The following is a 54,515-nucleotide window of genomic DNA, read 5'->3' as shown; positions in this document are numbered from 1 at the left end:
GCAGCCGCATCGACCTGCTCTTCGTCGATGTGCTGCTGCCGCAGACCAACGGCGCCGACATCCGCCGCTGGCGCGAGACCGGCAACCCACAGGGGCTCGTCGTCCTCGTCACCGACATGCTCGCGCCCCGCTGGTCCTCGACCGCCCGCCGCGTCGGCGCCTACGACGTGATCCTCAAGCCGCTGGGCGATCTGCACATCGCCCGCCTGCTCGCGGCCGGCCGGATCCTGTCGCGCTCCCTCGACTGTCTCGTGGTCGATCCCGGCCAGGCGACGCGCACGCTGGTGCGCAAGCTCCTCGGCCAAAGCCATTTCTCGTTCCGGGTCCTGGAGGCGGCAGGCGGACGGGACGCCGTTCGACTCGCCGAGCGCGAGCCGGTCGATCTCGCCATCATCGAGATGAGCCTGCCCGACTATCCCGCCCTCGAAGTCGCCTGCCGCATCAACGACCGCCATCCCGCCGCCCGCATCCTGATGACCGGGCCGCGGATCGAGGAGGGCATCCAGCGCCAACTCGCGACCTTCGGCGCCTCGGGCTTCCTGGCCAAGCCGTTCCAGTTCTTCGACATCGACAAGGCGGTGCACGAGAGCTTCGGACTCTGGCACCCCTACCTCATCAATGCGCTCCGGCGCGAAAGCCTGCTCGACGCGGGGCCGGCCGTGGGGCAGGCTGTCTGAGGCATCGTCTCGAATGTGGGCCTCCGGCTCTCGGGACAAGACGGTGCGAGAACGAGAGACGAGCGCCTTCCGCGCCGGCACCGGCCGGCTCCGGAGCGCCGAGCCGCAGCCATGGACAGCGTTTCCGGCCGAGACCGATGCAGGACCAGACGCCGGGCGGCCGCCCCGGCACGCAGCACCCCTACGCGCGAGCGCGCCTCAACGACCTCGTCCGGCGCATCGAGGATGCCCTGCGCAGCGGTGACGCGGCGCTCCAATCCAAGCTCGTGCTGCAATCGGCGCAACTGCTGACCAAGCGCTGGTCGCGCCTTCCGTCGCCGGACAAGCCGGCCTTCGACGGGCTGCTCGTGACCCTGTGCGGCCAGATCGATGCGGCGGCGCGCCGGGCCTTCGCCGAACAGCTCGCCCCGTTGCGCCTCGGGCCGCCGCGCACCTCGCAGGTGCTCGCCCGGGATGCCTCGATCGCGGTCGCGGCACCGCTCCTCGCGGGCTGCTCCAGCCTTGGCGGCGACATCCTGGCCGAGATCGCGGCCTTGGGGAGCGACGAGCACCGTTATGCCGTCGCCGCGCGGCCGACCGTGCCTCCGGATCTGACGGACCTGCTCTTGCGTCACGGCGACGGTCGCGTCGCCGCGCGACTGCTCGACAATCCGGGTGCCGGCTTCTCCGATGCCGGTTTTGCCGGCCTGATGACGCATTCCGCGCGAGCCGAGTCGGTGACGCTGCGTCTCGCCCGCCGACCGGACCTGCCGCCCGGGCTCGCCCCGGCGCTTCTCGCGCAAACGCGCCGACGGGCCGCCGAGGCGCTCGAGAACGATCTCGCCGACGATTGCGCCGGGGTGGATCGCCTACTGGACGGGGCGGCGGACACCCTGGCCCAGCCGGTGGCGGAAGACCGCGTGGCGCGTTTCCGCGCCTCGCTCGACGTCATCGGCCGCCGGTTCGCCGGCGCGGGCCGGGGCCCGAACGCGTCCGAACTCGAACGCTGGCTGGCCCTGAACCGCATCGAGGACGGACTCGCCGCCATCGCCCACGCGGCCGGCCTCCCGCTGCCCGCAACCATCGCCGCCTTCGATGCACCTGCGCCGGCGGCGCTCGCCGCGATCCTGCGCGGGCTCGATCATCCCTGGGCGGTGCAGAAGGCGCTACTCGCCCGACGCTTCGGCGAGACGCTTCCTCCCGAAGCGGCGGACGAGAGCTGGTGGCTTCACCGGCGCCTTCGGCCGGCCACGGCACGCCGCCTGATCCGCTTCGCGGCGGTGCCTCTGGGTTGCGCGGCCTTCCTCGACGAGGCCGAGGCGGACGGCCGCGGCTCAACCGCAGGCGGGCCGTAGGGCGGGGCCGCACGAGCCGGAAAAGCTGAGCGAGTATGCGTCGGGTAGCCTATGGAACGGCGGGCCGGCATCACGCCGCAGGGGACCGAGGATGAGGAACGGCGCGGGGCATGACCGTTGCCCCCTTCTAAAGGAGGCTTCAAGCGCGTGAGCGGCCCCGATTCTACGCGGGAGAAGCCCGGCTGGGTGGCGCAGCTCGCGCCATTCTTCTGCCTCTACGTCACCTTCGGCACGACGCTCGGCTTCCTGATCAGCGGCGCGCCGCTGATCCTGCGGGCCCGCGGCATCGATCTCGCCGAAGTCGGCTTTCTCCAGCTCATCAACCTGCCGGTCGGGCTCACCTTCCTCTGGGCCGTGCTCGTGGACCGCATCCGCCTGCCGCGCCTGCCGCACCGGCTTGGTTGGATCGTTCTGATGCAGGGGGCAGCCATCGCCCTGCTTCTGATCCTGAGCCGGGGCGAGGCGTGGCCGCTGCCGCTGCTGTTCGGGCTCGCGCTGGCGACCTGCTTCTGCGTGGCCACCATGGACATCGCGCTGGAAGCCCTGGTGGTCGAGACGGTCGGCCCGGAACGACGGCCATACGTCGCCTCGGCGAAGCTCTGCGGCGCCTCCCTCGGCGGCCTCTTCGGCGCAGGCGTGCTGATCGCCGAATACGACCGGCTCGGCTGGCACGGCGCCGTGCTCGCGGTGGCGGGGCTGAACGTGCTCTGCCTGCTGCCGATGCTGCGCTATCCCGAGCGAGCCCTGCGCCGCCCCTCCGTGGAGGCGCAGCGCGGGGCCCTGGCGCTGGGCCGCCTGCGCCTGCTCGGCGGGCGCGTGCTGGTGCTCGGCCTCTACTTCGCGGCGATGTTCGCACTCACCGGCTCGAACAACCTCGCCCTGCTCGATCTCGGCGTGCCGCTCAGCGAAGTCGGGCTTGTCACCGGCGGCCTCTCGTCCGGCATCAACCTCGTCATGGCGCTGGTCTCCGGCGTCCTCGTACGGCGGGTCGGCACGCTGCCGCTCATCACCGTCTCCGCCCTTGGCGTTGCGGCCTCCGGCCTGCTGATGCTCTGGGCGAGCGCCACCGCCGCACCGAACCTCGGCCTCGCTGCGTCCGTCCTCGGCATTCTCTGCGGCGGCGGGCTCGGCGTGCCGGTCTTCAACATGATCTACCGCTGGGCCCAGGGACCGCAGCCCGCCACCGATTACGCCCTGCTGTTCGGCGCCGCCTTCTTCGCCGCCATGCCGCTGCGGGTCGGGGCGCCGGCGCTCGCCGGGGCGGTCGGCTGGCCGGTTTACTTCGCCCTCGCGGTGCCGCTCTACGGCCTCGCCGTGCTGCTCCTGCGCGCCGCCATCGCCCGGACGCTGATCGCTGACCGAGCGGCCGACCGCGCGGTGTCGTGAGGGGCGTCCCGCGCGGCTCCGTCTGGCGCATCGAGGCCGGCTCGCCTATGCGCTGGGGCATCGAATCCGCCCTCTTCCGGACAGAGACATCCGTCACAGCCGCGCCATGCTGAAGGCCTTCCTCGCCTATTACCGGCCGCACCGGACCCTGTTCCTGGTGGATTTCGGCTGCGCCGTGCTCTCGGGTCTGCTCGAACTCGGCTTTCCCCTCGCGGTCAAAGCTTTCGTCGACCGTCTGCTGCCGCAGCAGGATTGGAGCCTGATCGGGCTCGCCGCCGCGGGGCTGACGCTGCTCTACGTCACCAATGCCGGCCTGATGGTGGTGGTCACCTATTGGGGCCACGTGCTCGGCATCAACATCGAGACGGAGATGCGCGCCCGCGCCTTCGATCACCTGCAGAAGCTCTCGTTCCGTTTCTTCGACGGGCAGAAGACCGGCCATCTGGTCGCCCGCGTCACCAAGGATCTGGAGGAGATCGGCGAGGTCGCCCATCACGGGCCCGAGGACGTGTTCATCGCCGTGATGACGCTGGTCGGCGCCTTCGTGCTGATGTTCCTCGTCCACCCGCCCCTGGCGCTGATGACGCTCGCCATCCTGCCGCTGATCGCCTTCGTCACCATCCGCTACGGCGGGCGCATGACCCGCAACTGGCAGGCGCAGTACGGGCGCGTCGGCGCCTTCAACGCCCGTATCGAGGAGAATGTCGGCGGCATCCGCGTGGTGAAGGCGTTTGCCAACGAGGCGCACGAGCGGGCGCTGTTCGCCTCCGACAACCTGAAGTACCGCACCACCAAGCTCGAAGCCTACCGGCTGATGGCCGGCGCCCTCTCGATCAACTATTTGGGCCTGCGCCTCGTGCAGATCGTGGTGCTCCTCGGCGGCGCCGCCTTCGTGGTGCGCGGCGACCTGACGGCCGGCGGCTTCGTCGGCTTCCTGCTGCTGGTGGGCGTGTTCTACCGGCCGCTCGAAAAGATCGGCGCGGTGATCGAGACCTACCCGAAGGGCATCGCGGGCTTTCGCCGCTACCAGCAATTGCTCGCCACCGAGCCCGACATCGCCGACCGGCCGGGCGCCGTCCCCGCTCCACCGCTCAAGGGCGAGATCCGCTTCGAGGGCGTGCGCTTCGGCTACAGTCCGGACCGGCCGGTGCTCGACGGCGTCGATCTCACGATCCGCGCGGGCGAGACGGTGGCCTTCGTCGGCCCCTCGGGGGCCGGCAAGACGACGCTCCTCTCGCTGATCCCGCGCTTCTACGAGGCGGAAGGCGGGCGCATCACCATCGACGGCCACGACATCCGCGACCTGACGCTGGCCTCGCTGCGCGGCCAGATCGGCATCGTGCAGCAGGACGTGTTCCTGTTCGCCGGCACGATCCGCGAGAACATCGCCTATGGCCGGCTCGATGCGAGCGAGGCCGAGATCCTGGATGCCGCCGCCCGTGCCCGACTCGACGGCCTGATTGCCTCGCTGCCCGAGGGGCTCGACACGGTGATCGGCGAGCGCGGGGTGAAGCTCTCGGGCGGGCAGAAGCAGCGGCTGGCCATCGCCCGCGCCTTCCTGAAGAACCCGCCGATCCTGATCCTCGACGAGGCGACCTCGGCGCTCGACACGCAGACCGAGCGGGAGATCCAGGCCTCGCTGTTCGAGCTGGCGGAGGGGCGCACGACCCTCGTCATTGCCCATCGCCTGGCGACGATCCGGCACGCCGACCGCATCGTGGTGGTGGCCGAGAGCGGCATCGCCGAGCAGGGCCGCCACGACGCGCTTCTGGCCGCCGACGGCTACTATCGGCGCCTCCACGCGGCGCAGATGGAGGAGTCGTTTCCGAGTGCACCGCGCACGGCAGCGGAGTAAAGCGCCTTCCCTCTCCCCGCCGGGCGGGGAGAGGGGATCGCCTCAGGCGTCCCGTTCGGCTTCGGCCAGAAGCCCGTCCACGAAACCCGGCAGGCCGGTGCGGCGCGTGCGCTTGAGGCGTTCGGCGGCGAGAATCGCCTGAAGCGCGCGAAAAGACTCGTCGAGGTCGTCGTTGACGATGACGTAGTCGTACTCGCTCCAGCGCTGCATCTCGTTGCGGGCATTGGCCAGCCGCCGCTCGATGGTCTCGGGCGAATCCTCCGCCCGGCGCTCCAGGCGGTTGCGCAACTCCGAAAAACTCGGCGGCAGGATGAACACCGTCACCACGTCGTCCTGCAGCCGCTGCCTGACTTGGCGGGTGCCCTGGTAGTCGATGTCGAAGATCATGTCCCGGCCCTGGGCCAGCGTCTTCTCGACCGGGCGGCGGGGCGTGCCGTAGAAATTGCCGTGGACCTCGGCCCATTCGAGCAGGTCGTCGCGGGTGCGCAGATCCTCGAACGCCTCGCGGTCGATGAAGCGGTAGTGGCGCCCGTCGATCTCCGAGGGGCGGCGCGCCCGCGTCGTCACCGAGATCGACAGGTCGAGGCCCCAGCCGCCGTCCTGGGCGATGGCGCGCGTCAGCGTCGTCTTGCCCGCGCCCGAGGGCGAGGACAGGATCAGGATCAGCCCGCGCCGGGCGATGTCCGGCCTGCCTTGCGTGGCGTCCTGCGTCATCGGCCGTTCACTCCGCTGCCCCGCTTCATCCTCACCGGCGTCCTCACTCGACGTTCTGCACCTGCTCGCGGAATTGCTCCACCACGGCCTTCAAGTCGAGTCCGATCCGCGACAAGGTGATGTCGCCGGCCTTGGCGCAGAGGGTGTTGGCCTCGCGGCCGAGTTCCTGCGCCAGGAAATCGAGCCGCCGGCCGATGGTGCCGCCTTGGGCCAGCAGCTCGCCCGCGGCGGAGAGGTGGGCGCGCAGGCGGTCGAGTTCCTCGCGCACATCCGCCTTGGCGGCGAGCAGCACCGCCTCCTGATGCAGGCGGTCCGGGTCGAGCCCGCCGGCGCCGACGAGGGCCGCCACCGACGCGGCGAGGCGCGCACGCACGGCCTCGGGCCGGCGGGCGGGGCAGTCCTCGGCGGCCTGGGTGAGCCGGGTGATGGCCTCGATCTGGCCGCCGACGATCGCGTGCAGCTTCGCGCCCTCCGCCTGACGGGCGGCGACGAGGTCGGCGACGAGGCGGTCGATCCCGGCGGCGAGATCGCGGTTCAGCGTCTCCGGGTCGGCGCCCGCATCGGTCTCCGTCTCCACGACGCCGCGCACGGCGAGCAGCCCGTCGAGAGTCGCCGGGCCGACCCCCGCGGGGCGCGGCACCCGGGCGACCGCCGCGGCGAGGCTCGCCAGCAGGCTCTCGTCGATGCGCACCCGCGCCGCCGCCTCGGGCCGGGTCAGCGTCAGGTTGAGCTGGCACTGGCCGCGGGAGAGCGCCTTGGACAGGGCGGCCCGCGCCGCCTCCCCCACCGCCTCGAAGCCGTTCGGCACGCGCACACGGATATCGAGCCCGCGCCCGTTCACGCTGCGGATCTCCCACAGCCACTGCACCGCGCCGGTGGTGCCGGCGGCGCGGGCAAAGCCCGTCATGCTCGCGATGGTTCCGGCCACGGCACGTCGCTCCCGCTCAGCTTCCCCCCGAGCCCCGCCCTGCAGGCGAGCGCCATGCAGGGCGGGGAACGAGTTCAAGAAAGGTCGGTTGGTCGGATACGCGCATTCCGCGAACGAGCGCAATGCGGCTGCGGCGCGGCTGCAGGATGATGCTCCGCGAAAGGCCGTAGCCGTGCCGGAGCCGTGCCGGAGCCGTGCCGGAGCCGTGCCGGAGCCGTGCCGGAGCTTCGGTCACCGCGTGCAGCGCAGCAAGTACCGCTGCGCCCTTATCTGCCCAATAAATGGGCAAGTCACATAATGATGCAATAGCTTAGCGTACAAGCAGGCGCGAATACTGTGCATCAGCTTGACGCTTACTGATGATCTTCCTAGCTTCTGAATCGATCAGAGGGCACCGAACAATCGAGCGGGGACCCATCCATGACGAATCCCTTCGACATCAAGAACCGCTTCCGCGCCCGCTTGCGCGCCGCCGACGCGCAGAAGCATCGCATCCGCGCCAAGCTCCTGCAGGACGGGACGCGGGCGCTTTCCCCGATCCTCGAGGCCCTGAACCTGATGGCCGAGGTGCTGGAGGAAGACGGGATCGAGCACGGCCGGATCGTCTGCCCCACGCCGGAGGTGGACCGCGACGATTTCGTCGGCTTCACCGCCACGCTGCAGAACGGCGTCGATCAGGAGCACCGGATCACCGTGAAGTACGGCCCCGTGCTCGGCGGTCGCAACTTCATCGCGGTGACCGGACTCGGGGCGGAGTACAACGAGCGGCTCCTGGCTCTGGCCACCAACGCCGCGCCGAGCCTCGGCCGTTCGGTCGGCAACGACGTGCATGTCGAGGCGGATCGCGGCGGCGATCTCGCGGAGATCATGCGGGAGATGGTCGAGGACTTCTTCGCCGGCCACAGCGAGCCGCCGATCCGCACCGGGCCGACCGAGACGCGCGGCCGTCTGGCGCTGGTGCAGTAGGCCGGAGGCGGGGGTGAGGCGCCCTACGCCTTCGGGCGCCGCGCACGAGCGGCACGGGCCATGGCAATCAGCTCATTGGCGGTGAGGCTGTGCGGCGACAGGCGTGACGGCGCCTCGATCGGGCTCGGCTCGGCCGGCTCGCGATCCGGCGAAGGCGGGATGTTCGGATTCCAGCTCGGCCAGAGACTGCGAATGCGAGACCCCTTCCTGATCGCCGTTACCGCCATGCCGCCTCCGAAGCCGATCGCTTAAGAGGATGATAACCAAGCCGGCGCGCGAGAAACATTCTTGACGCGCGCCGATGTGGTGCTTCGCCGAATCTTTTGTCGGCTCGCGACTCGCGGCGGACGGCCCGCAGACGCACAAAAAAGGGGGGGGGCGATCCCGCCGGATCACCCCGCCCCTTATCCTGCCACCCGCCGGACCGGCAATGGCTCCGACCGGACCTATTCTGCCGCGTCGAGGCGCGGGCGCTCGATCTCGGCGCGCTCGCGCTTGACCAGCTCCGCGGTGAGGAAGGCCACTTCCAGCGCCTGCTCCGCATTGAGGCGCGGGTCGCAATAGGTGTGGTAGCGGTCCTGCAGGTCGTCGGCCGTCAGCGCCCGGGCGCCGCCGGTGCATTCGGTGACGTCCTTGCCGGTCATCTCGAGATGGATGCCGCCGGCGATCGTGCCCTCCGCGCGATGCACGCCGAAGAAGCCCTCGATCTCCTGCATCACCCGCTCGAACGGCCGGGTCTTGTAGCGGCCCGCGGCGATGGTGTTGCCGTGCATCGGGTCGCAGACCCACACCACGTTGCGGCCCTCGCGCTGCACCGTGCGGATCAGGTTCGGCAGGTGATCGCCGACCTTGTCCGCGCCGAAGCGGCAGATCAGGCTGAGGCGGCCGGCCTCGTTCTCCGGATTGAGCAGATCGATCAGCCGGATCAGCCCCTCGGCCGTGGTCGAGGGCCCGCATTTGAGGCCGATCGGGTTCTTGATGCCGCGGGCGTACTCGACGTGGGCGTGGTCCGGCTGGCGGGTGCGGTCGCCGATCCAGAGCATGTGGCCGGACGTGGCGTACCAGTCGCCGCTCGTCGAATCGACGCGGGTGAGCGACTCCTCGTAGCCGAGCAGCAGCGCCTCATGGCTGGTGTAGAAGTCCGTGGTGCGGACCTCCTGGTGCGTCTCCGGATTGATGCCGATGGCGCGCATGAAGTCGAGCGCGTCCGACATCCGCTCCGCCACGTCGCGGTAGCGCGAGGATTGCGGGCTGTCCTTGACGAAGCCGAGCATCCAGCGATGCGCGTTCTCGAGGTTGGCGTAGCCGCCGGTGGCGAAGGCGCGCAGCAGGTTCAGCGTCGCCGCCGACTGCCGGTAGGCCTCGAGCTGGCGCTTCGGATCGGGGATCCGGGCCTCTTCGGTGAAGGTCAGGCCGTTGATGATGTCGCCGCGGTAGCTCGGCAGCGCCACTCCGTCGAGCGTCTCGGTCGGCGAGGAGCGCGGCTTGGCGAACTGCCCGGCGATGCGGCCGACCTTCACCACGGGCGAGCCGCCCGCGAAGGTGAGCACCATCGCCATCTGCAGGAAGACGCGGAAGAAATCGCGGATGTTGTCGGCCGAATGCTCGTCGAAGCTCTCGGCGCAGTCGCCGCCCTGGAGCAGGAAGGCTTCGCCCGCCCCGACGCGCGCCAGCGCCGCCTTCAGCTTGCGGGCCTCACCGGCAAACACCAGCGGCGGAAAGCTCGCGAGCTGCGCCTCGACGGCCTGGAGCGCGGACGCGTCCGGATAGGACGGGACCTGCTGGATCGGCAGGTTGCGCCAGGTTTTCGGGGTCCACCGCTCGGCCATGATCTTCTCTCCGCTCACCCCACCGGGTGATGCGCGCGGGCCCTCCCGCCTCGCGCGAAGCCGGGCTTATAGAGCGGTTTTTTCGAAGTTGCGAGGTTGCCGACTCGATAGCTGAGGATCGGCTGGCGCATCCGCCGCTCTTCCTTCAATCCCCGGCCGACGCGCAGGCCCCGGACGACATCCGCGCCCGGCACCGCCTTGGCCGGCCGGATCCGGTATCGAACGATTGCCGCAGGCGCCCAGCGCCCGAGATCAACGGGCAGCGAACGGACGGGCGTCACGAGTTAGAGGCAGGGGAGAGATCCATGCGGCTCCAGGTTCTCGGCTGCGGCGACGCCTTCGGCTCGGGCGGGCGCTTCAACACCTGCTTCCACGTCGATCCGTCGGCCGGTGGCGATGGCGACGCCTTCCTCATCGATTGCGGCGCCTCCTCGCTCATCGCCATCCGCCGCTTCGGCGTCGATCCGAACCGCATCCGCAGCGTGTTCCTGACCCATCTGCACGGCGACCATTTCGGCGGCCTGCCCTGGCTGATCCTCGACGGGCAGCTCGTCAGCGGGCGCACGCGACCCCTGACCGTCGTCGGGCCACCCGGCACGGCCGAGCGGCTTCCGGCGGCGATGGAGGTGCTGTTTCCCGGCTCCAGCACCGCCGAGCGCCGCTTCGCGGTCGAGGTCGTGGAGATCGAGGCCGGGCGGCCGATCGAGGTCGCGGGCGTGAGCGTGACCGCCTTCGCCATGCGCCACCCCTCCGGCGCCCCCGCCCATGCCCTGCGGATCGAGAGCGCCGGCCGGGTCGTGAGCTATACCGGCGACACCGAATGGGTGGAGGACATCGTCGCAGCCGGGCGCGGTGCGGATCTGATGATCGCCGAGGGCTACACCGTGGAGCGTCCGGTGAAGTTCCACCTCGACTGGGCGACGCTGAACCGGCGGCTGCCCGAGATCGGCCCGAAGCGGCTGATGCTCACCCATATGAGCCCGGAGATGATCGCCCACCCGCCGGACGGCTACATCGCGGCGGAAGACGGGCTCGTCGTCGCACTTTGACCTCCGCCTCCCTGTCCCCGCGCGCCGCTCGCGATCAGCGCTTGCGCACGAATTCGGTGCGCAGGACGAGGCCCTTGATGCTGTCGTGGCGGCAATCGATCTCCTCCGGATCATCAGTGAGGCGGATCGACCGGATGACGGTGCCCTGCTTCAGGGTCTGATTCGCGCCCTTGACCTTGAGATCCTTGATCAGGGTGACCGCATCGCCGTCGGCCAGGATGTTGCCCGCGGCGTCGCGGACAGGCGCCCTCGCGGCCGCCGTCTCGGCCGCCGCCGCGCCGGCGGGGCGCCATTCACCGAGCGCTTCGTCGTAGATGTAGGTGTCGTCCGTATCCGGCATCGTCTGGCTCCTGGCGGTCACGCCGCCGTGAGCGCGGCCATAGCGGTGCCTCGGGCGGGCCGACAAGCGCGTTGCGTGCATGGCGCCGATCCGACGACCGTTCCGCGAGCCGGCACCCGAATCTTCCGAGGATCACCGTTGACGGCGTGTCATCCCGTGCGGGTAAACAGCCCGACCCCATGCCGACGACCGGAGACACACCGACCATGCGCCAGACACTGTTCACCGGACTGTTCGGCCTCGGCCTGCTCTGCGTGCCGGCCCTCGTGGCGGGCAGCGTTCCCGCCTCGGCGCAGACGCCCGCCAAACCGGCGGCCCCGGCCGTCACCGCCGATCCGGAGCGTCTGGCCGCCGCCCGCGAGGTCGTCGCCGCCGCCCAGGGAGACCGGGCCGCCGTGCTTGCCGCGATGAAGGCGCCGATGGTCGGCGTGATGCAGCAGATGGGCATCACCGAGTCGAACAAGGCCCAGGTGATGGTCGATGAGGTCGTCCTGCCCACGCTCTCCGAGCATTACGACGACCTGCTGGCGGTCCAGGCGCTCAGCTTCGCCTCCGTCCTCTCGAAGGAGGATCTGAAGGCGGTCGCCGGCTTCTACGCCACGCCGGCGGGCAAGAACCTCGTCAAGGCGCAGCCGCAGCTGAGCCAGGCGATGCTGACGGGCATGCAGCAATGGATGGGCACGCTGATGCCGCAGCTCAAGGAGAAGGTCGAGAAGGCCGCCGCGGCGCATGGCTGGTCGAACGAGGTCAAGCGGCGCTGAGGCCGCTCACCGCCGCGCTTCGAACAGGGCCGCGGCCTCGGGTCCCTGCGGGAAGGTCAGGGGCATCCGGACCACGCCGCGATGATAGGGAAAGCGGGCGCGCTGGAGCGGGTCCGGTCCCGTGAAGATCAGGCGCGGGCGGAACGAAACCGGGCTGACGCAGAGCAGGTAGTTGCGCAAGGCGCGCTCGTCGGGGACGAACATCGCCGTCGTGAGGTAGCGTGCCTCGTGACGCACCCAGGACGGGATCACCGGCAATCGCCAGCGCCGAGCAAGGTGCTCGCCGACCCCGCCGAGGAAGGCGTCGGGCCGCGCCTGTCCGAGGAACCCTGGATCCTCGGCGATCATCGCGTTCTGCGCCACGGTGTGGCCGTCGAGGGCGTAGAACGCGTCGAGAAAGTTCTGAAGGTGGTGATCCCAGTCACCGTCCCCGCGGGCCCGCTCGACCACCTCGCGCAGGGTCGCAGGTCTCATCGCGGAGCGTCCTGAAGGACGGAGCGGAAGCGCAGGCCCGCCTCCTCCGAGGGCGCCTCGTCGTAGACGGAGACGTACAGGTCGTGCAGGGCCGCCGCGTCGCGGATGCCGAGATGCGCGGCGAGCTGCCTCGCATCCCGCAGGTCGCGCTCACCCCGATCGAAGCTCTTCAGGGCATGCAGTTTCATGGCGAGGAGGTAGCGCGGCGTGGCCAGGAAAGTCCGGAGGCCCGGCGCCCCCTCCGAGGGGTAGAGGCCGGCGGCGGTGAACCACCCTTCGTCCTCGTCCAGGGGCGTGAACATGCCGACCGCGTTGTTGAGCCAATCGGGCGGAAGCCCGAGCTCCGCCGCCACGCGGCCGACCGAGGGCGCCAGCGCCGCCTCGTCGAAGCCCTCGCGCACCACGGCATCGACATCGTCGGTGCCGCGCCGCCACGCGAAGTGCAGCATCAGCGCCCCACCGCCGTAGATCGCCATCTCCACGAACAACCCCCGTGCGGACAGGTCCGCGCCGAGCCGTTCGAGGGCCTGCAGCAGGCGGGTGCGGTCGAAAGCCGGGGCCATGGGGGCAGTTCTAGCGTCGCCGCGGCCCCCGCGAAAAGACTACTCCGCGGCGGCTGCGAACACCGTTCCGGCCCGCGGCAGGTCCAGCGTGTCCCAGGTCTCGACCAGCGCCGCCGTCAAAGCCCCGATCCGCTCGTCGTCATGGAAGGGGGAGGGTGTGATCCGCAGGCGCTCGGTGCCGCGGGGAACGGTCGGATAGTTGATTGGCTGGATGTAGATGCCGTGGCGCTCCAGCAGGTGATCGGCGGCCGCCTTGCACAGCTCGGCATCGCCCACCATCAGCGGCACGATATGGGTCTCGGTGTGCAGCACCGGCAGGCCCGCCGCCTCCAGCGCCGCCTTGGTGCGGGCGGCCTGGCGCTGATGCGCCTCGCGCTCGGCCGTCGAGCGCTTGAGGTAGCGCACCGAGGCCCGCGCCGCCGCGGCGATGGCCGGCGGCAGGGCCGTGGTGAAGATGAAGCCGGCGGCGTGCGAGCGCACCGCGTCGCACAGGGTCGCCGACCCGGTGATGTAGCCGCCGACGCAGCCGAAGCCCTTGGCCAGCGTGCCCTCGATCACGTCGACTCGGTGCATCACCCGGTCGCGCTCGGCGATGCCGGCGCCGCGCTCGCCGTAGAGGCCGACCGCGTGGACCTCGTCGAGATAGGTCATGGCGCCGTAGGCATCGGCGAGGTCGCAGATCGCCGCGATCGGCGCCACGTCGCCGTCCATGGAGTAGACCGACTCGAAGGCGATCAGCTTGGGCCGGTCGCCCGCCTCGGCGAGCAGTTGCTCCAGATGTTCGAGGTCATTGTGGCGGAAGACGCGCTTCTCGCAGCCGGAATGGCGCACGCCCTCGATCATCGAGTTGTGGTTGAAGGCGTCCGACAGGATCAGGCAGTTCGGGATCAGCTTGGCGATCGTCGAGATGCCGGCTTGGTTCGAGACGTAGCCCGAGGTGAAGACGAGGCCCGCCTCCTTGCCGTGCAGGTCGGCGAGCTCACGCTCCAGATCGACCAGCGGCGAGTTGTTGCCGGCGATGTTGCGGGTGCCGCCCGCGCCGACGCCGCAGCGGGCGGCGGTGTCGGTCAGGGCGCCGACCACCTCCGGGTGCTGGCCCATGCCGAGATAGTCGTTGGAGCACCACACGGTGATCTCGCGGCTGCCGCCCTCCGGGCGGCGCCACGTGGCCTGGGGAAAGCGGCCCGAGATGCGCTCGATATCGGCGAAGACGCGGTAGCGGCGCTCTCCGTGCAGCCGGTCGAGGGCGGCGCGGAAATGGCCGTCGTAATCCGTGCGCGGACCGGCGGGGCGAACCGGCGGGCGCTCGAATCTGGCCCGGCCATTGCTTACACCGGCGTCGTCCACGCCGCCGTCGCCGCCCACGATCGACTCGTCGGACAGGGTGGCGCTGTCGGCAGCGTTCACGGGCATCAGGTTCACGGGCATCCGTCCTCGACGCTTTCGGCTGGCCGGGCGTTCTTCTTGGGACGCCTCGGGTAAAGAATTCAGGCTCGGGCGCTGCCCGGATAGGCGGTGCCGAACCGTTCGCGGCCGGGGTGGTGATCTCCCGAGGTTTCAGCCCCCTCGGGAGCGACGCGGCCTCCGCCACGCGTCACCGTCCGGCCGGCGGCTTCCGTTATCCTCTCGGGACGAGTCCCTCGTCGGCGCCGCTGTGCGTGCAAGATAGGAGGTAATTTCGAACTGGTTCAAGGTGAGTTCGAGACATTCCTGCTTTGCACCGGCCTGAATGGCCTCGCAATGTTGCCCGCCCTCGGTCTCGACCATGGCTTGGTCTGCGCCCAGGGCCATGCAGAGGGCGCTGCGAAGAGCGCCGGGCAGAGTTGCCGTACCGGACCGCGAGAACCGGCACCGCCTCCGGGTGACGATGCGTCGCGGCACGAATCGGCCGCCCGCCGGCCCGTCCTCTCGCTGGCGAAGGCGGGAAAACCGGGATAGGGCCTTCGCCCGACGGCCCGTGCCCGCACCGACGGAGCGGACAGGCCGGGTCCGTCGGATCGTGTCTGGGATCGTTGTCGGAACGCGCGCGATGGGAACCAAGGACGACGAGCGCGCCGCTCGGCTCAAGGCGGCCCTGCGCGACAACCTGCGCCGCCGCAAGGCGCAGGCCCGGGGCCGGGCCGACGACGCGCCGGACGCCACGCCCGACCCCGCACCGGACGCCGGATCCGAGCCCGCGCCGAAGGAACGCCCGCCCGAGAACGCGTGACGCGGACTGCGCGACCGCCTCCTCGCGCCCAATTCGCCCCTCTTCGCCCCCCATCGTCGGAGCGATGCGCGGCACGCGGGGTGGAACCGAACGGCCACGCTTCTTCTTTTTGCCGGATACCGCCTATACCTCCACCCTGAACGAGGGGCGCTCACGCGCCCGGCACGCAAGGCGACCTCCGCGACCGGAACGGAGGTGCTCCGAGGATCCCGATGGACCGCATCCACATCACCGGCGGCACGCCGCTCAACGGCACGATCCCGATCTCGGGCGCCAAGAACGCGGCCCTGCCGCTGATGATCGCCAGCCTTCTGACCGGGGAGACGCTGGAGCTCATCAACGTGCCGCGGCTGGCCGACATCGCGGCGCTGACGCGGATCCTCGGCAATCACGGCGTCGACCACATGGTCGTCGGCAAGCGTCCGGGCCAGACCGCCGAGACCGGCCAGACCGTCCGGCTCACCGCCTCGAACGTCATCGACACCACCGCGCCCTACGAACTCGTCTCGACCATGCGGGCGAGCTTCTGGGTCATCGCGCCGCTGCTCGCCCGCTTCGGCGAGGCCAAGGTATCGCTGCCCGGCGGCTGCGCCATCGGCACCCGCCCGGTCAACCTGCTGATCATGGCACTGGAAAAGCTCGGGGCCGAAATCGAGATCGATGGCGGCTACGTCGTCGCCAAGACCAAGAACGGGTTGCGCGGCGCCGAGATCACGTTTCCCAGCGTCACGGTCGGCGGCACCCATGTCGCCCTGATGGCGGCTGCACTCGCCTACGGCACCACGGTGATCGACAACGCCGCCCGCGAGCCGGAGGTGGTCGATCTCGCCGAGTGCCTGATCAAAATGGGTGCACGCATCGAGGGCGCCGGCACCTCGCGCATCGTCGTGGAGGGCGTGGCACGCCTCGGCGGCACCCGCCACGAGGTGCTGCCGGACCGGATCGAGACCGGTACCTACGCCATGGCGGTGGCGATGACCGGGGGCGACGTCTCCCTCGTCAACACCCGCACCGAGCTGCTGGCCTCCGCCCTCGACGTGCTGGCGTCCACCGGCACCGAGATCACGGCCCTGCCCGACGGCATCCGCGTGCGCCGCAACGGCGGCGGCATCAGCCCGGCCGACGTGACCACCGACCCGTTCCCAGGCTTCCCTACCGATCTCCAGGCCCAGTTCATGGCGCTGATGACGCTGGCCAAGGGCCAGTCGCGCATCCGCGAGACGATCTTCGAGAACCGCTTCATGCACGTGCAGGAGCTGGCGCGGCTGGGCGCCCGGATCCGCCTCGACGGCGATCTCGCCGTGGTCGAGGGCGTGGAGCGCCTGAAGGGCGCCCCGGTAATGGCCACCGACCTGCGCGCCTCGGTCTCGCTGGTGATCGGCGCCCTGGCCGCCGAGGGCGAGACGCAGATCAACCGCGTCTACCATCTCGACCGCGGCTTCGAGGCGCTGGAGGCCAAGCTCGGCCGCTGCGGCGCACGGATCGAGCGCGTGCGGGCCTGACGGCCCTCGAGCCGCCTCCTCGAACAGGAACGGCCTGCACATCGTGCAGGCCGTCACGTGAGGCCGTTGCCGTTCGATTAGCGGGCGACGGCGCCGCGCTTCACGCCGAAACCGGGAATGTCGCAGGCGCAGGGAGCGTTCGGCGGAGCAAACGCCGTCGGGCAGCTGCCGCGGGCGGTGACGCAGATGCTGCCGCCGCGGCCGCGCGGCGGGCCCCGGAAACGCGGACCGTCATCGTCGTCGTAGCGGCGACGCCGATCGAAATCCTCGCCGTAGCGGCGCCGGCCATAGCCGTCGTCATCATCACGCGAGCGGCGGCCGTAGCCGTCGTCGTAGCGCCGCGGGCCGTCATAGCCGTCACGATAATACTGGGCGCTCGCCGGGCTCGCCACGAACCCGAGGGCCAGGACCACCCCCAAGGTGCGCCCTATGGCCAGAACTCCGTTGTGCATCGTCCCCATCCCCTCCGGATGACTTGAAAAAGTCGCGCCGACCGTAGCCTTGCGCTCATGAACGCACGATGAGCCCGAAAGAGCCACGGGAACCCCATCCGCCCGGCTTTCCGCAGGCCCTTCCGCGCGGCCTTCCGCCCGTCTGAACGCGGAACGCTTCCGCGCCGCCGGTTGCCGCGGGCGGATCGCCTCGCTACCTACGCCTCGAAATCCGCTTCCCGCGCGTTCGGTCGGGGAGCCCGGAGCGTAAGTGATGGAGCTTCTCAAGCTCGCTGCCCTCGACGCCGAGGATCTCGCCGTCATCTCCGCCCACCTGCAGGACGCGATCCTGCGGGCGGAGGATCTGGCGTGGCTGCCGGGCGAGCACCGCTTCGCCCTGGCCGCGCGCCGCTTCGACTGGTCGGTGCCCGAGGGCCAGCCGCCGCGGCGCCGGCTCGCCGGCCTGCATTTCGAGCGCGTGCTCTCCGTCAAGGCCAAGGGCATCACGCCGGGAGCGACCTCCGACGACCCGCTGAGCCTCCTGGCGATCACCTTCGAGGAAACCGAGGCTCCCTCCGGCATCGCCACCCTGATCTTCTCCGGCGGGGCCGCGATCCGGCTCGAACTCGAATGCATCGAGGTGCGCCTGAAGGATCTCGGCCCCGTCTGGGAGGCCGACGGCCGCCCGGACCACGAGGCCGTGCGCAACCTCGTCGAGAACCGCCCGTGACCCCCCTCCCCCGAACCGCCGATATCGCCCGATGATCCGTCTCGACAGCCGCTCCCCCGAATTCGGGGAGGCGTTCAAGCGCCTGCTCGGCCTCAAGCGCGAGATCTCGCAGGACGTGGACGAGACCGTGCGCGGCATCATCGCGGGCGTCGTCTCCGGCGGCGATGCGGCGCTCGTCGACTACACCCGCCGCTTCGACCGGCTCGGCCAGGACTTTTCGCCCGCCGCGCTCCGCATCACGGCCGAGGAGGTGGAGGCGGCCGTCGCCGCCTGCCCCCCTGAGGCCCGCGCCGCCCTGGCGCTCGCCGCCGAACGGATCGAGGCGTTCCACCGCCGCCAGATCCCCGAGGACCACCTCTCCACCGACGATCTCGGCGTCACCGCCGGCTGGCGCTGGACCGCGCTCGAATCCGTCGGCCTCTACGTCCCCGGCGGCACCGCGAGCTATCCGTCCTCGGTGCTGATGAACGCGGTGCCGGCGCGGGTGGCCGGCGTGCCGCGCATCGTCATGGTGGTGCCCACCCCCGAGGGCCAGCTCAACCCGCTGGTGCTGGCCGCCGCGCAGCTCTCGGGCGTCACCGAGATCTACCGGGTCGGCGGAGCGCAGGCGGTGGCCGCGCTCGCCTACGGCACGCAAACGATCGCGCCGGTGGCCAAGATCGTCGGCCCCGGCAATGCCTGGGTCGCCGCCGCCAAGCGCCGGGTGTTCGGGCAGGTGGGCATCGACATGATCGCCGGCCCCTCCGAGGTGCTGATCCTGGCCGACGGTCACGCCAATCCCGACTGGATCGCCGCCGACCTCCTGGCCCAGGCCGAGCACGACGAGGCGGCGCAGTCCGTACTCATCACCGATTCGGACGACCTGGCCGAGGCGACGGAGGCGGCGGTGGAGCGCGCCCTGACGACCCTGAAGCGGGAAAAGATCGCCCGCGCCAGCTGGCGCGATTACGGCGCGATCATCCGCGTCCGCGATTTCGACGAGGCGGTGCCGCTGGTCGACGCCATCGCCCCCGAGCATCTCGAGATCGAGACCGAGGATGCCGAGGCACTGTCGCGGAAAATCCGGAATGCGGGGGCGATCTTCCTCGGCGCGCACACGCCGGAAGCCATCGGAGATTATGTCGGCGGCCCGAACCACGTGCTGCCGACCGCCCGCTCGGCGCGGTTCTCCTCGGGGCTCGGGGTGCTCGACTTCATGAAGCGCACCTCGATCCTGCGCTGCGATCCGGCCGCCCTGCGGGCGCTCGGCCCCGCCGCAATCGCGCTGGGCGAATCGGAGGGCCTCGACGGGCATGCCCGCTCCGTGGCGATCCGGCTCAACCTCTGACGCCGGCCCCCTTTCGGGGCCGACGATCACTTTTCGGGCCGCCGCCGCGGGACAGCTTGCCTGTCGCGCGGGCTTGCGGCTCATGGGACGGCAAGAGCGCGCTCGGGTTCCGGGCGCCTACGCGAGAAGGCGGCGGCGATGAAGGCCGAACCGAAGCAGGGGGCAGACGCAGCGCCGGAGAAGCCGCGGAACCGGCTCGCGGCGGTGCGCCTCGACGAGGCCTCGATCGGCCGGGGCAATCCCGATCAGGAGCACGAGCGCGCCATCGCGATCTACGACATCCTGGAGGAGAACTGCTTCACGATCCCGGATCGCGACCAGGGACCCTACGGGCTGGTGCTCGGCCTCGTCGAGAACAAGCTGTCCTTCGCGATCGCGACGGAGGCGGGCGAGCCGGTGATGACCCATCTGCTCTCGCTCACCCCCTTCCGCCGGGTCATCCGCGACTACGAGATGATCTGCGAGAGCTACTACAGCGCGATCCGCACCGCCTCGCCGACGCAGATCGAGGCGATCGACATGGGCCGGCGCGGCCTGCACAACGAGGCGTCCGAACTGCTGCGGCAGCGCCTCGAGGGCAAGGTCGATCTCGACCACGACACGGCGCGACGCCTGTTCACCCTGATCTTCGCCCTGCACTGGAAGGGCTGAGAGAACCGGCAGCATCCTGCCGCGACAGGGGCACGGATCGGCAAAACGATACGCTTCCGGGAAGCGTGAGCCGGTCCTATATCAGCGTGTGCGCGAGCACCTCACGAAACGCCCGATCCGTGGTGCATCGGCGCAAGGCGGCGGGGGCGTTTCGCGAGAGGTCACGGTGCAAGAGGCCGCAGTGATTGCATCGTCTTTTCCGACAAGCCGGCGGCCCCGCGGGACGACGCTCCCAGGCGAGGCATGACGGACGACGCGATCCCGGGGACCGGGCCGAAGAAGCGGCGGGTTCAGTCCGTCCTGTTCATGTGCAATTTCAACGCGGTGCGCTCCCTGGCGGCGGAGGCGATCGCGCGCCACTATTTCGGCAAGTCCACCTACGTGCAGTCGGCCGGCGTGCGCTCGGGCGAGCCGAGCGACCCGTTCATGGTCGCGGCGCTGGACGAGATCGGCATCGACGCCTCCCGCCACAAGCCGCGCACCATCGAGCAGCTGGAGGATTGGGAGGGGCTGAACTTCGACCTGATCATCACCCTCTCGCCGGAGGCGCACCACCGCGCCCTCGAACTGACCCATACCCTCGCGGCGGATGTCGAGTACTGGCCGACGCCGGATCCGACGCTGGTGCAGGACGGGACGCGCGAGCAGCGCCTCGACGGCTACCGCGACGTGCGCGACGGGCTCACCTACCGGATCAAGTCCCGGCTGAAGGGCTGAGACGGCGCCCGGGCGAGGACCGAAGCCGCTCTGGCGCGATCCCTGACGCCGGCAGGCACCGAAACGAAAAACGCCGCCGGAAACCGGCGGCGTGGGATCGAACCGGCGCCCCCTAGCGGGAGCGCCCTCGGCCGATGTCAGGACGCGGCCGAGACCGGCCGGCCCTCGCGGGACTCCTTGGCGCCCCCCTTGCCCGCACCTTTGCGCAGGACGCTGACGAGGCAGGCCGCCACCGCGACCGCCAGGATCGCGAGCTGCGTGCCGAGCGCCTCCCAGCTGCCGTTGCTGAGGCCCCATTCCGAGACGAAGGCAGGAACGCCGTCGGTGGTGAAGGGGATCAGCGCCTGCTCCTGAAGCTCCTGGAAGGCCTCGCCGACCATCCGCAGGCCCATGAAGAACAGGAAGGCCGAGGTCACGATGAACATCGGGCGCAGCGGCAGGCGCAGGGCCAGCCACTGCATCGCCACGAACATCACCACCAGCGCCAGAGTCGCGGCGGCGAGGCCGCCGAGCAGGGAGGCGTCGAAGCCGTTGCCGGTCTTGGCGAGGGTGTGGACGAACAGGATGGTCTCGGCGCCCTCGCGGAACACCGCCAGGAAGGCGATGCCGGCGAGCGACAGCACGGTGCCCGCCCCGAGCGCCCGCTCGGCGAGCCGGTTGAGGTCGGCCTGCCACGCCTTCGGGTCCTGGCGGACGAACAGCCAGCCGCTCATGTAGAACAGCAGCACCGCGGCCGCGAGCATCACCCCGGCCTCGAACAGGTCGCTGTGGTTGCCGTCGTAATAGGTCTCGAACACCCACGCCATGCCGAGGCTGGCGACGACCGCCGCGAGCGCGCCCAGATAGACCGGCGCGATCCGCTCCGCCGCATTCGCGCGACGAAGGAAGGCGGCGAGGGCCGCGATCACCAGCAGGGCCTCCAGTCCCTCACGGAACAGGATCATGAAAGCCTGCACGAACGTCGATCCGTCCGTCATCCACTTGCTCCCGATTCGATCCGCGCGGACGCAGGTCCCGCGGATTGTCTGCCTCGACGGCGGCACAGCCCTTCGCGGCGCCACCAATACTTGTCACGACGTGACGATATTCCAATGTAAAATCTAGTTTAGAAAGGTTCCTAACAAGAACAGCAGCGCGGGTTCGGCCGACGAAGCACCGATCTTCCGCATTTCGATGCCAGTACAACCCTTTGCACCATTCTCGCAAGCATGGCGAAGCCGGCACGAGATCGCGCCGAAGCGACGCAGGCATCGCTTCAGGCTGAAGACAAATTTTCGCCGTTTTCCGGGAAGTGCCACGAAACTCAATGGCCACGTTGGGGATTGTTCATGCAATACGCGGCGGCGCCTGCATCACGGGCCACCGGCCGCCTCCAACCGAACCGTTGAAGCGTGCCGGCCACGGCGCGCGGGCAGGATACCATGATCGCGCATTCCACCGCCGCGGCCGCTTTCGCCGGCCTCGTCCTGATCGGCCTGAGCACCGCGCCGAGCCTCGCCGCGCCGGGTGCCGGCCGCAGCACGACCCAGGTCGCGGAGGCGACGCAGGTTTCTCAGACCGCCGCGACCACCGCGATCGCCGACAGCGAGGAGGACAGCGCCAACTGCAACAAGCAGCGCCGCCGCCTGTGGATCGAGGGGGAAGGCTGGATCGTCCGCCGCGTCACAATCTGCCGCTGAGCGCGGGCCGGTCCGCGGACGGGGTGCCCATCTCAGCACTCTGCATCGGCTGGCGCGACGGGGGCGAGTGGAACGAGCATGGGCGCTGCCGACTTCGTTTGACGGTTGCGCGCAGATCTCGACGCGCAGTCTCGGAATGCGCCTTCCGGAGAAGACTTGATCCATGCGTCCCGCCCTCGCCCGCGCCGCCGGCCTCGCCACCCTGATCACGCTCGGGGCCGTCTCCGGCGCCGCCGCCGACCCTTACGGCTACAGCTATAGCGACCGCTATGTCGGGACCGGCCACCGCTTCGCCGGGCCCGCCGTCGAGGGGGCCTATCTCGGCGCGCCCTTCACCGGGCTTCCCAGCACGAGCCGGATCGTGCCGCCGGCCTGGGGCTACGGCACCTACGGCGTCCCGACGCTTGCCGGCATCCGCGAGGCTCCCGCCGCGCGCCCGACCCTCACCGTGATCGAGGGGCAGGGCTCCGCCGGCAACCGTCCCGCCATACGGCGGCGCGGCGCACGGGTCCTGTCGAAGGATTCGAAGGGGATCTGGACTGATCCCGCTCCCCGCTCGGAGATCGAGGAGAGTGGCGCGCGGGTGGTGTCCGTGCGGGTGCCGAGCCGCACCCGATAGACGCCGTTCGAGCCGGGGCGGACGCGGCGACCGAGCCGGCATCCGCCACCTTCGGAGAACGGCTTTCGTGCGTCGTCCTTAAATCTAGTGTCAGCTTTGGCAACAAGGGCCCCTGCAACAGCGGACGGTATTCTAGACGGCCTCTTAACTTGTCTTGCGCACAATCCCTCTGTCAGCGGGGGCAAGCGCCGTGCATATCGTCATTGTTGATTCGAGCCGCGTTGTCCTGCGGATCGTGGCCGGCATGCTCGAACCGCGCGGCCATGTGGTGACGCAGTTCACAGACTCCGTCGAGGCCCTGGCCTACGTCACCGATACGCCGAAGGTTCGTGCCTTGATCACGAGCCTGGAAGTCCGGCCGCTGAGCGGACTGGAGCTGTGCTGGTCGGCCCGGCTGCTGGCCGAGTCGAGCCGCCCCCTCTCGATCATCGCCATGTCCTCGGCCCGCAACGCCCGCAACCTCGCCGAGGCGCTGGACAGCGGCGCCGACGACTTCATCGACAAGCCGCCGGGCGCCGAGGAGCTTCAGGCACGCCTGCGCGCCGCCGAGCGCCTCACCACGCTCCAGGGCGACCTGATCCGGCTCGCCGAGACGGACCCGCTCACCGCCCTGCTCAATCGCCGCGCCTTCCTGCAGCGCACGCGGGACGCCGCCCAGAAGGCCGGCCCGTTCGGGAATCTGTGTGCGATCCTTCTCGACATCGACCATTTCAAGCGCATCAACGACGAGTACGGGCACGATGTCGGCGACGCGGCGATCAAGGCCGTGGCCGGGCTGATCGAGCCGGAGGGGATCGCCGGACGCCTGGGCGGTGAGGAATTCGCCGTGATCGTCGCCGGGCACCCGCTCGCTGCGGCGGAGGCGATCGCCTCGCGCCTGCGCCTCAAGGCATCCGACCTGCGCATCCGCTCGCCCAAGGGGCCGGTGCGCCTCACCTGCAGCTTCGGCGTCAGCGAATGGTCGGACGGCGAGACCGTCGAAGGTCTCCTGAAGCGGGCGGATATCGCCCTCTACGAGGCCAAGGCGACGGGCCGCAACCGGGTCGTCTCGGCGATGGCCGACCTCATCCTCGCCCGCGCCGGCTGAGCGGCGGCGGCCTCCCCGGTCCGTCCCGAAGCGGGACGGCGGCCGCGGCCCGGCTCCGCGGGGGGACGTTTCGCGGCGCGAAAGCCCCCTAAACCGCTGGAACGACTCTTGTTCTTCCTCTCCCGCACAGGCCGCACCGTTCTGCGGCGGGACGAGAGGGGGAGCGGCATGAGTCAGGCCATCAGTCACACCGCGGGCCACGCCGCAGGCCACGTCGCCGGCCGGGCGGTGGAGCTGTTGATCGTCGACGGGCCGGCCGGGCTCGACGCGCGGATGCGGGCCGGGCTGGAGCATGCGCCGGCCCTGCGCACCATCGGCGAGGACGACCTGGCCCGGCGCGGCCCGACGCCGGCCGTGGCTCTGGTGCCGGTGAACGGCGCGCGGATCGAGGCCTGTTGCGGCCGGATCGCGGCCCTGCGCGACGGTCGGCCCTGGCTGCGGGTGCTGGCGGTGTTCCGGACCCTCGATGCGGCGGCGATGAACCGGCTGCTCGCGGCCGGCGTCGATGCCTTCGTGGGCTCGGCCACGCCGACGGAGGAGGTCTGCGCCAGCGTGCTGACCCTCGCGACCGGGATCGCCTCCGGGCCGGCGCCGTCCGACCCGTCCCTCCCCGACCCTTCCCCCGCCGCGGACGCGTCCGCCGGCCTGACCCCGCGTGAGGCGGAGGTTCTGCGCTTCCTCAGCGCCGGCTTCAGCAACAAGGAGGTCGCCCGGCGTCTCTCGCTCAGCGTCCGGACGGTCGAGACCCACCGGCTGAACCTGCGCCGCAAGACGCAGACCGGGCGCCTCAAGGACCTCGTCACCCTCGCCCGGCAGCTCGGCCTCGCCCCGGTTCTCGACACCGAGACGCCCCGCAGCACCGTCCGCCACGCGGCCCACGCCGTCCGGGCGTGAGGCCGGGATCAGATGGTGCGCGCCTCCAGGCTCTCGTCCACCGCCGAGAGCGGGCGCTTGGGCTTGCGGCCGACCTCGTGGCCGGGCACCGCGGGCTCGAACGGTTCGGGGCCTTTGCGCAGGAGCTTGGCGAGGTAGTAGCTGCCGAAGCCGAAGATGATCGCGTAGGCGATGATGAAGGCGACGAGCGAGGTGGTGACGGCCTGGGCCGTCAGGGGCGAATGCGCATCCGCCGTCTTGAGCTGGCCGTAGACGATGTAGGGCTGGCGCCCGATCTCGGCGGTGAACCAGCCGAAGATCACGGCACCGAACCCTGAGGGCGTCATCAGCATGGCGCAGGTGAGGAAGACGCGGTTCGTGAACAGCGTGCCCTTCCAGCGCAGGTACAGGCTCCACAGGCTCAAGAGCAGCATCGCCATGCCGATCGCGACCATGGCGCGGAAGGAATAGAATACCGGCCAGACCGGCGGGCGCTTGTCCGGCGACACGTCCTTCAGTCCGGGCACGACGCCGGAAAAGTCGTGGGTGAGGATGAAGGAGCCGAGCTTCGGGATGCCGATCTCGAAGTCGTTGCGCTCGGCCTCCATGTTCGGGATCGCGAACAGCAGCAGCGGCATGTTGGCCTGGGTATCCCAGTTCGCCTCGATCGCCGCGAGCTTGGTCGGCTGATGCTTGAGCACCCCGAGACCGTGGGTGTCGCCGACGAAGATCTGGATCGGCGTGAAGATCAGCGCGAACCACAGGGCCATGGAGAGCGAGACCCGCGCGCCCTGCACCTTCTCCGGCGGCTCCTTGCGGGCGCGCAGGATCATCCAGGCGGCCATGCCCGACACCGCGAAGGCCGTGGTGAGGAAGCAGCCGAGCACCATGTGGGCGTAGCGGATCGGGAAGCTCGGATTGAAGATGACTTCCCACCAATCGGTGGCGACTGCCCGCCCGTTCTCGATGGTGAAGCCGGCCGGCGTCTGCATCCAGGAATTGGCGGACAGGATCCAGAAGGCCGAGATCAGCGTGCCGAGCGAGACCATGCAGGTCGCCAGGAAATGCAGCCGGTCGCCGACCCGGTCCCAGCCGAACAGCATGATCCCGAGGAAGCCCGCCTCCAGGAAGAAGGCGGTGATGACCTCGTACTGGATCAGCGGCCCCAGCACGTTGCCGGTGAAGTCGGAATAGCGCGACCAGTTCGTGCCGAGCTGGTAGCTCATCACGATCCCTGAGACGACGCCGAGGCCGAAGGAGACCGCGAAGGCCTTCACCCAGAACCGGTAGAGCACCCGGTACATCGGGTTCCTCGTCCACAGCCACTGCGCTTCGAGCCGCACGAGGAAGGCGGCGAGGCCGATGGTGAAGGCCGGGAAGATGATGTGGAAGGCCATCGTGAAGCCGAACTGGATGCGCGAGAGCGTCAGGGCGTCGAGTTCCATGGCTTCCCCTTCTCGATCGATCCGGCTCGACCGGTCTTGCCTGACCGCCTTGCCTGACCGTTTTGCCAGATCGTCTTGCCTGACGGTCTCGCAACCGCGGTTCGTGCACGGCAGCGGGCGTCGCGCGGCACGGGCGGCCGCGCCGATCCATCCGTCAACCGGATTGCGCTGCGCTGGTTCTCCGTGAACGCCGATTGCGCCCGCGCGATCGGGTCGCGCGGCGGCCTGTGCCGGCGTCTCCCCCGGCACGATCTGCGACAGGGCGCCGGGCTTTCACCGGATCTGCGCCTGAAGTCGCGGAGCCTCTCGTTTTATTCTTATGTTAATCCTGCTGATGGAAACAGGTCTCACACGTCCCCCGAGTTTCCGCCATGACGGCACACGCATCGATTATTCCCTCGCCCCGGCTGCACGAGATGCCACCTTCGGGATCCGAGCCGACGACCCTCGCCGAGCTGACCCGGGAGGTCGGCCGCATCGCCGGGGACCGGGTCGCCCGGATCCGGCAGATCACCGCGCAGGCCAAGATGCTGGCTCTCAACGCGCTGATCGAGGCGGCCCGCGCCGGGGAGCACGGGCGCGGCTTCTCGGTGGTGGCCCAGGAGGTGCGCGGCATCGGTGCCGAGATCGAGGCCCTGGCGCAGGAACTGGAGACGGGGCTCACCACGCGCATCGACGCCCTGCAGCGCGGCGTCGCTGCGATGACGGCGAAGGCCGAGAGCGAGCGTCTGGTCGATCTCTCCCTCAACGCCATCGAGCTGATCGACCGCAACCTCTACGAACGGACCTGCGACGTACGCTGGTGGGCGACCGATGCCGCGGTGGTCGCCTGCGCCGCGCGGCCGGACCGGGACGGCGCCGCCGATCATGCCGCCGCCTATGCCTCCGAGCGGCTCGGGGTGATCCTGTCGGCCTACACCGTCTATCTCGATCTCTGGCTGTGCGGCCGTGACGGGACCGTGCTCGCCAACGGCCGGCCGGACCGCTACCCGAACCTGCGCGGGCACAGCGTCGCCGGCGAGACGTGGTTCCGGGACGCGATCCGCCTGCCGAGCGGCGACGACTACGTTCCGGGCGAGGTCCGGCGCGAGCCGCAGCTCGGCGGCGCAGGGGTCGCCACCTACGCCGCCGGGATCTACGAGACGGGCGGCAGCGGGCGGCCCTGCGGCGTCCTCGCCATCCACTTCGATTGGGAGGCGCAGGCGCGGGCCATCGTCGAGGGCGTGCGGATCGCGCAGGAGGATCGGGCGCGCACCCGCGTGCTCCTGGTGGACGCGCAGCGCCGCATCCTGGCCGCCTCCGATGGCAAGGGCGTGCTCGGCGAGACTCTGGCCGTCGACCTGAACGGGCGTGAGCGCGGCGTCGTCCGCGATCCGCACACCGGCACCGTCACCGCCTTCCACCGTACCCCGGGCTACGAGACCTATCGTGGGCTCGGCTGGTACGGCGCCATCGTCCAGAGCGCGGGCTGACCGGGCGCCCGGCGGCGGCTCACGCCGCCCGGCGCCGTCCGCCCGCGCGCTTCGAGCCCGCCTTCGCCTTGCGGCCGCCGGTCTGGCGCGGCGGCTCGATCTTCGCCGGCCCCTCCGCCGTACCGCCGGCATCGGCCCCGGCGGCCTTCGCCACCCGCTCCAGCCGGCCCCGCAGCAGGCTCAGCACCGCCGCTTCCTCTGGGCGCAGCTGATCGAGCCCGTTCTTCAGCTCGCCCTCGACCGCCTCCTTCACCTGAAGCAGCATCCCGCCTTCGAGGTAGCAATCGAGGATCTGCGGGTGGATGTAGCACTTGCGGCAGATCGTCGGCGTGTTGCCGAGCCGGGACGAGACCGACTCGATCGCGGCACGCAGGTTCTTCTTGGCCTTGGCGGCGTTGTCGAACGCCTCGAACTCCCTCAGCGCCAGCGCCGCCAGCACGGTGCCGGCCCAGGTTCGAAAGTCCTTGGCGGTGAAGTCCTCGCCGGTGATCTCGCGAAGATAGGCGTTCACGTCCGAAGAGGTGACGTCGCGCCGCTCGCCGTCCTCGTCGAGATACTGGAACAGCTCCTGGCCGGGCAGGTCCTGGCAGGCCTTGACGATCTTGGCCACGCGCCGGTCGCGCACCGAGACCGACCATTCCTTGCCGCTCTTGCCCTTGAAGCGGAAGCGCATCTCCGACCCGGCCACCTTCACGTGCGGGTCGCGCAGGGTGGTCAGACCGTAGCTCTTGTTGGAGCGGGCGTAGTCGTCGTTGCCGACGCGGATCAGCGTGGTCTCGAGCAAATGGACCACGGTAGCGAGAACCTTCTCCCGCGGTAGGCCACGCTTGCCCATGTCGGCGTCGATCCGCGCGCGGATGCCGGGCAAGGCCTCGGCGAAGGCCATGATGCGGTGGAACTTCGAGGCCTCCCGCGCCTCGCGGAAGCGGGGATGGTAGCGGTACTGCTTGCGCCCCTTCTCGTCGCGCCCGGTCGCCTGGATATGGCCGTTCGGATGCGGGCAGATCCACACATCGGTGTAGGCGGGCGGAATCGCGAGGCTTTTGAGCCGGGCGATCTCCTCCGCGTCGCGGACCGCGGCGCCCTTCGGGTCGATGTAGCGGAACCCCTTGCCGTTGCGCTTGCGCCGCAGGCCGGGCTTCGAATCGTCCACGTAGCGCAGGCCCGCATCCCGCGCGGCCTCGCGGGGATCGACCACGCCGGCTCCGGCCTCGTCCGACAGCATGACGCCCTCCCTGATCCGTGGGGCGACAACCGGGCAGGAGGCGGCGCTGTTCCGGAGCGTCCCCCGTGCTATGGCCACGCAGGATGACCGCCTCCACAACGTCTTACGCTGGCAAAAACCTCGTCTTCGTCGTCACCGAGGACTGGTTCTTCGCCTCGCACTTCCTGCCGATGGCCCGCGCCGCCACGGAGATGGGCCTCTCCGTCGCCGTGGTGACGCGGGTGCGCTCGCACCGCGCCGCGATCGAAGCCGCCGGCATCCGCGTGGTGCCGCTGGAGGCGGAGCGCTCCAGCCTCAACCCGATGGCGGCCGGCTACGCCGCCGGCCAGCTCTCCGCGATCCTGAAGGCGCTCAAGGCCGACATCGTCCACTGCATCGCCCTGCGCGGCATCCTCGTCGGCGGCACGGCGGCGGCGATGGCCGGCATCCCGCGCCGCATCTTCGCGCTGACCGGCCTCGGGCTGCTGGGTGCGCGCGAGGACGCGACCGGGCGGCTGTCGCGCCTCGCGCTGAAGGGGCTGATCCGCGGCCCGCTGGCGAGCCGGCAGACCCGCTTCCTGTTCGAGAACCCCGACGATGCCCGCGCGCTGGGCCTCGACCCGTCCGACACCGCCGTGACCCTGGTCGGCGGTGCCGGGGTCGATCCGGACGCCTTCGCGCCCCGCCCGCCGCCGCCGCCGGCCCCGCTGAAGGTCGCCATCGTCGCCCGGATGCTGTGGTCGAAGGGGATCGACGTGGCGGTCGAGGCGGTGCGACAGGCCCGCGCCGGGGGCGCCGCGGTCGAGCTGTCGCTCTACGGCGCGCCCGATCCCTCCAACCGCCGGGCGATCCCCGAGGCGACCCTGCGGGACTGGTCGCGCGACGGCGTCACGTGGCACGGGCCGACCGGGGACGTGGCGGGCGCCTTCGCCGCCCACCATGTCGGCTGCCTGCCCTCCCGCGGCGGCGAGGGCTTGCCGCGCACCCTGCTGGAGGCGGCCGCCTGCGGCCGGGCGATCCTCACCAGCGACGTGCCGGGCTGCCGCGACCTCGTGCGCGACGGCCGCGAGGGCCTGCTCGTGCCGCCGGGCGACGCCGCCGCGCTGGCCGCCGCGCTGACCCGGCTCGCCGCCGATCCGGCGCTCGTCGCGCGGATGGGCGCGGCGGCGCGGGCGCGGATCCTCGAGGGAGGCTACACGGAGGCCGCGGTCGCGGAGACGGTGGCGGGTCTCTACGCGGAGCTTCTGGCCTCATGAGAGCATCCGCCGACCCCCTCCGCTTCATCCGCGAGCACACGGCGCTGCGCGCGGTCCCGCACGCGCCCGAGATCGTCCTGCACGTCGCCGACGAGGCCACGGCGCTGTGGCAGAAGACCGAGGACGAGCTGGAGGCGATCGGCCTGCCGCCGCCGTTCTGGGCCTTCGCCTGGGCCGGGGGGCAGGCGCTCGCCCGCTACATCCTCGACAACCCGGCGACGGTGGCGGGGCGGCGCGTCGTCGATTTCGCCTCGGGCTCGGGCCTTGTCGCCATCGCCGCGGCGAAGGCGGGCGCGGCCCACGTCACCGCGAGCGACCTCGATCCCTTCGCGCTGCACGCGATCCCGCTCAACGCCGAGGCCAACGGCGTGGCCGAACGCATCACTGCCGTCGGGACCGACCTGATCGGCACGGAGGCGGAGTGCGTGCTCGCCGCCGACATCTTCTACGAACGCGACCTCGGCGCGGCGGTGGGCGGCTGGCTCGGCGACCTGCACGGGCGCGGCCGCACGGTGCTGATCGGTGATCCGGGCCGAAGCTACCTGCCCCGCGAGCGGCTGATCCCGCTCGCGACCTACGAGGTGCCCGTCACGCGGGCGCTGGAGGATGCCGAGATCAAGCGCTCCTCGGTCTGGCGCTTCGCCTGATCCGGACGATCGGCCCGCCGCTTGCGGCCCTGGCCCGGATCACGCATCCGCCCCGAACGGCGCAGCTTCGCCCGCAATCCGGACGACACAAACATGCTCGACAGGGTGTTCCACGCCGGCGCGAGCCTCGCCCTGCTGCTCGCGGTGGCGTGGCTGTTCTCGGTGAACCGGCGGGCGATCCGGCCGCGGGTGGTGTTCGCCGCCCTAGCGCTCCAGGTCGGGATCGGCGCGCTGATGCTGTTCGTGCCCGCCGGGCAGCGGGCGCTCGGCGCGGTGGCGGATGTCGTCACCACCGTGCTCTCCTTCGGCGACCGCGGCACCGCCTTTCTGTTCGGCGGCCTCGTCGAGCCGCGGATGTTCGAGCTGTTCGGCGGCTCGGGATTCATCCTGGCCCTGCGGGTCCTGCCGCAGATCCTCTACGTCTCGGCGCTGATCGGCGTGCTCTACCATCTCGGCCTGATGCAGGCGCTGGCGCGGTTCCTCGGCGCGGCCCTGCGGCGGCTGCTCGGCACCTCGCCGATCGAATCCTTCTCGGCGGTCGTCACCATCTTCATCGGCCAGAGCGAGATCGCCGTGGCGTTGCGCCCCTTCCTCGCCGCCCTCACCGGGGCCGAACTGTTCGCGGTGATGACGAGCGGTGCGGCCTCCACCGCCGGCTCGATCCTCGCCGGCTACGCCGCGCTCGGCGTGCCGATGCCGTATCTCCTCGCCGCCTCGTTCATGGCGATCCCCGGCGGGCTGCTCTACGCCAAGATCCTCGTGCCCTCGACCGAGCCGACGCGCATCCTGACGACGCGGGTCGAGTTCGGCGAGGCGCGGGCGGCCAACCTGATCGAGGCCGCCGCCGACGGCACGCAGAAGGGTTTGGGCGTCGCGGTCGCGGTCGGGGCCATGCTGATCGCCTTCGTCGGGCTGATCGCGCTGGTGAACGCGGCGATCGGCTGGACCGGCGGCCTGTTCGGGTTTGCCGGCCTCTCGATCGAGGGCATCCTCGGCGTCGTGCTGGCGCCGCTCGCCTGGCTGCTCGGCGTACCCTGGGAACAGGCGACCCTCGTCGGCGCGGCAATCGGCCAGAAGATCGCCTTCAACGAGTTCCTGGCCTATGCCAGTCTCTCGCCGACCCTGAAGGCCGGAACCCTCGATCCGCGCACCGCCGCGATCCTGTGCTTCGCGCTCTGCGGCTTCGCCAACCTCGCCTCGGTGGCGATCCAGCTCGCGAGCTTCACCAGCCTCGCGCCCGAGCGCCGGCCCGAGATCGCCCGGTTCGGCCTGCGGGCGATCCTGGCGGGCACACTGTCGAACCTCACCAGCGCGGCCATCGCCGGATTGTTCATCGCCGGGTGAGGAAACCGCGAACCTTTCGGCCCGCTTCGTCATTGGAGGACAATGGAGAGCGCGCGCGACATGGAACACGGGCAGGCGAGGCAAGGCACGGAGCCGGGCACCGGACCTGTCACGGCGCATGACTGGGACGAGCGGGTCGACCGCGCCAGCCAAAAACTTCCCGATTGGGCGCAGCGCGCGGTCCGGTGGCTGCGCGAGCCGGCCCGCTTTCCCGTGCGGCTGCTGGCGGCGATCCTGCTGATGCTCGGCGGCGTCTTCTCGATCCTGCCGGTGCTGGGCCTGTGGATGCTGCCGCTCGGCCTCGCCCTGCTGGCGCAGGACGTGCCCGCCCTCAAGGTGCCGATGGAGAAGTCCGCCCGCTGGATCGAGCGGCAATGGCGGCGCTGGCGCGGACGATCCGCGACGTAATCCCCGCGTCACCCCGGCGTTCTGCCGCGCTTGACAGGAAATCGGCGGCGGACGACCCATCGCAGATGGGCCTCAGCCGAGAAGGGCTCTTCGGAGACAACCTGTGATGCCGTTGCGTCTGTTCTCCCGCGGGCTCGCCGCCGCCCTCCTCGCGGCGGCGCTGCTGGCGGGGGCCGTGTCCGTTTCGCCCGCGCCGGCCCGCGCCGAGGAGGCGGTCTTCCCGCCGAGTTCCCGCTTCGGCTTCAAGCCTCCCTCCGACATGACGATCTCGAAGCGCTTCACCGGCTTCGAGCGCATCGGCGGCGGCGCGATGCTCTCCGTGGTCGAGCTGCCGGCCGGCGCCTACCCGGAACTCAAGCAGAGCTTCACCGACGAGAACCTCAAGACGCAGGGGCTCGTCGTCCAAAGTCGCGAGCCGGTGACCCTCGACGGCGGTGCCGAGGGCGTGCTGTTCACCGGCGAGCAGACGGCCGCCGACGGCCAGGGCATGCCCGCGGCGCGCAAGTGGCTGCTGATCGTCGGCGCCAAGGAGGTGACCGGCATCATCATCGCCCAGGCCGCGGTCGAGGCCGAGACCGACGAGACCATGCGCGGCATGCTCACCGGCGTGCGCATCCGCGGGGCCTTGAGCCTCGACGACCAGATCGCCGCCCTGCCCTTCCGCATCGGCGACCTCGCGGGCTTCCGCCCGGTGCGGGCGCTGGCCGGCAATTCCGTGCTGCTGACGCTGGGCCCGCGCGATCAGGTCACCAACCTGGAACAGCCGATCCTCGTCATCGCCCAGGCGGTGCAGCAGCCCACGCCCCAGGAGCAGCGCGACGGCTTCGCCCGCGCCTCGCTCTACGCCAACCAGACGATGAAGGAATTCATCATCGAGCGTTCGCAGAGCTACCGCCAGAACGGCATCGACTGGCACGAGATCGTGGCCCGCGCCGTCGACATTCCCTCGGGCCAGCCGGTGGTGGTCTCGCAGACGATCCGCTTCAACCCGGACGGTTATATCCGCGCCGTCGGCGTCACCCGCGCCGACCAGCGGGAGACGATGCTGCCGCTGTTCCGCCAGGTGGTGGACAGCCTGCAGCCGCGCTGAGCCAATTTTCGCCGCCTCTCGGCCGGGCCGAGCTGCGAAGTCGGATCACCACGATGGACAGCTCGGGATGCAGAACGGCTGCATCCCCGCTCGTCATTCCGGGGCGCCGATAGGCGAGCCCGGAATCCACGTTCAAGCGCGGCCTTCCTTGTGGCCCCGCATCACGGGTGGATCCCGGGTTCCGCTGCGCGGCCCCGGGATGACGGGCGCTCGTGAGAGGGGCGACGGACGTCGAGAGCCGTGAACCCACATTCCGAGCCCGGTTCCGTCGGGCACAGACAGGGGATTACACCTTCCAGCGCGTGAAAGGCGCCGCCTCACTCGCAGACGCGCACGCGCCGGACGTAGATGTCGCCGTAGGGATCGACCGTCTCGCGACGCTCGAAATGGCAGATCGGGCCCTCGACATAGACCGGCGGCGGGGGCGCCCGGTAGACCGGCTTGCCCGGATAATAGGGATCGTTGGCGGCCGCGATCGCGCCGCCGACGGCGAGGCCGCCGAGCACGCCGAGGGCGGCCGCCCCGCCCGCACCGATGCCGTCCCGTGCCTGGGCGGCCGGGGCCGCGCCGAGCACCAGCGCGCCCGCCATCACGCCGCCGAGAAGGAAGCCCCTCATCGTCGAAACTCCTCGAAAATCGCGCCCAGCGGCGCCGTCGCGTCGTCACCGGCATCGCCGCCGAGCGGGGCGCTCGAGCGTGGCGGTGCCGAGCGGAGAGAAGAGCGCGCGATTTGAGGCCGATCTTCGGCAAAGCCAAGTCTGAGGCGCGTCCCCGGCCGCCCCGTTTCCTTGCGCACCGGCCCCAAATCGTTGCAGAAGTGCGCGCCGTTCCGGATGTGTCCCCGCGCCCCTCGGGAAAAATCGCCGCCCCGGCGGTTCCTCGAGCCGCGTCGAACCGTCGGGCGGCGGTCCGGAACAGGTCCGGTCCCAACGTCCATCACGGTGCGAACTCCCATGACGCAGACCCTTCGCCTCGGCATCGCGGGGCTCGGCACGGTCGGTGCCTCCGTCCTGCGCATGGTCGCCCGCCGCGCCGAGGCGCTCACCGCCGCGACCGGCCGCACGATCACCGTCACCGCCGTTTCCGCCCGCGACCGCAGCCGCGACCGCGGCGTGGACCTGTCGAGCCTGCACTGGTTCGACGATCCGGTCGCGCTGGCACGCTCAGGCGAGATCGACGTGTTCGTCGAACTCGTCGGCGGCTCGGAAGGGGCAGCCAAGGCGGCGGTCGAGGCGGCGCTCGGGGCCGGCAAGCATGTCGTGACCGCCAACAAGGCGCTCTTGGCCCATCACGGCGCGGCGCTCGCCCGCATGGCCGAGGAGCGCGGCGTGGCGCTCGCCTACGAGGCGTCGGTGGCGGGCGGCATCCCGGTCATCAAGGCGATCCGCGAGGGGCTCGCCGGCAACGACATCAGCCGCGTCTACGGAATCCTCAACGGCACCTGCAACTACATCCTCAGCCGCATGGAGGCGGAGGGGCTGACCTTCGAGGCCTGCCTCAAGGACGCGCAGGCGCTCGGCTACGCCGAGGCCGACCCGACCTTCGACGTCGAGGGCTTCGATACCGCCCACAAGCTCGCCATCCTCACGAGCCTCGCCTACGGCGTGGAGATCGACGCCGAGGGCGTCTCGGTGGAGGGCATCTCGGCGATCCAGCCCCTCGACCTCACCATGGCCGACGAGCTCGGCTACCGCATCAAGCTCCTCGGCGTCGCCCAGGCGACCGACGAGGGCATCGAGCAGCGGGTGCACCCCACCATGGTGCCGAAGGCCTCGGCCATCGCCCAGGTGATGGGCGTCACCAACGCCGTCACCGTCGATGCCGACGCCGTCGGCGAACTGACCCTGATCGGCCCCGGCGCGGGCGGGGCGGCCACGGCCTCCGCGGTCGTCGCCGACATCGCCGATGTCGCCCTCGGCCTCGTGCGCCCAACCTTCGGGCAGCCGGTGGCGCGCCTCGCAGCCCCGCGCCGGGTCGAGATGCAGCGCCACGAGGGCGGCTACTACATCCGCCTCACCGTCCACGACCGCACCGGCGTCGCCGCCGGCGTCGCCACCCGGATGGCGGAGGCCAACATCTCGATCGAGAGCATCGTCCAGCGCCGCTCGGCCAAGGCCGCCTCCAGCGACCCGCAGGGGCTGTCCGGCCAGCCCGTGCCGCTGGTGCTGATCACCTATGCCGCCACCGAGGGCAACGTGCGCGAGGCGCTGGCCGCCATCGGCCGCGACGGCCTGCTCGCCGAGGCGCCGCAACTGATCCGAATCGAGCGCGAATAGGCGGGTACAGGAAGCCCCGGCGCCCGTTTCCGGCACAATCTTGCCGAAAAGAACGTCCTGTAGGGGAACGCGCGGTCATGGCACCGCGCTTCGTCCCGAACGGATCCGAGAACGGTCCGGGGCGAGATGAGACAATCGGCACCGGCCGGAACAGACCGGACCCGAGGGGATAAGGAACGTAGGGCGATGTCGGTGGCTAAGACCGGGATCTTCAGCGATCCCACGGCGCGGGGCCTGACCCTCGAACTGGTGCGGGTGACGGAAGCCGCCGCCATCGCCGCGGCCCGCCTGCGGGGCCATGGCCGCGAGAAGGAGGCCGATCAGGCCGCCGTCGATGCCATGCGCGCTGAGCTGATGGTGCTGCCGATCGAGGGCAGCGTGGTGATCGGCGAGGGCGAGCGCGACGAGGCGCCGATGCTGTTCATCGGCGAACGGGTCGGCACCGGCCACGGCCCGTCCGTCGACATCGCCGTCGATCCGCTGGAGGGCACGACGCTCTGCGCCAAGGACATGCCGGGCGCCATCGCCGTGATGGCGTTGGCCGAGCGCGGCTCGCTGCTCGCCGCCCCCGACGTCTACATGCAGAAGATCGCCATCGGCCCCGGCTACCCGCCGGGCACGGTGGATCTCGACTGGAGCCCGGCCAAGAACATCGCCTCGCTCGCCCGCGCCAAGGGCGTCGAGCCCGCCGGCATCACCGCCATCATCCTCGACCGGCCGCGCCACATGGACCTGATCGCCGCCGTGCGCGACACCGGCGCCGGCATCCGGCTCATCTCCGATGGCGACATCGCCGCGATCATCCACTGCACCAAGCCCGACGAGACCGGCGTCGACATCTATATGGGCACGGGCGCCGCGCCGGAGGGGGTGATCGCCGCGAGCGCCCTGCGCTGCATCGGCGGCCAGATGCAGGGACGGCTGATCCTCGATTCCGCCGACAAGCGGGCGCGGGCGGCCAAGATGGGCATCACCGACCCGAACCGGAAATACGACATGCACGACATGGCGCGCGGCGACGTCATCGTCGCGGCCACCGGGGTGACCACCGGGGCCCTGCTCTCGGGCGTGCGCTTCCGCCCCGGCCTCATCGAGACGGAGACCGTGGTCTACCGCTCGAACACCGGCACCGTGCGCCGCATCGCCTCCGAGCATCGCCGGCCGGAGAGCGCGCCGGGCGGCTGAAGCTGCTCCCGGCGCGACCGACTCAACAGGTCGCGGCCTGGCCGAACAGCGCCTCGGCCAAGCGGGCCGGCTCGATCGGCTTCTCGCAACGGATCGCGTCCCGAAGGCGCTTCGGGACGGCGTTCTCCTCGTAGCCGGTGGCGAAGACGAACGGCACGCCGCGTGCCCGGAGCGCGTCGGCGACCGGGAAGACCATGACCTCGCGCAGGTTGATGTCGAGCACCGCACCGTCGATGCGCGGGGATTCGGCGATCACCGCCAGGGCGTCATCGATGTTTCCGACGGGGCCGATCACTTGCGCCCCGCTCTCTTCGAACACGCGCCGCATGTCATCGGCGATGAAGTACTCGTCCTCGACGACGAGGACATGCCGTCCATTGAGCAGTTCGGGTCCGTCCGGCATCAGCCACTCCCTCACTTCTTCCGATTCCGACCCGCATTGGATCGGGGTCTGACCGGAATTATAAACCGCAAAAGCAGTCTCTGAGAGGGCCGCCCACAAATTTCAAGTTGCCCGCAACGGGATCGCGGCCGCTTTCCCTGCGGTGACGCGAGCGAGGAAGCGACGTTCGGCGCCGGTGCGGCGCCTTCCTTCGCACCGTCTCTTCCGATGAAGCCGGCGCCGGGCCGGCGTCGCGTCACGCTGGATCGAGCGGAAGCGTCGATTCCCGCTCGAGCGGTGCGGCGACGCCGAGACGGGATCCGGCGCCATTGTCGTACCCGCCCGCACCGCGCATCGGGCCGGCGCCTCCAAGTCTCAGTTTGAGACGCGTCTTCTTCCGGCGAACCGATGGACCACCTCGTCGGAAGGCGCCCTAGAACAGGCCGCCCTGCATGCGGCCGACGCCCTGCTTGGCCACGACGTTGTTGGGATCGAGGCGGGCCGCCTGCTGGTAGCTCTCGTTCGCCTCCTTGCGGCGGTTCGTCTTCTCGTAGGCCAGCCCGCGATAGGCCCAGGACGAGGCGTCCTTCGAGTTCACGTTCAGCGCCGCGTTGAAGTCCTCGATCGCCTTGTCGTACTGGTTCAGCGAGATCAGGCTCTGGCCGCGCGCGGCGTAGGGGGCGGCGACGAAGGGGTTGCGGTCGATGGCCGCGGCGAAGTCGCCGATCGCCTCCGGGTTCTGCCCCTGCTTCTGCCGCACGAGGCCGCGGGCGTGGTAGGCCTCGGCCGATTCGGGGGCGAGGCGGATCGCGACGTTGAGGTCGTTGAGCGCGCCGTTGAGATCGCCCTGGGCACGTTCCAGGTTCGCCCGGCCGATATAGGCGGCGGAGAAGTTCGGATCGGTGGCGATCGCCTTCGAGAAATCCTGCATCGCCGCGTCGTTGCGGCCGGTCTGGCGGTAGGCCAGCGCCCGGTTGTTGTAGGCCGAGGCCGAGTTCGGATCGAGCTGGATCGCCTTCGAGAAGTCGCTGATCGCCTCGCCGAACTGCCCCGAACGGGCATAGGCGGCGCCGCGGGTGACGTAGGCGCCGGCATCCGACGGGTTGCGGGAGATCACGTCGCTGAGCGAGGCGATGTTGACGTTGGTGGCGCCCGTGGTGTCGGTCTCCAGCACCGCGAACTGGCGCGGGGCGGACGCGCTGCCATAGGTCTCGCAGCCGGCCAGCGCCGCGGCCGTCAGCGCGACGGCCCCGATCAGCCTCGCCTTGCGTCCGTCCAGCGTCATCCCGATCATCTTCACGTTCTCCCCCGCGCCCGCTTGCCCGGATCTCCGCGGCGGCCCCTCGAGGGCCCGGATCATCCCGTCGCGCACGCTGCCGCATCACGGTGAATGGGCGCTTAAACGGTCTCGCAAAACATCCGGATCGCCGACGAGGCCCACGCGGGGAGCCAAGCCGTGGAGCGGAGGTATTCACGAGACGATTTCGGGAAGGACCTGCGGGCTCGCCCGGCGGTCGCCGGAGAACACGCACGGCGCCTTCACGCACGCCCCGTCCTTCCGCTCAAACCTCGGGATGTGGCGAAGGTGTGGCCCCTGTCTTCACGCATTCGCGGAAGGCTTCGAACCGGGTTCGACTGTGGTTTGCTGTTGCGGCGAAGCGACAGATCGAAGGGTCAAGCTTTAGCCGAGCGGCTTGAGCCGGGTGACGTGGCCCATCTTGCGGCCGGGACGGCTCTCGGCCTTGCCGTAGAGGTGGAGATGAGCCCCCGGCTCCGCGAGCAGTTCGGCCCAGGCATCGGCCTGGGCGCCGATGAGGTTCTCCATCTCCACCGCCATGCCGCCGGTGCGGCCGGTGTCGCCGAGCGGCCAGCCGCAGACGGCGCGCACGGTCTGGGCGAATTGCGAGGTCAGCGCGCCCTCGCTGGTCCAGTGACCGGAATTGTGGACGCGGGGCGCGATCTCGTTGACCACGAGGCGGGCGGCGCCCTCGGGGCCGGCGATCTCGAACATCTCGACGGCGAACACGCCGACATAGTCCAGCGCCTCGGCGATCGCGCGGGCGATGGCGACCGCCGCGTCGCCGGTGGCGCGGGTGAGGCCCGGCGCGGGCACGCGGGTGAAGGCGAGGATGTGGTCGCGGTGCTCGTTGGCGCAGGGGTCGTAGGCGGCGAACGCCCCGTCGGGTCCGCGCGCGGCGACCACCGAGATCTCGCGCTCGAACGGCACGAACCCTTCGAGGATGCAGGGCACGCCCTTGAATTCGGCGAGCAGGGCGGCCGCGTCGTCGCCCTCGCGGATCATTCGCTGGCCCTTGCCGTCGTAGCCGAAGCGCCGGGTCTTCAGCACGGCGGGGCGCCCGAGCGCGTCGAGCGCCCGGACCAGATCCTCGGCCGAATCGACCGCCCGGTAGGGCGCGGTCGGGATGCCGAGCGACGCGACGAAATCCTTCTCGGAGAGACGGTCCTGGGTGGTGAGCAGCGCCGTCGCGCTCGGGCGCAGGATGGCATGCTCGGCGAGCACCGCGGCGGTGGCGTGGGGGATGTTCTCGAACTCGTAGGTGACCACGTCGCAGGCATCGGCGAAGGCGGCGAGCGCCGCCGCGTCGTCGTAGGGCGCCAGCGTGTGGGCATGGGCCACGTCGAAGGCCGGGCTGTCGGCGTCGGGGGCGTAGATGTGGACCTTCAGGCCGTAATCGGCCGCGGCGAGCGCGATCATGCGGCCGAGCTGGCCGCCGCCGACGATGCCGAGGGTGCCGCCGGGCCGGATCATCGGCGTGGACGCGGGAGAGGCCATGGCGCTTCGTCTGGTTGTCAGGTTTGAGAGGAGTCCGGACGCTCGGCGACGGCCTCGGTCTGGCGGGCGCGCCACGCGTCGAGCCGGCCGGCGAGGTCGGCATCGGTGAGCGCCAGCACGGCGACGGCGAGGAGCGCCGCGTTGACGGCGCCCGCGCGGCCGATCGCCAGCGTGCCGACAGGGATGCCGGCGGGCATCTGCACGATGGAGAGCAGACTGTCCTGCCCCGACAGCGCCTTCGATTCGACCGGCACGCCGAAGACCGGCAGCGGCGTCATCGCGGCGGCCATGCCGGGCAGATGCGCCGCGCCGCCCGCGCCCGCGATCACCACCTTGAAGCCGGCCGCCTTGGCGCCCTTGGCGAAGGCGACGAGCCGGTCCGGCGTGCGGTGGGCCGAGACGATCCGCGCGTCGTAGGGGACACCAAGCGCGTCCAGCGTCTCGGCGGCGTTGCGCATGGTCGCCCAGTCCGACTGGCTTCCCATGATGATCGCGACCGGGGGCGATCCCGTCATCGTCGTCTGGCCCATTGCGAGGAGGCGGGCCGGCCGGCCCGCGAAGAGGCCGAATAACAGGGGGTGCCGCGCTCCGGCAAGGCGGCCCGTGCCGCGAGGTGTTGAGACGGGCGCGAGGGGCGGCCGATGGCACGGCGGAGCGACGGAGCGCGGCCGGCAAAAATCCTTCCGATTCTCGTGGAATCGGCCGGAGCCGAAACCACCCGACCGCGTTGTGCAGGAAACGGCCGGTTGCGGCCGGACCCCTTACCTCAGCGAGCCCTCAAATGTCCTCCGCGGACCAGAACACGCGCGCCCGCAACACCACCCATATCGACATCCACGACAGCACCACCCGCAAGCACTGGGCCGACCTGCTCCAGGTCTCCGACGAGCGCCTCCGCAAGGCGGTCCGGATGGTCGGCACCCGCGTGTCGAGCGTCTCGGCCTATCTGGCCAAATAGGCCTCGTTCCGCCGACCGAGAAGGACAGGCGCCGGGGCGGTCACGCCCGTCCCGGCCCTCCCGTCACGCGATGATGTCCGGCGTGATCTGGTCTTCCAGATGGGTGATCCGGTCGCGCAGGACGAGCTTGCGCTTCTTGAGCCGCTGCAACTGGAGCTGATCGACGGCGACGCTGAGCTTCAGCGCCTCGATGGCCTCGTCGAGATCCCGGTGCTCCTCGCGCAACCGACTGAGCTCCCCGGCCGGATCCGCGACCGCATCGTTGGCAACCTCGTCCGCCATCATTGCTCGAAACACATCACCGGCCTTGACCGGGGGCGACCATGCGCCAAGCCCGATCCCGGAGCAAGGCGCGCGACCCGGTTCTCCCGCCCTGACGGACCTGGGAACGGTCAAGTTTAGCCCCGGCCGTCACTTCACCCGCCCCTCCGGATAATTTGAAATCATCTTGTTATCGGCGCATCCATTTTGCCGCCGAATGGCTTCGACACGCCCGCCATCCTGTGCCAGTCTACCCGCGTCCGAAACAGTGACAGGAGCGACACCTCATGTCCTTGCAGACGCATTTGAGCCAGCTCGCCGCCAAGCACGAAGCCCTGGAGCGCGAGCTTCACGACGCGATGCAATCCCTCGCCAGCGACGATCTGCGCATCGCCGAACTCAAGCGTAAGAAACTGCACCTCAAGGACGAAATCGAGCGCCTGCGCGGGAGCACCCCCCACTAGCGGCGCGCCTGCCGGCCTCGCCCCGGGAGACGCCGCCGGCTTCTCTTCCTCTCCCGACTCGGACCAAGACGTCACCGCCGCCTGGGACACCAGCGCGGCGGTTCTGCTGTCGGAGCGGCGCGCGGCGGGAAAATCCGCGCTATCATCGCCCTCGAACAGGCCGGAGCAACCGGCCGCACGAGGAAACGCCGATGTCCGTCGTCCTGCCCGAAGGCCCCTACGCCGCGCTCCACGCCGCCTCCCTCGCGGACAGGGAAGGCTTCTGGCTGAAGGCCGCGGCGGCGATCGACTGGGACGCCGCGCCGACCCGCGCCTTCGATCCCGGGGAGGGCGTCTACGGCCGCTGGTTTCCCGACGCCCGGCTCAATGTCTGCCGCAACGCCGTCGACCGGCACGCCGCGGGAGGACGCGCCGACCAGGCCGCGATCATCCACGACTCACCCGTCACCGGCACCAAGCGCACCATCACCTACGGCGAGTTGCGCGACGAGGTGGCCGTGCTCGCCGGTCTCCTCGCCGATCTCGGCGTGGGCAAGGGGGACCGGGTGGTGATCTACATGCCGATGGTGCCCGAGGCGCTGTTCGGCATGCTCGCCTGCGCCCGGATCGGCGCGATCCACTCGGTGGTGTTCGGCGGCTTTGCCGCCAACGAACTCGCCGCGCGGATCGAGGATGCCGCGCCCAAGGTCATCCTGGCGGCCTCCTGCGGCATCGAGCCAGCGCGGGTCGTCGCCTACAAGCCGCTGCTCGACGCGGCGATCGCCCGTTCCAGCCACAAGCCCGACGCCTGCCTGATCCTCCAGCGGCCGCAGGCCGAGGCGAGCCTGATCGAGGGCCGCGACCGGGACTGGGCGCAGAGCGTGGCGCGGGCACGTCAAGCGGGGCGCCGGGCCGAGCCGGTGCCGGTGGCGGCGACCGACCCGCTCTACATCCTCTACACCTCGGGCACGACCGGGCGCCCCAAGGGCGTGGTGCGCGACAGCGGCGGCTACTGCGTCGCGCTCGCGTGGTCGATGGCCAACCTCTACGGCGTGGCGCCCGGCGAGGTCTATTTCTGCGCCTCCGACATCGGCTGGGTGGTGGGCCACTCCTACATCGTCTACGCGCCGCTGCTGCACGGCTGCACCACGGTGCTCTACGAGGGCAAGCCGGTCGGCACGCCCGATGCCGGCGCCTTCTGGCGGGTCGTCGCCGAGCACGGCGTCTGCACCCTGTTCACGGCCCCCACGGCCCTGCGCGCCATCAAGAAGGAGGACCCGCGCGCGGAACAGATCGCGGGATACGATCTCTCGCGGTTCCGCGCCCTGTTCCTGGCGGGCGAGCGGGCCGATCCGGATTCGGTCGCCTGGGCCGAGCGGGCGCTGGAGCGGCCTGTGATCGACCATTGGTGGCAGACCGAGACCGGCTGGGCCATCGCCGGCAACCCGATCGGCATCGAGCGGCTGCCGGTGAAGTACGGCTCCACCGCCAAGCCGATGCCGGGCTACGACCTCCACGTCCTCGACGAAGCCGGCAAGCCGGTCCCCGCCGGCACCATGGGCACCATCGCGCTCAGGCTGCCCCTGCCGCCCGGCTGCCTGCCGACCCTGTGGGGCTCGGACGAGCGCTTCCGCCAGAGCTATCTCGCGACCTTCCCCGGCTTCTACGACACCTCGGATGCGGGCGTGGTGGACGCGGACGGCTACGTCACGGTGCTCGGCCGGACCGACGACATCATCAACGTCGCGGGCCACCGCCTCTCCACCGGCGGCATGGAGGCGGTGCTCGCCGCCCACCCGGACGTCGCCGAATGCGCGGTGATCGGCATCCGCGATTCGCTCAAAGGCGAGGCGCCCTGCGGCTTCGTGGTGCTGAAAGCCGGCACCGCCAAGGATCCCGACACGATCGAACGCGAGCTGGTCGCCCGGGTGCGCGAGGAGATCGGCCCCGTGGCCGCATTCAAGCTGGCGCTGACCGTGGGGCGCCTGCCGAAGACGCGCTCAGGCAAGATCCTGCGCGGCACGATGAAGCGCATCGCCGACGGCGAGGACTTCGCCATGCCTCCGACCATCGAGGACCCGGCCACGCTGGAGGAGATCGGCGACAGCCTGAAGGCTCGCGGGATCGGCGGGTGAAATCCAGGTTTCGAAAGGACAAGTCCTTTCGCGGGTCCAGGGCGGAGCCCTGGTGAAGGGAGATCGGGGCGCTGCCCCGATACCCCGGCAAAGGGATGATCCCTTTGCGATCCTCGGTCCTTGTCTCAGGCTCGGAACCGGGTGGCCGCGATCAGCAGGCGGTAGAGCACCAACGCGTTGAGCAGGTGCCAGAGGAAATGCGTGCCGAGCGGCAGGCGCGGGCAGGCGCTCACATCGATCGTGCGGAAGCTCAGCGAGACGAGGAAGAGGCCGGCGGTCACGAGCACCGAACGGGCGGTGCCGGGCGCCCGCTTCAGCAGCGCGAGGCCGACGCCGAGGAGAGCCAGCACCGCGGGGGCGTAATCGATCGAGCCATTGGTGAGGCTTGAGACGGACCGCCCGGCCAGCGCGTCGAGGGTCGGGGTCAGGCCGAAACTGAGGGCGGCGAAGGCCAGCGTCAGGGCGGTCGCCGCCGCTGGCCGGAGGCCGAAGAAGCGGGCCATGGCGAGGGCGAAGTAGCCGTAGATGAAGACCGCGATCGGGATCACGTCGGCCAGCATCGACCAGCGGTTGGCCAGGGTGTGGAACAGGAACGAGCCAATCCCGACCACGAAGGTCACGGCGGCCAGCGCCAGGACCGGCCCGTCGCCGCGGGCGCGCCGGGCGGCGAGCGCGGCCGCGATCAGGAAGGCGCCGTTGGTCAGCGCGTTGACCGGCTCGGCCCAGAAGGCGGCGTCGCCGCGCTCGCAATAGGCCCGCACCGGCTCGAACCACGACGCGTCCATTGGTGATCTCCCCTCGCCGCCGCCTTGCCAGGACCGCGCGAAGGCCCGATGACGAAGCCCCTTTCCGGCCGAGCCTCACGCCCCATGCGGATCACCACTTGGAACGTCAACTCGATCAAGCAGCGGGTCGGCCACCTGCTGGGCTTCCTCGACGAGGCCAAGCCCGACGTGGTCTGCCTGCAGGAGCTGAAATGCCAGGACGCGTCCTTCCCACGGGAGGAGATCGAGGCGGCGGGCTATGCGGTCGAGACGCTAGGGCAGAAGGCCTATAACGGCGTCGCCCTGCTGGTGCGCGCGCCGCTCCAATACACCCAGCTCCTGCGCGGCCTGCCCGGCGACGCCGAGGACGAGCAGGCGCGCTACATCGAGGCGCTGGTGCACGGCGAGGGCGTGGCGCCGGTGCGGGTCGCCTCGATCTACCTGCCGAACGGCAACCCGGCCCCGGGGCCGAAATACAGCTACAAGCTCGCCTTCATGGCCCGCCTGAAGGCGCATGCCCGCGCCCTGATGGCCTCCGAGGATGCCCTCGTGCTGGCGGGCGACTTCAACGTCATCCCCGAGCCCGAGGACGCCGCCGACCCGGCCGCCTGGACCCAGGACGCGCTGTTTCTCCCCGAGACCCGCCGTGCCTTCCGCGCGCTGCTGGCCGAGGGCTTTACGGATGGCCTGCGGGCCTGCGAGCCGAGCGCGGGGCTCTACACCTTCTGGGACTATCAGGCCGGCTGCTGGCCGCGGAACCAGGGGATCCGAATCGACCACCTGCTGCTCTCGCCGCAGGCCGCCGACCGCCTCGTCTCGGCCTCGGTGCAGAAGCACCTGCGCGGCCTGGAGAAGCCGTCGGACCACGTGCCGGTGACGGTGGAGTTGAGCGACGGGTGAAGCCGCCAGCGCCCCCTCCGCCGTCCGGCGGCGGAGGGAGATTCGGCGGCTACCGCCGCCGCCGGGTCGAGCCCGTGGGCAACGACTGCGCCTGCGCCATCGCATCGGTCCGGTCGGCTTCGCTCGCCGAGGCCCAGGCCTTGTCGTAGAGATCGACGATCCAGGTGTCGGCCGCGCCCTGCGCGCCCGTGCGGGCGATGGCGAGCCAGGTCAGGCCCTTCACGGTCTGGCGCTGCACGCCGGTGCCGTTGACGAGCATATCGCCGAGCAGCGCCTGCGCCTGCCGATGCCCCTTCTCCGCGGCGAGGTTGAACCAGCGCGCGGCTTTCCGCGGATCCTGCTCGACGCCGGTGCCGTCGAGATAGAGCCGGGCGAGGTTGTACTGCGCGTTGGGGTCGCCGAAATACGACGCCGCGTAGTTGAACATGTCGTAGGCGCGCTCGGGGTTCGAGCGCACGTAGGTGCCCTTGATCCCCTCCAGGAAGTACGTGCCGAGCGCGTTGAAGGCGCTCGCCACCACACCGGAATTCGGCGTGTCGGGCGAATCGTCGGTGTTGTCGTCGGCGATCCGCGAGAAGTACTCGAAGGCCTTCAGGTCGTCGTGGGGCACGCCGTCGCCGTCCGCGTACATGCGGCCGAGCTTCCACAGCGCCAGGGTCTGGCCCTGGTCGGCGGCGTATTCCAGAGCGCGAACGGCGCCCTGCTTGTCGCCCGCGTTGTAGTCGCGCACGCCTGATCTCAACGCATCGCGACCCGAGCGAAAACCCTTCTCGGGAACCGGGGTGCGGGCGGTGGCGTCGAGGGCGGTGCCGGGATCGACGGCGGCGATCGCCAGGCAGAAGCCCAGGAACCCGGCCAGCAGCCCCGTGCGGAGCCGACCCAGATCGACCCCGACCGGCCGCGCGGGCCGGAAAGGGACGGTTCTAGATGTCGGCATAGCTCTGCGTCTCCCTGGCGCCGCCCGGATGGGTGACGGCGCCGTTCACGGCAGGCCCGACGGTCTGCGCGTATTTCCAGAGATAGCCGGAGGTCGCGGTGTTGCCCCGCGGCGTCCATTCGCTGCGGCGCTGCGCGAGTTCCTCGTCGGAGAGCGCCACGTCGAGCGTGCCTTGAATCGCGTCCAGGGTGATGATGTCGCCGTCGCGCAGCAGGCCGATCGGCCCGCCGATGGCGGCCTCGGGGCCGACATGGCCGACGCAGAAGCCGCGGGTCGCGCCGGAGAAGCGCCCGTCGGTGATGAGGGCGACCTTGTCGCCCATGCCCTGGCCGTAGAGGGCGGCGGTGGTCGAGAGCATCTCGCGCATGCCGGGGCCTCCCTTCGGGCCCTCGTAGCGGATGACCAGAACTTCGCCCGGCTTGTAGGTGCGGTTCTGCACCGCCTCGAAACAGGCCTCCTCGCCGTCGAAGACGCGGGCCGGACCGGTGAAAACCTGTTTCTCGGCGGGCATGCCGGCGACCTTCACGATCGCGCCCTCGGGGGCGAGGTTGCCCTTCAACCCGACCACGCCGCCGGTGACGGTGATCGGCTGGTCGGCCGGGCGCACCACGTCCTGATCCGGGTTCCAGGCGACCTTGGCGAGGTTCTCCGCGATCGTGCGGCCGGTCACCGTCAGGCAGTCGCCGTGGAGATAGCCATGGTCGAGCAGCGTCTTCATCAGCAGCGGGATGCCGCCGACCTCGAACATGTCCTTGGCGACGTAGCGCCCGCCGGGCTTCAGGTCGGCGATGTAGGGGGTCCGCTTGAAGATCTCGGCGACGTCGAACAGGGTGAACTCGATGCCGCATTCATGCGCGATCGCCGGCAGGTGCAGGGCCGCGTTGGTCGAGCCGCCCGAGGCCGCCACCGTCGCGGCGGCGTTCTCGAGGCTCTTGCGGGTGACGATGTCGCGCGGGCGGATGTTCTTGGCGATCAGCTCCATCACCTTCTCGCCGGCCGCGGCGCAGAATTGGTCGCGGATCTCGTAAGGGGCGGGCGCGCCCGCCGAGTAGGGCAGCGCGAGGCCGATCGCCTCGGAGACGGTGGCCATGGTGTTGGCGGTGAACTGCGCGCCGCAGGCGCCGGCCGAGGGGCAGGCGACCCGCTCCAGTTCGTCGAGGTCGTCGAGGCTCATGTCGCCGACGGCGACCTTGCCGACCGCTTCGAACAGGTCCTGCACCGTCACCGGCCGGCCGCGGAAGGAACCCGGCAGGATCGAGCCGCCATAGATGAAGATCGACGGCACGTTGAGGCGCACCATGGCCATCATCATGCCGGGCAGGGACTTGTCGCAGCCGGCCAAGCCCACGAGGGCGTCGTAGGAATGGCCGCGGATGGTCAGCTCGACCGAATCGGCGATGACCTCGCGCGACGGCAGCGAGGCGCGCATGCCGCCGTGCCCCATGGCGATGCCGTCGGTGACCGTGATGGTGCAGAACTCGCGCGGGGTGCCCTTCGCGGCGGCGACGCCCTTCTTCACGGCCTGGGCCTGTCGCATCAGCGAGATGTTGCAGGGCGCGGCCTCGTTCCAGCACGACGCGACGCCGACCAGCGGCTGATGGATCTGCTCGGTGGTGAGGCCCATGGCGTAGAGGTAAGAGCGGTGCGGCGCGCGCTCGGGCCCTTCCGTCACGTGCCGGCTCGGCAGCTTCGACTTGTCGGTCTGACGCGCGTCCATCGCTGATCTCGTGCCCCGGTCCCGTTACGCCCCCGAGGTCCGCCCAGGCCCTCACGGTCCAGCGCGGAAAAACGTCCTTCGACGTCCTCGAAACTCTGCGGTAAGGCGTTGGAGCGACAGCGTTTACCGCGACCCCGGAAGTCGTCCCGGTTTATGGTGGGATTGCGGCGCTCAAAGGCACAGCTCAAGGCAAAGTCAGGTTGCTTTCGCGGTGTGTCGAGCCCGCAACAGCCCAGCTTATGCCGGCGCCGGGAAGACTTCGTACAATCAACGCGTCTTCGCCCGCGCCCGGTCCCGGACGAGGCTTGTTTTTCATCCGGGCTGCCAAGTGATCAATAATGCGGCCGAGTGCCGGTCCTTCGACACTCGGCGCTGCCTTGTCCATCAGTAGCCCTATCCTGAAGATCGCTTCGGGACGACGCTCCCGGCCATCGATCTTGCGTCGTCCCCTCCCGGAAGTCCGTCGCCGGTCATCGCGGCGACGCCCCGGCTTTCCGGCGAAGGGGCTCAGCCTCTGCCGATGGCCGGGTCGGGCGTGCCCGCCTCGATCAGCCGGTCGCTCTCGTCCTTGAGATTCACGCCCGTCAATCCGCGGGCGAAGGCCTGGGTCAGGAGCCAGTTCAGCTTGAACGCGGCCAGATCGAAGCTCAGGCCCGCGGGCCGGACGTTCGAAATGCAGTTTCGTTCCGCATCCGAGCGCCCGGGCTTCGGATCGAAGGTGACGTAGAGGCCGAGGCTGTCCGGCGAGGACAGGCCGGGACGCTCGCCGATCACCACCACCACCGCCCGGGCCCGCAGCGCCGCCCCGGCCGCATCCCCCAGCGCGACCCGCGCCTGGGTCGCGACGACCACCGGGGCGAGGCGCCAGCCGGCCCGTTCCGCATGGGGCTTGAAGGCGGCGAGCAGGGCGGCGGCGCCCTCGTGCACCGCCCGCGCCGAGAGGCCGTCGGCCACCACGAGGGCGAGATCGACGGACTCGGCGGCGGTGTCGGAGAGCGCCTTCAGGCCCTCCGGCGAGAGGCGGCGCCCGTAATCGGGCCGGCGCAGATAGGTGGCGCGATCCTCCGCCCCCGAGGTCACGGTCACGGTCGGCAGCCCGAGCGCCTCGACGGCGCCGGCGATCGCGGCGGCGTCCATCGGCGTGTGCACGGCATCGCGGGCCTGGGCGTGGGCGAGGCCGAACTTCAGCACCTCGCGGGTCGGCAGGCCGGCGCCGGCGCGGCCGAGACCGATCCGGGCCGGGGTGAGGCGGGCGAGCCGCCGCCAGAGAGCGTCGGTCTGCGTGCTCATGCGGCGAGATCCGGGGCGGCGGTGAGCAGGCGGGACTCGGCGCCGCCGGGCAGGAGCGTTCCGCTCGCATCGGTGAGACCGATCCGGGCGAGCCATTCCTCGAATTCGGGCGCGCGCCTCAGGCCCAGCACCTCGCGGATGTAGAGTTGATCGTGGAACGAGGTGGACTGGTAGTTCAGCATCACGTCGTCGGCACCGGGAATGCCCATCACGTAGGTGCAGCCGGCCGCGCCCAGCAGGGTCAGGAGCGTGTCCATGTCGTCCTGATCGGCCTCGGCATGGTTGGTGTAGCAGACGTCGACGCCCAGCGGCACGCCCATCAGCTTGCCGCAGAAATGGTCCTCCAGCCCGGCGCGGATGATCTCCTTGCCGTCGTAGAGATATTCCGGGCCGATGAAGCCGACGACGGTGTTGACGAGGAGCGGCCGGTAGCGCCGGGCGACGGCGTAGGCGCGGGCCTCCAGCGTCTGCTGGTCGATGCCGTGATGCGCGTCCGCCGACAGCGCCGAGCCCTGGCCGGTCTCGAAATACATCACGTTGTCGCCAAGCGTGCCGCGCTTGAGCGCGAGCGCCGCCTCGTGCGCTTCCTGCAGGATCGGGAGCGTCACGCCGAAGCTCGCATTGGCGCGCTGGGTCCCGGCGATCGACTGGAACACCAGATCGACCGGCAGGCCGCGGTTCATCGCGTCGAGCGTCGTGGTGACATGGGTCAGCACGCAGGCCTGCGTCGGGATCTCCAGCCTCTCGATGATGCTGTCGAACAGGGTCAGCAGCGTCCCCATGGTCTGGATCGAGTCGGAGACCGGGTTAATGCCGATCACCGCGTCGCCGCAGCCGTAGGAGAGCCCGTCGAGGATCGAGGCGGTGACGCCGGCCGGATCGTCGGTCGGATGGTTGGGCTGGAGCCGCACCGCGAGCGTGCCCGGCAGGCCGATCGTGTTGCGGAAGCGCGTGACGACGCGACATTTCCGGGCGACCAGGATCAGGTCCTGGTTGCGCATGATCTTCGAGACCGCCGCGGCGATCTCCGGGGTCACGCCCGGCGCAATGCGGGCGAGCATCTCGGACGAGGCGGTGAGCAGGAACTCACGGAAGTCGCCGACGGTCAGGCTGGCGATCTCGGCGAAGGCCGCCTCGTCGTGATCGTCGAGGATCAGGCGTGTGACGTCGTCGGCCTCGTAGGGGATCAGCGGCCGCGCCAGGATCTCCTTCAGAGGCACCTCGGCGAGGCACCAGCGCGCGGCCATGTTCTCCTCGGCCGACTCCGCGGCGATGCCCGCGAGGCAGTCGCCGGAGCGCACCGGCGTCGCCTTCGCCATCAGCGTCGCCAGATCGGCGAAGACGTGGGTGCGGGGGCCGACGGTGTGACGATAGGGCATCGAAGGGTTCCTTGGCCTCGCCGGACAGGATGCAAGGTTCGCGAGGTCTGTCGAGGTGGTTCTGTGCGGAAGGGGCGCCCGTTCCGCGCGCCCTCAAGCAAGAACGGCGCCCGCACGCGGCCGGATCGGCTTGGCCATGCAAGATCGCGATCGGGCCTTAGCTATCGCGCGCCCGAGGCAGCGTAACGGGCAATCCGTTGGATCGTCGACGAAGGTCTTCGAAAGATTTCCGCAAGACGAATCGGACCATTGACCCAAACGCCTCAAGACGGAATTATCGCTCATCCGCCCGCGTGCGCTTCGCACGATGGTGCCGATTGGCCCTTTTGGAATACCCCCCTTGCGCCCCAGACGGCCTGATTCCGCGCTTTTTCCTGGGGTTCCCAGCTTTTCATCCGTCCGCGTCGTCACTTTCATGCGAGATTTCGCATTATTTCGCTTGCCTGCATCGCTGGCATACCAAATAATGCATACCAATGCCCAGGACGAGATGGCCCCTCGGATCCGGTGGGCAGAGTGAGGAATCGCAACAACCTGCACCGGCGCTTCTCCAGCCGAAAACGCCAAACCTACCCAACAGGCTTTCATGTCTGTGCAGGAACGAGGGAGCACGCTCATGGCACTGTCGACCACTGCCCCGGATCGGCCGGTTCCGTCTTCAAACCGGTGGCTGCAAATCATCTTCGGCGTCGTCTGCATGGTGGCTGCAGCCAACATCCAGTACGCCTGGACTCTGTTCGTTCCTGAAATCCAGAAGACCTTCGGCTGGGATCGCGCGGCGATCCAGGTCGCCTTCACGATCTTCGTCGTCGTCCAGACCTGGCTGACGCCGATCGAGGGCTACTTCATCGACAAGTACGGCCCGAGCCGTGTCGTGATGTTCGGCGGCCTGATGACGGGTGCGGCCTGGGTGACGAATTCCTACGCAACCTCGATCTGGGGCTTCTATCTCGGCTCCGTGCTCGGCGGCATCGGCGTCGGCTGCGTCTACGCCACCTGCATCAACAACGCCCTGAAGTGGTTCCCGGACAAGCGCGGCCTCGCGGTCGGCCTCACCGCGGGCGGCTACGGCGCGGGCTCGGCGCTGACGATCATCCCGATCGCCAAGATGATCGACGCCGGCAGCTACGCCCAGGCCTTCTTCACCTTCGGCCTGATCCAGGGCTCGGTCATCATCCTCGCCGCCCTGTTCATGCGCGCCCCGGCCAAGGACGAGGTGAAGTACTCCACCAAGGTGCTGCAGACCCGCCGCGACTACACCCTCGGCGAGGCCCTGCGTACGCCGGTCTTCTACGTCATGCTGCTGATGTTCACCTGCACGGTCACCGGCGGCCTGATGGCGGTGGCCCAGCTCGGTGTCATCGCGACCGACCTCGGCGTGAAGCATTTCCAGGTGAACCTGTACTTCTTCACCATGGCCGCCCTGCCCTTCGCCCTGATGCTCGACCGCGTCATGAACGGCATCTCGCGTCCGCTCTTCGGCTGGATCTCCGACCGGATCGGCCGTGAGAAGACGATGTTCATCGCCTTCGCGATGGAGGGCATCGGCATCGTCGCGCTCGGCTACTTCGGCTCGAACCCCTGGGCGTTCGTGATCCTGTCGGGCATCGTGTTCCTGGCCTGGGGCGAAGTGTACTCGCTGTTCAGCGCCACCGCCGCCGACACCTTCGGTTCGAAGCACATCGGCAAGATCTACGGCGTCCTCTACTGCGCCAAGGGCTTCGCCGCGCTGTTCGTGCCGGTCGGCAACCTGATCATGCAGGCGACGGGGACCTGGTCGACGGTGCTCTACACCGTCGCGACGATGGACCTGATCGCGGCAGCGCTGGCGGTGGCCGTCCTGCGGCCAATGCTGAAGCAGCACCACGCCAACAACAACGCGGCGGTGCCGAACGCGGCCCTCGCCCACGCCTGATCGAATGTCTCCGATCCCTCGGGATCGGAGGCCCGGATCCAAGAGAGCCCCGCCGGAAACGGCGGGGTTTTCTGTCGTCAGGGATCTCGGTGACGGCACACCGGACGGCATGCGGGACAGCCCGTGCGGCGCGGCTCCCGGCGGCGGATGCTCCGGCCAAAGAAAAAGGCCCCGTCTCCGGAGCCTTGGTCCTCTCGATCATCCCGGCGGATCGGGATGGTGGGCGCGACAGGGATCGAACCTGTGACCCCTACCATGTCAAGGTAGTGCTCTCCCGCTGAGCTACGCGCCCCGGCAGGTCTTCCGGGTGGCCCTTTCGAGCGGCCCCGGCGTCCTGCGAGGCCGCGGCTATAGCCGGTGCCGACCGGCTCCGCAAGCGGGGCGTTCACGGAATTTCATACGAGCCGCGGAAACACGCCGCGCGCTCCCCGATGGCCGCCAAGGCCCACTTGCCGGCCCCCATTGCCTCAACGCGGCAAAAATCGGCTAAGAGTGCGCCGCGGGACGTGCCCTCGCCGAACGCCGTCCCGACGAGGGCGGCAAGCGCGAAGCGAAGGACAGCGCCGCGCTGCAGCCGAGCGGCCGGGCTCGGCGAACGGGTACGGACCGGGCGGACAGGGCCGAGGACGGCGAGCGAAGGATGCGATTTCTCCTTTCGTCCGACGAGGGCGATGTGATCCGGGGCTGGGTGGTGCCGGACAACCCGCAGGCGATCAGCCGTGTCTCCGTCTGCATCGAGGGAAGCCGCGTGGCGGAAGTCTCGGCGATCCATGCCGACCAGAACTTCGTCAAGTTCGGCTGGCACGCGACCGGCCAGTGCCATTTCGAGGTCCGCGACACCGACGTGCCGGGGCTGGCCGGCATCGAGCGGCTCGAGATCTACGACGTCGACACCAACGTCTTGGTCTACCGGCGGCTGCCGCGGACGGGCCTCACCGACAAGAAGGCCATCCTGCTCAACGCGCATATCCGCCCGGAGACGGTGATCCAGACCGCACTGTTTCCCTATTTCCGGCAATCCTATTTCGGGATCGGCCGGTTTCCGGACGAAATCCTGCGGGCGATGTTCGACACCGTCACGCTCGATTCCTGCCTGATGGCGGGCTCGATCATCTATCCGCGCTACGAGGGACACTTCGTCCAGAGCGGCGCGCTCACCATGCTCCTCGTCCACGATCCCTTCGTGGAGATGGCGAGCCGCCTCACTTGGCTGCGCGAGCGGGCGAGCATCGCCGCCAACCCGGAGCAGCACTGGCGTCTCGGCAACCTCGTCGAGGCGGCGGCCTTCACCCTCGACTACGACTTCACCGACGTGAAGAGCCTGAAGCGGCTGTTCCGGATGATGCCGGAGCCGGCCTATCACCTGCTCTACAACCCGCTGACGCGCCAGCTCAGCACCCACGTGCCGGAGGACCGGCTGATGCCGGGCAGCTCCATCATCGCCGTCGAGGTGCTGTCGCGCATCGACGTCGTCGGCCACCGCGACTACTTCGAGGCCTTCATGGCCTCGATGTTCCACCATCTCGGGATCGAGGCGCCGCTGCCGCTGCCGCTGCCGATCTCCAACGAGACGCTGGCCCTGGCCGAGTTGCTGCGCGGCATGCGCTTCGCC

At 70.2% G+C, this 54,515-nt stretch carries 54 protein-coding genes and 1 tRNA gene (2 of these 55 only partly in view); 31 read left to right on the top strand and 24 right to left on the bottom strand.

The window, feature by feature from the left end:
* From HNR51_RS01835 to HNR51_RS01820, 4 genes are all read left to right on the top strand, one after another.
* Positions 1-677 carry the 3' portion of a response regulator gene (locus HNR51_RS01835; RefSeq protein WP_012453864.1) on the top strand. Its footprint begins 142 nt before the window's first position, so only the last 677 of its 819 coding nucleotides appear in the window; its start codon lies beyond the left edge, outside the window; its stop codon occupies positions 675-677.
* 137 nt (positions 678-814) lie between these two features.
* Complete coding sequence (locus HNR51_RS01830) at positions 815-2,011, top strand: DUF2336 domain-containing protein (protein WP_182553804.1); 1,197 nt, start codon at positions 815-817, stop codon at positions 2,009-2,011.
* Positions 2,012-2,158: 147 nt separating this feature from the next.
* Positions 2,159-3,397 carry an MFS transporter gene (locus tag HNR51_RS01825; RefSeq protein WP_182553803.1) on the top strand — a complete coding sequence of 413 codons (1,239 nt, stop codon included), beginning with the start codon at positions 2,159-2,161 and terminating at the stop codon, positions 3,395-3,397.
* Between the two features lie 106 nt (positions 3,398-3,503).
* Positions 3,504-5,252, top strand: coding sequence for an ABC transporter ATP-binding protein (locus HNR51_RS01820; protein WP_182553802.1), 1,749 nt, complete (start codon positions 3,504-3,506; stop codon positions 5,250-5,252).
* A gap of 42 nt (positions 5,253-5,294) precedes the next feature.
* On the opposite strand, the gene gmk is transcribed toward HNR51_RS01820, so the two are convergent.
* The gene (gmk, locus tag HNR51_RS01815; protein ID WP_182553801.1) at positions 5,295-5,966 is read right to left on the bottom strand and encodes a guanylate kinase; all 672 of its coding nucleotides are present in this window, start codon (positions 5,964-5,966) and stop codon (positions 5,295-5,297) included.
* 43 nt (positions 5,967-6,009) lie between these two features.
* Entirely contained in the window at positions 6,010-6,873 is an 864-nt protein-coding gene (locus HNR51_RS01810; protein WP_182554012.1) for a YicC/YloC family endoribonuclease, read from the bottom strand.
* Positions 6,874-7,314: 441 nt separating this feature from the next.
* Here HNR51_RS01810 and HNR51_RS01805 point away from each other — a divergent pair, with 441 nt between their 5' ends.
* On the top strand, positions 7,315-7,860 hold the full coding sequence (locus HNR51_RS01805; protein ID WP_182553800.1) for a hypothetical protein: 546 nt from the start codon (positions 7,315-7,317) through the stop codon (positions 7,858-7,860).
* Positions 7,861-8,306: 446 nt separating this feature from the next.
* Here the strand turns inward: HNR51_RS01805 and HNR51_RS01800 are convergent, their stop codons facing one another.
* Positions 8,307-9,689: a class II 3-deoxy-7-phosphoheptulonate synthase gene (locus tag HNR51_RS01800; protein ID WP_012453857.1), complete on the bottom strand. Its 1,383-nt coding sequence runs from the start codon at positions 9,687-9,689 to the stop codon at positions 8,307-8,309.
* Between the two features lie 305 nt (positions 9,690-9,994).
* Between HNR51_RS01800 and HNR51_RS01795 the strand changes: the two genes are divergently transcribed.
* On the top strand, positions 9,995-10,738 hold the full coding sequence (locus tag HNR51_RS01795) for an MBL fold metallo-hydrolase (RefSeq protein ID WP_182553799.1): 744 nt from the start codon (positions 9,995-9,997) through the stop codon (positions 10,736-10,738).
* A gap of 34 nt (positions 10,739-10,772) precedes the next feature.
* On the opposite strand, the gene HNR51_RS01790 is transcribed toward HNR51_RS01795, so the two are convergent.
* Positions 10,773-11,078: an alkylphosphonate utilization protein gene (locus HNR51_RS01790; RefSeq protein WP_060769578.1), complete on the bottom strand. Its 306-nt coding sequence runs from the start codon at positions 11,076-11,078 to the stop codon at positions 10,773-10,775.
* Between the two features lie 206 nt (positions 11,079-11,284).
* On the opposite strand from HNR51_RS01790, the gene HNR51_RS01785 reads away from it, so the two are divergent.
* Entirely contained in the window at positions 11,285-11,839 is a 555-nt protein-coding gene (locus HNR51_RS01785; RefSeq protein ID WP_012453855.1) for a DUF2059 domain-containing protein, read from the top strand.
* Positions 11,840-11,845: 6 nt separating this feature from the next.
* Here the strand turns inward: HNR51_RS01785 and HNR51_RS01780 are convergent, their stop codons facing one another.
* From HNR51_RS01780 to hemA, 3 genes are read right to left on the bottom strand one after another with little or no spacing between them, the layout of a single operon-like run.
* The gene (locus HNR51_RS01780) at positions 11,846-12,313 is read right to left on the bottom strand and encodes a hypothetical protein (RefSeq protein ID WP_182553798.1); all 468 of its coding nucleotides are present in this window, start codon (positions 12,311-12,313) and stop codon (positions 11,846-11,848) included.
* Complete coding sequence (locus tag HNR51_RS01775) at positions 12,310-12,876, bottom strand: hypothetical protein (RefSeq protein WP_012453853.1); 567 nt, start codon at positions 12,874-12,876, stop codon at positions 12,310-12,312. Before HNR51_RS01775 ends, HNR51_RS01780 begins: the two co-directional genes overlap by 4 nt.
* A gap of 39 nt (positions 12,877-12,915) precedes the next feature.
* Positions 12,916-14,304, bottom strand: a complete 1,389-nt coding sequence (gene hemA, locus HNR51_RS01770) for a 5-aminolevulinate synthase (RefSeq protein WP_182553797.1) — start codon at positions 14,302-14,304, stop codon at positions 12,916-12,918.
* A 601-nt stretch (positions 14,305-14,905) separates the two neighbouring features.
* Between hemA and HNR51_RS01765 the strand changes: the two genes are divergently transcribed.
* Positions 14,906-15,085 (top strand): hypothetical protein, encoded by a 180-nt coding sequence (locus HNR51_RS01765; protein WP_182553796.1) that lies wholly within the window; start codon positions 14,906-14,908, stop codon positions 15,083-15,085.
* Positions 15,086-15,297: 212 nt separating this feature from the next.
* A complete protein-coding gene (gene murA, locus HNR51_RS01760) occupies positions 15,298-16,587 on the top strand; it encodes a UDP-N-acetylglucosamine 1-carboxyvinyltransferase (protein ID WP_182553795.1) in 1,290 nt (429 codons plus the stop codon).
* 77 nt (positions 16,588-16,664) lie between these two features.
* Here the strand turns inward: murA and HNR51_RS01755 are convergent, their stop codons facing one another.
* Positions 16,665-17,039 carry a hypothetical protein gene (locus HNR51_RS01755; protein ID WP_012453849.1) on the bottom strand — a complete coding sequence of 125 codons (375 nt, stop codon included), beginning with the start codon at positions 17,037-17,039 and terminating at the stop codon, positions 16,665-16,667.
* A 253-nt stretch (positions 17,040-17,292) separates the two neighbouring features.
* On the opposite strand from HNR51_RS01755, the gene HNR51_RS01750 reads away from it, so the two are divergent.
* From HNR51_RS01750 to HNR51_RS01735, 4 genes are all read left to right on the top strand, one after another.
* Positions 17,293-17,748, top strand: coding sequence for a DUF2948 family protein (locus tag HNR51_RS01750; protein ID WP_182553794.1), 456 nt, complete (start codon positions 17,293-17,295; stop codon positions 17,746-17,748).
* Positions 17,749-17,779: 31 nt separating this feature from the next.
* A complete protein-coding gene (gene hisD, locus HNR51_RS01745) occupies positions 17,780-19,075 on the top strand; it encodes a histidinol dehydrogenase (RefSeq protein WP_141951184.1) in 1,296 nt (431 codons plus the stop codon).
* 138 nt (positions 19,076-19,213) lie between these two features.
* The gene (locus HNR51_RS01740) at positions 19,214-19,726 is read left to right on the top strand and encodes a UPF0262 family protein (protein WP_012453846.1); all 513 of its coding nucleotides are present in this window, start codon (positions 19,214-19,216) and stop codon (positions 19,724-19,726) included.
* Positions 19,727-19,969: 243 nt separating this feature from the next.
* On the top strand, positions 19,970-20,443 hold the full coding sequence (locus HNR51_RS01735; RefSeq protein WP_012453845.1) for an arsenate-mycothiol transferase ArsC: 474 nt from the start codon (positions 19,970-19,972) through the stop codon (positions 20,441-20,443).
* 137 nt (positions 20,444-20,580) lie between these two features.
* On the opposite strand, the gene HNR51_RS01730 is transcribed toward HNR51_RS01735, so the two are convergent.
* On the bottom strand, positions 20,581-21,420 hold the full coding sequence (locus tag HNR51_RS01730; RefSeq protein WP_012453844.1) for an FTR1 family iron permease: 840 nt from the start codon (positions 21,418-21,420) through the stop codon (positions 20,581-20,583).
* Positions 21,421-21,864: 444 nt separating this feature from the next.
* Here HNR51_RS01730 and HNR51_RS01725 point away from each other — a divergent pair, with 444 nt between their 5' ends.
* From HNR51_RS01725 to HNR51_RS01710, 4 genes are all read left to right on the top strand, one after another.
* Positions 21,865-22,122: a hypothetical protein gene (locus HNR51_RS01725; RefSeq protein ID WP_012453843.1), complete on the top strand. Its 258-nt coding sequence runs from the start codon at positions 21,865-21,867 to the stop codon at positions 22,120-22,122.
* 163 nt (positions 22,123-22,285) lie between these two features.
* Positions 22,286-22,741, top strand: coding sequence for a hypothetical protein (locus tag HNR51_RS01720; protein WP_182553793.1), 456 nt, complete (start codon positions 22,286-22,288; stop codon positions 22,739-22,741).
* 190 nt (positions 22,742-22,931) lie between these two features.
* Positions 22,932-23,828 carry a GGDEF domain-containing response regulator gene (locus HNR51_RS01715; protein ID WP_012453841.1) on the top strand — a complete coding sequence of 299 codons (897 nt, stop codon included), beginning with the start codon at positions 22,932-22,934 and terminating at the stop codon, positions 23,826-23,828.
* 168 nt (positions 23,829-23,996) lie between these two features.
* Positions 23,997-24,722: a response regulator transcription factor gene (locus HNR51_RS01710; RefSeq protein ID WP_182553792.1), complete on the top strand. Its 726-nt coding sequence runs from the start codon at positions 23,997-23,999 to the stop codon at positions 24,720-24,722.
* 8 nt (positions 24,723-24,730) lie between these two features.
* On the opposite strand, the gene HNR51_RS01705 is transcribed toward HNR51_RS01710, so the two are convergent.
* Positions 24,731-26,146, bottom strand: coding sequence for a cytochrome ubiquinol oxidase subunit I (locus HNR51_RS01705; protein ID WP_141951180.1), 1,416 nt, complete (start codon positions 26,144-26,146; stop codon positions 24,731-24,733).
* 371 nt (positions 26,147-26,517) lie between these two features.
* Here HNR51_RS01705 and HNR51_RS01700 point away from each other — a divergent pair, with 371 nt between their 5' ends.
* Positions 26,518-27,618, top strand: a complete 1,101-nt coding sequence (locus tag HNR51_RS01700; protein ID WP_182553791.1) for a methyl-accepting chemotaxis protein — start codon at positions 26,518-26,520, stop codon at positions 27,616-27,618.
* A 19-nt stretch (positions 27,619-27,637) separates the two neighbouring features.
* Here the strand turns inward: HNR51_RS01700 and HNR51_RS01695 are convergent, their stop codons facing one another.
* Positions 27,638-28,843 (bottom strand): DNA topoisomerase IB, encoded by a 1,206-nt coding sequence (locus HNR51_RS01695; protein ID WP_012453837.1) that lies wholly within the window; start codon positions 28,841-28,843, stop codon positions 27,638-27,640.
* A gap of 83 nt (positions 28,844-28,926) precedes the next feature.
* Here HNR51_RS01695 and HNR51_RS01690 point away from each other — a divergent pair, with 83 nt between their 5' ends.
* The 5 genes from HNR51_RS01690 to HNR51_RS01670 all read left to right on the top strand — a co-directional run bounded on the left by HNR51_RS01690 (position 28,927) and on the right by HNR51_RS01670 (position 33,567).
* Positions 28,927-30,078 carry a glycosyltransferase gene (locus HNR51_RS01690; protein WP_182553790.1) on the top strand — a complete coding sequence of 384 codons (1,152 nt, stop codon included), beginning with the start codon at positions 28,927-28,929 and terminating at the stop codon, positions 30,076-30,078.
* The gene (locus HNR51_RS01685) at positions 30,075-30,725 is read left to right on the top strand and encodes a class I SAM-dependent methyltransferase (RefSeq protein WP_152276827.1); all 651 of its coding nucleotides are present in this window, start codon (positions 30,075-30,077) and stop codon (positions 30,723-30,725) included. The genes HNR51_RS01690 and HNR51_RS01685 overlap by 4 nt, the downstream gene beginning before the upstream one ends.
* Before the next feature lie 93 nt (positions 30,726-30,818).
* Complete coding sequence (locus HNR51_RS01680) at positions 30,819-32,069, top strand: NupC/NupG family nucleoside CNT transporter (RefSeq protein WP_182553789.1); 1,251 nt, start codon at positions 30,819-30,821, stop codon at positions 32,067-32,069.
* A gap of 60 nt (positions 32,070-32,129) precedes the next feature.
* A complete protein-coding gene (locus tag HNR51_RS01675) occupies positions 32,130-32,477 on the top strand; it encodes a hypothetical protein (protein WP_182553788.1) in 348 nt (115 codons plus the stop codon).
* 106 nt (positions 32,478-32,583) lie between these two features.
* Positions 32,584-33,567: a hypothetical protein gene (locus HNR51_RS01670; RefSeq protein ID WP_012453832.1), complete on the top strand. Its 984-nt coding sequence runs from the start codon at positions 32,584-32,586 to the stop codon at positions 33,565-33,567.
* 317 nt (positions 33,568-33,884) lie between these two features.
* Here HNR51_RS01670 and HNR51_RS01665 read toward each other — a convergent pair whose 3' ends face one another.
* Positions 33,885-34,184: a hypothetical protein gene (locus HNR51_RS01665; RefSeq protein WP_012453831.1), complete on the bottom strand. Its 300-nt coding sequence runs from the start codon at positions 34,182-34,184 to the stop codon at positions 33,885-33,887.
* 336 nt (positions 34,185-34,520) lie between these two features.
* On the opposite strand from HNR51_RS01665, the gene HNR51_RS01660 reads away from it, so the two are divergent.
* Positions 34,521-35,843, top strand: coding sequence for a homoserine dehydrogenase (locus tag HNR51_RS01660; protein WP_182553787.1), 1,323 nt, complete (start codon positions 34,521-34,523; stop codon positions 35,841-35,843).
* Between the two features lie 186 nt (positions 35,844-36,029).
* Entirely contained in the window at positions 36,030-37,028 is a 999-nt protein-coding gene (glpX, locus tag HNR51_RS01655) for a class II fructose-bisphosphatase (RefSeq protein ID WP_012453829.1), read from the top strand.
* Positions 37,029-37,050: 22 nt separating this feature from the next.
* Here glpX and HNR51_RS01650 read toward each other — a convergent pair whose 3' ends face one another.
* From HNR51_RS01650 to purE, 4 genes are all read right to left on the bottom strand, one after another.
* A complete protein-coding gene (locus HNR51_RS01650) occupies positions 37,051-37,431 on the bottom strand; it encodes a response regulator (protein ID WP_012453828.1) in 381 nt (126 codons plus the stop codon).
* A gap of 412 nt (positions 37,432-37,843) precedes the next feature.
* Positions 37,844-38,704, bottom strand: a complete 861-nt coding sequence (locus HNR51_RS01645; RefSeq protein ID WP_182553786.1) for a tetratricopeptide repeat protein — start codon at positions 38,702-38,704, stop codon at positions 37,844-37,846.
* A gap of 387 nt (positions 38,705-39,091) precedes the next feature.
* Complete coding sequence (locus HNR51_RS01640; RefSeq protein WP_152276823.1) at positions 39,092-40,204, bottom strand: 5-(carboxyamino)imidazole ribonucleotide synthase; 1,113 nt, start codon at positions 40,202-40,204, stop codon at positions 39,092-39,094.
* Positions 40,205-40,221: 17 nt separating this feature from the next.
* A complete protein-coding gene (gene purE / locus HNR51_RS01635; RefSeq protein WP_041371953.1) occupies positions 40,222-40,719 on the bottom strand; it encodes a 5-(carboxyamino)imidazole ribonucleotide mutase in 498 nt (165 codons plus the stop codon).
* 266 nt (positions 40,720-40,985) lie between these two features.
* Here purE and HNR51_RS01630 point away from each other — a divergent pair, with 266 nt between their 5' ends.
* Complete coding sequence (locus HNR51_RS01630) at positions 40,986-41,162, top strand: DUF3606 domain-containing protein (RefSeq protein WP_012453824.1); 177 nt, start codon at positions 40,986-40,988, stop codon at positions 41,160-41,162.
* A gap of 63 nt (positions 41,163-41,225) precedes the next feature.
* On the opposite strand, the gene HNR51_RS01625 is transcribed toward HNR51_RS01630, so the two are convergent.
* The gene (locus HNR51_RS01625) at positions 41,226-41,447 is read right to left on the bottom strand and encodes a YdcH family protein (RefSeq protein ID WP_017485313.1); all 222 of its coding nucleotides are present in this window, start codon (positions 41,445-41,447) and stop codon (positions 41,226-41,228) included.
* 263 nt (positions 41,448-41,710) lie between these two features.
* Between HNR51_RS01625 and HNR51_RS01620 the strand changes: the two genes are divergently transcribed.
* Both HNR51_RS01620 and HNR51_RS01615 read left to right on the top strand, forming a co-directional pair.
* Entirely contained in the window at positions 41,711-41,887 is a 177-nt protein-coding gene (locus HNR51_RS01620) for a YdcH family protein (RefSeq protein WP_012453822.1), read from the top strand.
* Between the two features lie 191 nt (positions 41,888-42,078).
* Positions 42,079-44,001 (top strand): propionyl-CoA synthetase, encoded by a 1,923-nt coding sequence (locus HNR51_RS01615; protein WP_182553785.1) that lies wholly within the window; start codon positions 42,079-42,081, stop codon positions 43,999-44,001.
* 125 nt (positions 44,002-44,126) lie between these two features.
* Here HNR51_RS01615 and HNR51_RS01610 read toward each other — a convergent pair whose 3' ends face one another.
* Positions 44,127-44,786, bottom strand: coding sequence for a ceramidase domain-containing protein (locus HNR51_RS01610; RefSeq protein WP_182553784.1), 660 nt, complete (start codon positions 44,784-44,786; stop codon positions 44,127-44,129).
* Between the two features lie 84 nt (positions 44,787-44,870).
* On the opposite strand from HNR51_RS01610, the gene xth reads away from it, so the two are divergent.
* The gene (gene xth / locus HNR51_RS01605; protein ID WP_182553783.1) at positions 44,871-45,665 is read left to right on the top strand and encodes an exodeoxyribonuclease III; all 795 of its coding nucleotides are present in this window, start codon (positions 44,871-44,873) and stop codon (positions 45,663-45,665) included.
* A gap of 49 nt (positions 45,666-45,714) precedes the next feature.
* On the opposite strand, the gene HNR51_RS01600 is transcribed toward xth, so the two are convergent.
* From HNR51_RS01600 to HNR51_RS01580, 5 genes are all read right to left on the bottom strand, one after another.
* Positions 45,715-46,602, bottom strand: a complete 888-nt coding sequence (locus HNR51_RS01600) for a tetratricopeptide repeat protein (protein WP_182553782.1) — start codon at positions 46,600-46,602, stop codon at positions 45,715-45,717.
* The gene (gene ilvD, locus HNR51_RS01595) at positions 46,589-48,319 is read right to left on the bottom strand and encodes a dihydroxy-acid dehydratase (protein ID WP_182553781.1); all 1,731 of its coding nucleotides are present in this window, start codon (positions 48,317-48,319) and stop codon (positions 46,589-46,591) included. Before ilvD ends, HNR51_RS01600 begins: the two co-directional genes overlap by 14 nt.
* A gap of 184 nt (positions 48,320-48,503) precedes the next feature.
* Positions 48,504-48,704, bottom strand: coding sequence for a hypothetical protein (locus HNR51_RS01590; RefSeq protein WP_182553780.1), 201 nt, complete (start codon positions 48,702-48,704; stop codon positions 48,504-48,506).
* Positions 48,705-48,826: 122 nt separating this feature from the next.
* Positions 48,827-49,609, bottom strand: a complete 783-nt coding sequence (eutC, locus tag HNR51_RS01585) for an ethanolamine ammonia-lyase subunit EutC (protein WP_182553779.1) — start codon at positions 49,607-49,609, stop codon at positions 48,827-48,829.
* The gene (locus HNR51_RS01580; protein ID WP_182553778.1) at positions 49,606-50,988 is read right to left on the bottom strand and encodes an ethanolamine ammonia-lyase subunit EutB; all 1,383 of its coding nucleotides are present in this window, start codon (positions 50,986-50,988) and stop codon (positions 49,606-49,608) included. Before HNR51_RS01580 ends, eutC begins: the two co-directional genes overlap by 4 nt.
* A gap of 616 nt (positions 50,989-51,604) precedes the next feature.
* On the opposite strand from HNR51_RS01580, the gene oxlT reads away from it, so the two are divergent.
* Positions 51,605-52,903: an oxalate/formate MFS antiporter gene (gene oxlT / locus HNR51_RS01575; protein WP_012453814.1), complete on the top strand. Its 1,299-nt coding sequence runs from the start codon at positions 51,605-51,607 to the stop codon at positions 52,901-52,903.
* Positions 52,904-53,120: 217 nt separating this feature from the next.
* Here oxlT and HNR51_RS01570 read toward each other — a convergent pair.
* A tRNA-Val gene (locus HNR51_RS01570) sits at positions 53,121-53,195 on the bottom strand.
* A gap of 348 nt (positions 53,196-53,543) precedes the next feature.
* On the opposite strand from HNR51_RS01570, the gene HNR51_RS01565 reads away from it, so the two are divergent.
* Positions 53,544-54,515 carry the 5' portion of a hypothetical protein gene (locus HNR51_RS01565; protein ID WP_012453750.1) on the top strand. 75 nt of this gene lie beyond the right edge of the window, so 972 of the gene's 1,047 nt are visible here — the first part of the coding sequence; its start codon is at positions 53,544-53,546; its stop codon lies beyond the right edge, outside the window.

It is taken from the genome of Methylorubrum thiocyanatum, assembly GCA_014138645.1.
Classification (GTDB): Bacteria; Pseudomonadota; Alphaproteobacteria; order Rhizobiales; family Beijerinckiaceae; genus Methylobacterium; species Methylobacterium thiocyanatum.
The sequence above is the reverse complement of the archived record's forward strand: the minus strand, read 5'-3'. Positions and strand labels throughout refer to the sequence as shown.

Excerpts from the sequence above, each read along its gene's own strand:
- HNR51_RS01790 (WP_060769578.1), bottom strand. The coding sequence starts at position 11,078 with ATGCCGGATACGGACGACACCTACATCTACGACGAAGCGCTCGGTGAA.
- HNR51_RS01675 (WP_182553788.1), top strand. The coding sequence starts at position 32,130 with ATGGAACACGGGCAGGCGAGGCAAGGCACGGAGCCGGGCACCGGACCT.
- hisD (WP_141951184.1), top strand. The coding sequence starts at position 17,780 with ATGATCCGTCTCGACAGCCGCTCCCCCGAATTCGGGGAGGCGTTCAAG.
- HNR51_RS01810 (WP_182554012.1), bottom strand. The coding sequence starts at position 6,873 with ATGACGGGCTTTGCCCGCGCCGCCGGCACCACCGGCGCGGTGCAGTGG.
- HNR51_RS01615 (WP_182553785.1), top strand. The coding sequence starts at position 42,079 with ATGTCCGTCGTCCTGCCCGAAGGCCCCTACGCCGCGCTCCACGCCGCC.
- murA (WP_182553795.1), top strand. The coding sequence starts at position 15,298 with ATGGACCGCATCCACATCACCGGCGGCACGCCGCTCAACGGCACGATC.
- oxlT (WP_012453814.1), top strand. The coding sequence starts at position 51,605 with ATGGCACTGTCGACCACTGCCCCGGATCGGCCGGTTCCGTCTTCAAAC.
- HNR51_RS01625 (WP_017485313.1), bottom strand. The coding sequence starts at position 41,447 with ATGATGGCGGACGAGGTTGCCAACGATGCGGTCGCGGATCCGGCCGGG.
- HNR51_RS01680 (WP_182553789.1), top strand. The coding sequence starts at position 30,819 with ATGCTCGACAGGGTGTTCCACGCCGGCGCGAGCCTCGCCCTGCTGCTC.
- HNR51_RS01660 (WP_182553787.1), top strand. The coding sequence starts at position 34,521 with ATGACGCAGACCCTTCGCCTCGGCATCGCGGGGCTCGGCACGGTCGGT.
- HNR51_RS01805 (WP_182553800.1), top strand. The coding sequence starts at position 7,315 with ATGACGAATCCCTTCGACATCAAGAACCGCTTCCGCGCCCGCTTGCGC.
- HNR51_RS01650 (WP_012453828.1), bottom strand. The coding sequence starts at position 37,431 with ATGCCGGACGGACCCGAACTGCTCAATGGACGGCATGTCCTCGTCGTC.
- HNR51_RS01700 (WP_182553791.1), top strand. The coding sequence starts at position 26,518 with ATGACGGCACACGCATCGATTATTCCCTCGCCCCGGCTGCACGAGATG.
- HNR51_RS01735 (WP_012453845.1), top strand. The coding sequence starts at position 19,970 with ATGACGGACGACGCGATCCCGGGGACCGGGCCGAAGAAGCGGCGGGTT.
- HNR51_RS01590 (WP_182553780.1), bottom strand. The coding sequence starts at position 48,704 with ATGGACAAGGCAGCGCCGAGTGTCGAAGGACCGGCACTCGGCCGCATT.
- HNR51_RS01780 (WP_182553798.1), bottom strand. The coding sequence starts at position 12,313 with ATGAGACCTGCGACCCTGCGCGAGGTGGTCGAGCGGGCCCGCGGGGAC.
- HNR51_RS01750 (WP_182553794.1), top strand. The coding sequence starts at position 17,293 with ATGGAGCTTCTCAAGCTCGCTGCCCTCGACGCCGAGGATCTCGCCGTC.
- HNR51_RS01725 (WP_012453843.1), top strand. The coding sequence starts at position 21,865 with ATGATCGCGCATTCCACCGCCGCGGCCGCTTTCGCCGGCCTCGTCCTG.
- HNR51_RS01830 (WP_182553804.1), top strand. The coding sequence starts at position 815 with ATGCAGGACCAGACGCCGGGCGGCCGCCCCGGCACGCAGCACCCCTAC.
- HNR51_RS01710 (WP_182553792.1), top strand. The coding sequence starts at position 23,997 with ATGAGTCAGGCCATCAGTCACACCGCGGGCCACGCCGCAGGCCACGTC.
- purE (WP_041371953.1), bottom strand. The coding sequence starts at position 40,719 with ATGACGGGATCGCCCCCGGTCGCGATCATCATGGGAAGCCAGTCGGAC.
- HNR51_RS01695 (WP_012453837.1), bottom strand. The coding sequence starts at position 28,843 with ATGCTGTCGGACGAGGCCGGAGCCGGCGTGGTCGATCCCCGCGAGGCC.
- xth (WP_182553783.1), top strand. The coding sequence starts at position 44,871 with ATGCGGATCACCACTTGGAACGTCAACTCGATCAAGCAGCGGGTCGGC.
- HNR51_RS01600 (WP_182553782.1), bottom strand. The coding sequence starts at position 46,602 with ATGCCGACATCTAGAACCGTCCCTTTCCGGCCCGCGCGGCCGGTCGGG.
- HNR51_RS01610 (WP_182553784.1), bottom strand. The coding sequence starts at position 44,786 with ATGGACGCGTCGTGGTTCGAGCCGGTGCGGGCCTATTGCGAGCGCGGC.
- HNR51_RS01580 (WP_182553778.1), bottom strand. The coding sequence starts at position 50,988 with ATGCCCTATCGTCACACCGTCGGCCCCCGCACCCACGTCTTCGCCGAT.
- HNR51_RS01665 (WP_012453831.1), bottom strand. The coding sequence starts at position 34,184 with ATGAGGGGCTTCCTTCTCGGCGGCGTGATGGCGGGCGCGCTGGTGCTC.
- hemA (WP_182553797.1), bottom strand. The coding sequence starts at position 14,304 with ATGCCCGTGAACCTGATGCCCGTGAACGCTGCCGACAGCGCCACCCTG.
- HNR51_RS01620 (WP_012453822.1), top strand. The coding sequence starts at position 41,711 with ATGTCCTTGCAGACGCATTTGAGCCAGCTCGCCGCCAAGCACGAAGCC.
- HNR51_RS01795 (WP_182553799.1), top strand. The coding sequence starts at position 9,995 with ATGCGGCTCCAGGTTCTCGGCTGCGGCGACGCCTTCGGCTCGGGCGGG.
- HNR51_RS01820 (WP_182553802.1), top strand. The coding sequence starts at position 3,504 with ATGCTGAAGGCCTTCCTCGCCTATTACCGGCCGCACCGGACCCTGTTC.
- HNR51_RS01740 (WP_012453846.1), top strand. The coding sequence starts at position 19,214 with ATGAAGGCCGAACCGAAGCAGGGGGCAGACGCAGCGCCGGAGAAGCCG.
- HNR51_RS01630 (WP_012453824.1), top strand. The coding sequence starts at position 40,986 with ATGTCCTCCGCGGACCAGAACACGCGCGCCCGCAACACCACCCATATC.
- HNR51_RS01755 (WP_012453849.1), bottom strand. The coding sequence starts at position 17,039 with ATGCACAACGGAGTTCTGGCCATAGGGCGCACCTTGGGGGTGGTCCTG.
- eutC (WP_182553779.1), bottom strand. The coding sequence starts at position 49,609 with ATGAGCACGCAGACCGACGCTCTCTGGCGGCGGCTCGCCCGCCTCACC.
- HNR51_RS01705 (WP_141951180.1), bottom strand. The coding sequence starts at position 26,146 with ATGGAACTCGACGCCCTGACGCTCTCGCGCATCCAGTTCGGCTTCACG.
- glpX (WP_012453829.1), top strand. The coding sequence starts at position 36,030 with ATGTCGGTGGCTAAGACCGGGATCTTCAGCGATCCCACGGCGCGGGGC.
- HNR51_RS01690 (WP_182553790.1), top strand. The coding sequence starts at position 28,927 with ATGACCGCCTCCACAACGTCTTACGCTGGCAAAAACCTCGTCTTCGTC.
- HNR51_RS01765 (WP_182553796.1), top strand. The coding sequence starts at position 14,906 with ATGGGAACCAAGGACGACGAGCGCGCCGCTCGGCTCAAGGCGGCCCTG.
- HNR51_RS01800 (WP_012453857.1), bottom strand. The coding sequence starts at position 9,689 with ATGGCCGAGCGGTGGACCCCGAAAACCTGGCGCAACCTGCCGATCCAG.
- HNR51_RS01730 (WP_012453844.1), bottom strand. The coding sequence starts at position 21,420 with ATGACGGACGGATCGACGTTCGTGCAGGCTTTCATGATCCTGTTCCGT.
- HNR51_RS01785 (WP_012453855.1), top strand. The coding sequence starts at position 11,285 with ATGCGCCAGACACTGTTCACCGGACTGTTCGGCCTCGGCCTGCTCTGC.
- gmk (WP_182553801.1), bottom strand. The coding sequence starts at position 5,966 with ATGACGCAGGACGCCACGCAAGGCAGGCCGGACATCGCCCGGCGCGGG.
- HNR51_RS01670 (WP_012453832.1), top strand. The coding sequence starts at position 32,584 with ATGCCGTTGCGTCTGTTCTCCCGCGGGCTCGCCGCCGCCCTCCTCGCG.
- ilvD (WP_182553781.1), bottom strand. The coding sequence starts at position 48,319 with ATGGACGCGCGTCAGACCGACAAGTCGAAGCTGCCGAGCCGGCACGTG.
- HNR51_RS01685 (WP_152276827.1), top strand. The coding sequence starts at position 30,075 with ATGAGAGCATCCGCCGACCCCCTCCGCTTCATCCGCGAGCACACGGCG.
- HNR51_RS01720 (WP_182553793.1), top strand. The coding sequence starts at position 22,286 with ATGCGTCCCGCCCTCGCCCGCGCCGCCGGCCTCGCCACCCTGATCACG.
- HNR51_RS01645 (WP_182553786.1), bottom strand. The coding sequence starts at position 38,704 with ATGATCGGGATGACGCTGGACGGACGCAAGGCGAGGCTGATCGGGGCC.
- HNR51_RS01775 (WP_012453853.1), bottom strand. The coding sequence starts at position 12,876 with ATGGCCCCGGCTTTCGACCGCACCCGCCTGCTGCAGGCCCTCGAACGG.
- HNR51_RS01640 (WP_152276823.1), bottom strand. The coding sequence starts at position 40,204 with ATGGCCTCTCCCGCGTCCACGCCGATGATCCGGCCCGGCGGCACCCTC.